Origin of the sequence: Myxococcus sp. AB036A (assembly GCF_006547355.1) — a bacterium.
GTDB classification, from domain to species: domain Bacteria; phylum Myxococcota; class Myxococcia; order Myxococcales; family Myxococcaceae; genus Myxococcus; species Myxococcus virescens.
This window is the reverse complement of sequence record NZ_VHLC01000068.1, coordinates 1-49,091: the sequence shown is the minus strand read 5'-3', so window position 1 is coordinate 49,091 and position 49,091 is coordinate 1. Positions and strand designations below refer to the sequence as shown.

Here is a 49,091-nt window from a genome sequence, read left to right as displayed (position 1 = left end):
CCGCCCGAGGAGACCTCCGCCGCCGAGGACGCGGGCTCCACCGCCGTGACACCGCCGGACGCGGGCGCCACCACGGAGGCGCCGTCACCGCCCCTGTCCCGTCCGGAAGCGCCGCGCGGCCCCGAGCGCGACTTCGTCGAGGCGGTGGAGATTGCGCGCCGGGGAGAGCTGACCGCGGCCGAAGCGGCGCTGCGCACCCTGGTCGAGCTGGACCCGAAGCTGGACTACGCGTGGACGAACCTGGGCATCGTCCAGGAGCGGATGGGGAAGACCGCGGATGCGGAGCGCTCCTACCGCAAGGCGCTGGACGTGGCCCCCGAGCAGCAGTCCGCGTGGGACTGCCTGGCGCGCCTGTATGGCCGCACCGGCCGCACGGCGAAGCTGGAAGCCGAGCTGCGCGAGCGGCTGTCCTCCCAGCCGGACTCGGTCGCGCTGCGCACCGCGCTGGCCATCACCCTGCTCCAGGCGAAGAACCACGCCGCCGCCTCGGCCGAGGCCAAGCAGGCGCTGAAGGGCGACGAGCGGCACGTGCGCGCCATGCAGGTGCTGGCGCAGGTCTACTACCGCGAGGGCAAGCACGAGCTGGCGCGCATGGTGCTGGAGAACGCCCGCGCCATCGACCCGAAGGACGCGGCCACGCACAACGCGCTGGGGCTGGTGTACCTGGCGCTCGACTCGCGTCCCCAGGCCCTGGAGTCCTTCAAGACGGCCGCGCAGCTGCGGCCGGACTTCGCGGAGGCGCGCAACAACTTCGGCGCCATGCTCAACGAGGCGCAGGACTACGAGGCCGCCGTCACCGAACTGGAGGCCGCGGTGCGCGCCGCGCCGGACTTCGCGTCGGCCCGCCTCAACCTGGGCAACGCCCACCGGGGCCAGGGGAACTTCGCGCGGGCCCGCGCCGAGTACGAACAGGTGCTGCTGCTGACGCCGCGCGCCGCGGACGCGTACTTCAACCTCGCCATCCTCTACCTCGACGTGGAGCCGCCGGGGATGGAGCCGCTGAAGCGCTACAAGACGGCCCTCACCCACTTCGACAACTACCAGGCGCGCGGCGGACGCGACGAACGCATCCCCCAGTACGTGAAGGACGCGCGCAAGCTCATCGACCGCGAGGAGCGGCGCCTGGAGCGCGAGCAGAAGGACCAGCTCCGAAAGGCCGCCGAGGCGCAGAAAGCCGCCGAGGCCAGCCCCCCCGAGGGAACACCGCCCGCCCCGTCGGTGTCCAACGCAGCGCCGGACGCGCACGTCGCGGCGCCGGACGCCTCACCTTCCACCACCTCCGCCCCAAGCAGCCCGGCACCGTCCCCGGACGGCCCGACGGCTGCCCCGGTGCCCTCCGGCTCGGGTAGACTCACCACCGACTCCCAGTAAATCCGCCATGCGCTCCGCCTTCGCCCTCATCGTGATGCTCGCCGCCGCGCCCGTGCTGGCCCAGGACGCCAGTCAGGCCTCCTCGTCCAGCAGCGGCGCCGCGTCGCCGAAGAAGGCCCCGCGCAAAGTCATCCGCCTGGAAGCCATCACCGTCGAAGGACGCATCCAGAAGCCCCAGGCCATGTACATCCTCCAGCGCTCCAACCTGAGCTTCGACGACCTCAGCCGCACCGAGAGCTTCGTGCCCAAGGTCGAGAAGAGCGTGGAACAGGAACCCTTCTAGTCCCATGGCCGCCACCTCGCAGAACAAGCTGCTCCGCGTCGGCGTCATCCAGAACGGCCGCATCGTCGAAGAGCACCACGTCCGCCGCGAAGCGGTCACCATCGGCCACGACGCGAAGAACACCATCGTCCTGCCCGCCACCGAGGGCCGGCCCGCCCGCTTCGCCCTGCTGGAGAACACGAACCAGCAGTTCCAGCTCGTCATCGCGCCGGACATGAAGGGCCGCGTCAACCTGGGCTCGTCCGACGTGGACTTCGAATCCCTGCGCGCGCAGGGCCTTGCCACCCGCCGCGGCGACCTGCACGTCCTGCCCCTGCCGGAGAGCGCTCGCGGCAAGGTGGAGCTGGGTGACGCCACCCTCTTCTTCCAATTCGTCACGCCGCCGCCCGACGAGGCGAAGCCGGTGCTGCCCACGGACGTCATGGTCAGCCGGTGGAAGACGATGGACCGCGTCTTCTTCGGCATCCTCGCCGCCTCGCTCCTGGTCCACTTCTCCGGCGCCGCCCTCATCATCACCTCGGAGACGCCGCAGGTGGCCGAGCTGGAGCTGGACGAACTGGATGACCGCTTCGTGCGCGCCATCATCCCCCAGCGCCCCGTGGAGGCCCCTAAGCCGGCGGACACCGGCGCCGCCGAAGCCCCCAAGAGCGACAAGCCCGATGCCGCGCCCAAGGAGGACACGCCCGCGGAGAACAAGCCCGCGGGTGACGCCGCCCAGCAGCGCCGCGCGGAGGTGGTGAAGAAGGTCTCCGGCAAGGGCCTGCTGAAGATTCTGGGCTCCAATAGCGGTGGTGGCCAGGGTGCCTTCGCGGACGTGTTGGGCGGCGCCAGTGGCGGCGGTGACATCGCCGAGGCCCTGGCGGGCGCGGGCGGCGTGGGCGTGGCCCGCGAAGCCTCCGTGGGCGCCAGCGGCGGACCTCGCGGCGGCGGCACGGGCACGGTGACGGACATCGGCGCCATTGGCACCCAGGGCGGTGGCAAGGTGGACCTGGGCGACAAGAAGGAGACGGTGGTGAAGGGCCGCGTGCAGGACGCCACGCCCGAAATCGAAAGCGCCGACGTGGACCGCGACGCGCTGGCCCGCTACGTGCGCGCGCGCAAGGCCGCCATCCAGAGCTGCTACGAGAAGGAGCTCAAGCGGAACCCCCGACTCAAGGGCAAGGTGGTGGTGCGCTTCACCATCAAGACGTCCGGCCGTGCCGGGGACATCGAAATCGAAGAGAACACCCTGGGCAGCGAGGCGGTGGGCAACTGCATCCGCACCACCATCCGAAGCTGGGTGTTCCCCTTCAAACCCGACGACGAGACAGCCGTTTCCTACCCCTTCGTCTTCGCGCCGGCGGGCTAGGCTCCCGGCCGGGAGCACCCAGCCCGGGCCCCGGGGGGACCATGGAGAAGCTGTCCGTCATCGCCGCATCGCCGCTCTTCGAGATGCTCTCCTCCGCGGAGCTTGGCCACCTCGCCGAGCTGGCGCGGGCGCGGCACTTCGCGGCCGGGGATGTCATCTTCGAAGAAGGGGATTTGGGCGACAGCCTCTTCGTCGTCGTCCGCGGCCAGGTGGAGGTCGCGCGCCGTCAGCCCCAGGGCGGCCTGCATCCGCTCGCGGTGCTGTCCCCACCCGAGTTCTTCGGGGAGATGGGCCTCATCGACAAGGACTTCCGCTCTGCCACCGTGTGCGCAAAGACGGACGTGGACCTGCTTCAGCTCAGCGCGCAGGACCTCCGCGAGTTCCGGAGGACCCATGGAGATGGGTTCACCTTCATCGTGGTCAATATCGCCAGGAGCCTGTCTGCCCGTCTGCGCGAGGCCAATGTTCGTCTCGCAACGAAGGTCTGACTAGTCAGTCCTGACCACTTTCATTGCCCTCGTGTTGGTTTGACACCCCCCACCCCTGCCTCTACGCTCTGCGGCATCGTGAGCCGCATGCGCAACGTCGGAATGCTCGCCGTCCTGGCCGCCGGCATGGCGACGGCACAAAGCCCGTCCCCCGCCGCGCCGCCAGCCCCTCCCGCCGCCACCGCGGCGTTGGAGAAGGCCAGCGACGTGCCGGACTCGGCGAAGCTGGTGCGCAGCACGCAGGCCCTGGGCGGCATGCGCGAGGTGCTGCGCTCGGTGTTGGGGAAGGTGGAGGAGGCCCGGCGGACCAAGGACGTGGTGAAGCTCAACTGCGCCAACGAGAAGCTCACTCAAATCAAGGGCCTGCTGCGCATCTCCGAGCAGGCGGACGTGTCCCTCCAAGAGGCGGTGTCCCGCCAGGAGTCCTCGTCCAGCGAGCACGAATTCACCAAGGTGATGATCGCCCGGCAGAAGGTGGGACAGCTCCGCTCGGAGGCCGAGGAGTGCATCGGCCAGCTCGCATTCCGCACCGATGAAAATCTCTTCGTGGAGGTGGAGGAGCCCAACAATCTCCCCGGAGGCGACCCCAGCCGTCCCCCCACGCCCGACATCGTCCTGGTGCGCCCACCTCCCGCCAGCCCCGTCCGGTAACACCGCCAACAAACCTTCGGTCCGGCCTGACTCGCATGTGTTATGACGCCGCCGGCCGCAAGCACGAAAGGTGAGAGGAAATGCGCCTCACACCTGGGAAGCCCTTCTGAGCCATGAAGCAGCCCGCGACATTCTGGGGAGGACTGGGTGCTCTGGCGCTGCTCGCGCTGGGCGGCACGGCCTCCGCCCAGGGCATCGCGGCGCCTCCCACCGGGGGTAACGGCTTCAAGGTGGGCAGCGGGCGGCTGCACCCCTACTTCGACCTGGAGACGCGGCTGGACAGCGGCGTGGGCTACTTCTCGCCCACCTCCAACTCGGAGCCCAACAGCGACCCGGTATCGGCCAACCTGGCGAGCGACGTGGCGCTGCGCTTCCGCCCTGGCTTCCGGCTGGAGATTCCGTCGTCCACCCTGGCGTTCAACCTGGGCGCCAACCTGGACTACGTGATGTACACGGGCCTGGTGACGGAGAACTCCAGCGCGGCCTCGCGCATGGAGGGCGCGGCGGACCTCAACGCGCGCTTCAACCCGGACGCCCCGCTGACGCTGGAGGTGTCGAACCAGTTCGCGCGCTCGGACCGCACGCGCACCGCGGCCGTGGGCGTGGGCGTGCTCAGCCTCTTCAATGAAGCGCGCGTGAAGGCCCCGTGGCGCCCCGGCGGCGGCGCGCTGGAGCTGACGCCCAGCGTGGCCTACGCGGTGGAGTTCTTCCAACCGCTGAGCTCGGTGAGCCCCGTCGGCTGCACCGAAAGCGTGTGCGACCCGGCCGCCGTGGAGCGCTTCGACTACGGCAACCTGCGCGTGGGCGCGGAAGGCCGCTGGCGCTTCCTGCCGAAGACGGCGGTGGTGCTCGACACCCACCTGGACGTGCGCAGCTACTTCAACGACAGCACGCCGGGGGCCTCGCTGCTGCGCGTCATGGGCGGCGTGGCGGGCCTCGTGTCCCCCAAGGTGGCCGTCACGGCCAAGGCGGGCTGGGGCCAGAACTTCGGCAGCACCGGTGGCGGCACCTTCCTGGGGCAGATGGAGGGCACCTACCTCTACAGCCCCACCCTGAGCTTCAAGGCGGGCTACCTGCGCACCCTGGAGCCCGTGGCCGCCTACGGCTTCTTCACGGACGACCGGGGCTACGGCGAGGTGCGCGCCCTCTTCGGCGGCAAGCTGACGGTGTCCGGCGGGCTCGCCGTGGACTTCCTGCGCTTCGACGGCGGCCGGAAGGACACCGTCGTCGGCGTGAATATCGGCCCGGAGTACCAGTTCTACCCATGGCTGACGGGCGCTGCAGGCTACATGCTGGGTCGCCGCTCCTCCTCGGTGGACGGCGGCGGCCTCAACTACTCGCGGCACGAGGGGTACGCCCGCCTCTCCGTGACGTACTGAGTGAGCGTCTGTCCCACCTGGAGATGACCAGCTTCCGCGCCGCCCTCACCGTGCTGTCCCTGATGACGCTGCCCGCCTGCTTCGGCACGTCGCAGCGCCCGCCGCCGCCCGCTCCCACGCCCGCCGCGGAGGCCGAGGCCGCGCGCTCCAGTGGCGGCAAGCTGGGGCCCGGAGACGTGGTGGAGGTGCGCGTCTTCCAGGAGCCCGAGCACTCCGGCACCTGGCGCCTGTCTAGCGAGGGCACCATCGACTACCCGCTGTGCGGCAAGGTGCCGCTGTCGGGAACGACGCCCAGCTCGGCGGCGGACCAGCTGCGGGACTGCCTGGCGCGCTACGTGCGCCGCCCCCAGGTATCGGTGCTCATCCGCGAGTACAACTCGCAGAAGGTGTTCGTCTTCGGCGAGGTGCAGAAGCCGGGCACCTTCCCCGTGGACAATGAGATGTCCATCGTCCAGGCGATTACGCTGGCTGGCGGCTTCACCAAGCTGGCGGCGAAGAACAACACGCTGGTGACGCGCGTGGTGGACGGGCAGGAGCGCAAGATTCGCGTGCCCGTGGAGGACATCGGCGTGGGGCGGGAGAAGAACTTCATGCTCCAGCCCGGCGACATCGTCTTCGTGCCGGAGAGCTTCTTCTAGCCTGAGCCTCAGCCGCGCGGAGGATGTTCGCGCAGCCCGTCCACGAAGCGCTTCGCCTCGGACAGCAGCGCCGGGGCCAGCGCGGGCGCGGAGGCAATCACGTCGCCGCGCAGCACGTCGAAGGGCTCGCCGGAGATGTGCCGGATGACACCGCCCGCCTCCTCCACCAGCAGCGAGCCCGCGGCGATGTCCCACGGCTTCAGACCGAACTCGAAGAAGCCGTCGAAGCGGCCCGCGGCCACGTAGGCCAGGTCCATGGCGGCGCTGCCCGTGCGGCGCATGCCCTGCGCGTGGAGGATGAGGCGGGTGAAGAGGCCCACCGGCCCCTCCGGGCGTTCTCGCACGTCGTAGGGGAAGCCCGTGCAGAGCAGCGCCCGGTCCAACGAGGACACGGTGCTGGCGCGCAGCGGACGGCCGTTGAGGGTGGCGCCCTGCCCGCGCGCGGCGGAGAACAGCTCGTCCAGCATCGGGTCATAGACGACGCCAGCCAGCACGCCGCCAGGGCCCTCCACCGCCACGCTGACGCAGAAGTGCGGCACTCGGTGCGAGTAGTTGGTGGTGCCGTCCAGCGGGTCCACCAGCCAGCGCAGGCTGTCGGTGCCCTGCGTGGCGCCGCTCTCCTCCGCGAGGATGGCGTGGTCGGGGTGGCGCTCGCGGATGAAGGCGAGCAGCGCTTCCTCGGAGGCCTTGTCCGCGTCCGTCACCAGGTCGATGCCACCCTTGAACTCGATGGTGCGCTCGCCCAGGAACCGGTCCGCGAGGATGCGGCCGGCGAGCCGGGCCCCCTCCTCGGCGGTGCGGCGCAGGCTGTCGGGCGAGTCCTGGGACATGACGCTCTCCTCTACGGGGTGGGCTCGGCGAGCAGCGCCTCGAGCTCCGTCTGGTACTTCGCGAGGAACTCCTCGGCGAAGCCTTCATGGACATGGCGCACCATGCCCTTGCGGTCGATGAAATACGTGGTGGGCATGCCCCGCACCTTGAGGGTGCGCTCGGCCACCTGGGCGTTCTGGTCCAGGAGGATGGGCAGCGTCACCTTCGTCTCCGCCAGGAAGGCGGGGATGGCGCGCGGGTCCTCGTCGATGTTGAGCGCGTACACCTTCAGGCCCTGGGCCGCGTACTCGTTCGCGAGGTCCTGGTAGTAGGGGAGCGCGTCCTTGCAGGGCTCGCACCAGGTGGCCCACACGTCGAGCACCACCACGCTGCCCCGGTCCGAGGCGAGGTCATACGGCTCGCCGCCGGGATAGCGCTTCACCTGGAAGTCCAGCGGCTGCGAGCCCTTGAGGCCGCTGCGCTGCGAAGTCCCCTGCCCCTCTGGCCCTGGAGGCGGAATGGAGGGAGCGCTCGCACAGCCGGACAGCGTGAGCGCCCCAACGACGACAGCGAATGGCAGGCGCGGCATGTCAGGCTCCCTTCTGCGCCCGGGCCGCGAGGGCCGCGAGCACCTTGTCGATGAAGCCACCAAAGGCCCCGTTGCTCATCACCAGCAGCACGTCGCCGGGACGGGCCTCGCGGGCAGCCAGGTCCACCAGGGCCTGCACGTCCGTGGCGCCCTCGGCGGGAATGCCCTGGGCCTGGAGGTCGGTGACGAGCTTGCGCACGTCCAGTTCCTCGCCCACGGGCACCTTGTCGTGGCGCTCGGGCACCTTGAGGCTGGCGCGGGCCGCGCCGGGGAAGGCGTGGGCGTAGTCCTCCTGGTGGATGTTGCGGCGGCTGGTGTTGGAGCGCGGCTCGAAGATGGCCCACAGCCGCCGCTCCGGGTAGCGGTGGTGGATGGCGGCGATGGTCTCCCGCACCGCCGTCGGGTGGTGCGCGAAGTCGTCAATCACCAGGACACCGTCAGGCTCGCCGCGAATCTCCTGCCGGCGCTTCACGCCGCTGAAGGTGGCCAGCCCCTGCGCGATTTCGTCGAAGGTGAGCCCCAGCCCCTGCGCCGCGGCGATGACGGCCAGCGCGTTCTCCACGTTGTGCGCGCCGCCCATGGGGAGCTGCACCGTGCCCTGCACCTCGCCGCGCGCCACCACGTCGAAGCGCGCGCCATCCGGGCCGAAGGACAGGTTGCGCGGCGTGTAGTCCGCGTCCGCGCCCTCCTTCGCCACGTACGTCACCACGCGCCCCGGGCAGCCCTCACGCGCCAGCTTCACCGCGTTGGGGTAGGCGGCGCAGACGATGAGCTGCCCGTCCTGGGGGATGAGCCGGACGAACTTCTCGAAGGTCGCCTCGTAGTGCGGCAAGTCGCGGAAGATGTCCGCGTGGTCGAACTCCACGCTGGTGAGGATGGCGGTGCGCGGCCGGTAGTGGAGGAACTTGGAGCCCTTGTCCCAGTACGCGGTGTCGTACTCGTCGCCCTCGACGACGAAGTGCGGCCCCTTCCCCACGCGGTAGTTGCCCGCGTAGTTCTGCGTGACGCCGCCCACGAGGAAGGACGGGTCCTTGCCCGCCGCCACCAGCACGTGGGCCATGAGCGAGGACGTCGTCGTCTTCCCGTGGGTGCCAGCTACGACGACGGAGTGCGACCGGTCCAGGAAGAGCGAGCCCAGCGCGGCGGGGAAGCTCATCTGCTTGAGGCCGCGCTCGCGCACGGCGGTGGCCTCGGGATTCACGCGGCGGATGACATTGCCGATGATGACGAGGTCCGGCTTCGCCGCGTCCAGGTTCTCCGGCCGGTACGGCGTGGCGGCGGGGATGCCCCACGTCCGGAGCATGTCGCTCATGGGCGGGTAGACATTCTCGTCGCTGCCCGTGACGTCGTAGCCGGCGGCCTTGAGCATGCCGGCGAAGGAGCCCATGCCCGTGCCCGCCACGCCCACCAGGTGGATGCGGCGCACGCTGCCGGGTTCGAGGGTGTCGAGGACGTTTCCGTTGTCGTCAGCCATGGTGTCCCTGCTTCGTTTCAGTGAGCTCGAGCGCCTCCACGACGAAGTCATGGAAGAGCGGTCGGAAATCCCGGATGCGCGTTTCCTGGCGGCCGTTGGCCACGCGGTTCGTCACCAGCGCCACCACCAGCGAGCGGCGCAGGTCCACCCAGAGGCTGGTGCCGGTGAAGCCCAGGTGCCCCACCGCGCCCGGCGGGGTGTCGCCAATGTAGTGCCCGGCGCTGGACACGCCCTCGGAGGGCGAGTCGAAGCCCATGGAGCGGGTGCTGGCCTCCACCTTCGGGTCCGTGGCCAGCGCGCGGTGCCACAGCGGCCCCGGCGCGATGATGGCCCCGCCCGCGCAGCCGTCCAGCACGGCCTGGCCGAAGCGGGCCACGTCCACGGCGGTGCCGAAGAGGCCCGCGTGACCGGCGACGCCGTCCATCACCCAGGCGTTGTCGTCATCCACTTCGCCCGGGCGCGTGGGCTGGGTGGGCACGTCCTTCCACAGCGTCTCCTGCCCCGGAGCGGGCTCGCGCGGGCGGGTGGCGCCGGTGGGCGCGGGCATGGCGTCCGCGGGGAAGTCGGTGAGGCGGTGGAAGCGGGCACTGAGGCCCAGGGGCTCGGCGACGTGGCGGGAGAAGAGCGTGTCCAGCGGAGCGCCCGCGGCCCGCGAGAGGATTTCGCCCAGAAGGATGAAGCCCACGTCGCTGTAGGCGGCGCGCGTCTGGGGCTCGGCGGCGAGCGGCGTGGCGGCGGCGGCCTGGATGACCTCGTCGCGGACGCGTGCGCGCAGGGCGGAGGGACAGTCCGCGTCCAGCAGCTCGGGGTGCGCGGTGAGCGCCTGCGCGAAGAAGGGCACGAAGGGCGGCAGGCCGGAGCGGTGGTAGAGCAGGTCCGCCACGGTGACGCCCGCGTCGCCCACGGGCGTGCCCGGGAAGTAGCGGGACACCAACGTCTCCGGCCCCACCTTCCCTTCCGTCCAGAGGCGGAGGAAGAGCGAGGTGGTGCTGATGACCTTGGTGAGCGACGCCAGGTCGAAGCGCGTGTCGCCGGAGACCTTGCCCGCGACGCCGCCGAACACCTGGACGCCCCGGTGCAGCACGACGGCCTGGGCCGAGGGGAAGACGCCCAATTCACAGGCGTCATCGAGGACCTTCTGCAGAATCGCGATGGGGTGGGTACCGCCACTCATGCCCGGACGGCTCCTTCGAGGAAGGTGAGGCGCGCGGCGTCCGCGTCCAAGCGGACCTGGGTGCCGAGCGCCACGGGGTAGTTGATGTCACCGTGGCCGATGGGGAAGCCCGCCGCGCAGGGAAGGCCCGCCTCGCGCGCGAGCTCACGGAGCACGTCGGCGCTGGAGTAGTCCGCACCCTTCTCCTCGCACCCGGTGAAGTCGCCCAGGACGATGCCTCGCACGCGGGAGAAGACGCCCGCCAGGCGCAGGTGGGTCCACATGCGGTCGATGCGGTACGGGCGCTCGGTGACGTCCTCCAGCAGCAGCACCGCGCCGTCGAGCGGCGGCATGTACGAGGTGCCGATGAGGCGCGACAGCACGGACAGGTTGCCGCCCACGAGGTGCCCCTCCGCCATGCCGGGCACGTAGGTGGCAGAGCCCGTCAGCGGGGGTGGCGCCTCGGGGGACTCGAGGAGTCGGAACAGGTACTCGCGCACCGCGGGAGGCTGCCGGCCGAGCTGCGTGAGGACGGGCCCGTGGAAGGAGACGCGCCCCAGCGCCTGGAGCGCCCCGTGCACGGAGGTGAGGTCGGAGAAGCCGACGAAGGCCGCGTGCGAGGCGTCCGCGAAGGGAAGGTCCGGCAGGAGCCGGGCGCTGCCGTAGCCACCGCGGGCGCTGAAGATGGCGCGGGCGTCCCGGTCCAGCAGGGCGCGCGACAGCTCCCCGCCCCGGCGCGCGTCATCCCCCGCGAGGTAGCGGTGGGCGGCGAAGATGTCGGGGCCGTGGACGGGGCTGTAGCGCTCCGCGATGAGGGCCAGGCCGGCCTCGAAGCTCGGGCGGTCGAAGGGCCCGGAGGGGGCGACGACATGCACGGCGTCGCGAGGACGGAGCGGAAGGGGCTTGAGCCAGCGCACGGGGCGCTTCATAGCACCCGGGGCCCGGGGGGCACGGTGATTCGAGGCCCGGGCGGGCGAAGCGTTGAGTTCCCCCGTCCGTCGGGACACGGACACTGCGACCGCCTGTCGCCCCCGCCCCTACCCTGCCGACCGCTCCAGGACGGCCGCGAAGAAAGCGTCCGTGCCATGCCGGTGGGGCGCGACGAAGAGGAATCCGTCGCGGAGGCACGCGTCGGAGAGCCACCCCGCCCCGGGCCGTACGAGGCGGAAATCCGGGCGAGATGCCAGGAAGGCGGCGACGACGTCCTCGTTCTCCGCGCGGTTGACGGTGCAGGTGGCGTAGACGAGCCGCCCGCCGGGCCGCACCAGGAGGGCCCCACGCTGGAGGATGTCCTGCTGGAGCGCCGGAAACCGGGTGAGCACCTCCGGCTGGATGCGGAAGCGCTGGTCGGGGCCCCGGCGCAGGGAGCCCAGCTCCGAGCACGGCGCGTCCACGAGCACCCGGTCCGCGTCCAGGCCCTCGGGAAGGCTCCGGAGCACCTGGACTCGGGTGAGGTGAGCCCGAGCGGAGCGCTGGAGGAGCCGGTCGAGCCGCTCGGGGTCCGGGTCATAGGCCAGGAGCCGCCCCGAGTCCTTCATGTCCGCGCCCAGTTGGAGCGTCTTGCCGCCCGCGCCGGCACAGAGGTCCAGCACCGTCTCCCCGGGCCGGGCCTCCACGAGGAGCCCCAGGAGCTGGCTGCCCTCGTCCTGGACTTCGAACAGGCCCTCCTGGAGGGAACGGAGCCCATAGAGGTTGGGCCGGGGACCCTCGATATGGAGCGCCAGCGGGCTCCATGTCCCCGGGCGCGTCTCGACGCCCTCGGAGCGAAGCCGCTCGGCAAGGGCCTCCCGCGAGGCGCGCAGGACGTTGGCCCGGAGGGTGATGGGCCCGGGGACGTTCAGGTGGGCGCAGAAGTCGTCGGCCTCGGGACCGAACTCCCGGGCGAAATGGTCGGCGAGCCAGTCCGGCAGGGAGGCGCGGAGCGCGAGCGTGGGGGGGAGTGCCGAAACCAACGGGGGCGGCGCCCCATCCCCGAGCCCGGCCAGGGCGGCGGACTCCACAGCCGGGACGACCGAGAGGCCGTGCATCAGGGCATGGAGCAGGAAGGGAGGAGCGGCATCCTCGCGGCCCAGGAGGAACCCGAGGCGGCGCCGCCAGAGCCCGACGTTGAAGACGGCCTCCTTGAGGGCCTGGCGCTGCTCTCGGGTCAGGGAGCGACGGTCACGTAGAGTACGGTCGAGCACGCGCTCAGCGGCAGAGCCGGAGAGCACCTGGGCGATGGCATCGGCCGCCACGGGGCCCAGGCCGGCGAGCGCGGACCAGGGCTGGAGGTGAAGCCGGGAGAGCGGATCAAAAGGGACTGTTGACAGAGCGGGCACCATTCTCTAGAAAGCGCCTCATCACGGCAACGCGGTTCCGCCGTGAGGACATATTCCCCGATAGCTCAGCCGGTAGAGCGGGTGACTGTTAATCACTAGGTCCGTGGTTCGAGTCCACGTCGGGGAGCTGAACGAAGGGCCCTACCAACCGGTAGGGCCCTTTTGTTTTACACGGGCCTCGCGATGAATATCGCGGGGCCTTCGTGCTTAAGCCCCTGAATCACAAGGGATTCTGGCTCGTGGTGCTGAAGAGGGCGCTCTTGGCTCTCCACTCTGCAGAGCGAGATGCCCCCTCTCCTCCGCCGCCAACTGGGCTCTCTGGACCGCTCTCTCACCCGTTCTGGGGAGAGAGAGGCCGAGAGCGGTTAACAGGTGCTGTTAACTTTTGGGGAGGCGGTTAACAACATTCCCCAGGAGACCCGCTCTTTCCGCTCTGAACTTTCCAGGAGGGCGTCTCTCTCTAGTTTCTGGTTACGCCTCTTACCTGCTTTGCTGTTCCCAGAGGGGTCAACGCAAGGCCAGCGCGGCCCCTCCAAACCAATACTGCAAGTGAATGCGCTTTCAGGGGCCTCTGATCCAGCCGCCTCCGCCGCCATCTCACCGGGCACTCGGCCCCCCCCGGCGCGAGGCCGTCGGCTCCCCCGTCCAGAGCCTTCCGAGAGACTCCGAGAGCCCCAAGGCTCCGCGGAGCACTCGGCCCTTGCGCCGCCAGAAAACGCTGCGCTGGCGCGCCGGGTGGCGATATGCAGGGCTGCGCGACCCCAGGGACTCCAGAGTTCTACGACCGCGAAGCGCGAGCTGGGGTTGCGCCGCTCAAGCTCTATGCGACAGGCCGCTGCAGCATCGAATGCGTCGTGCGGCCAAGCGTTCTTGGTAGGCACCATGCGGCTGAGCGAGCCGTCCTGTTTACCGACTTCACCATGAAGCGGTTGGTGGTCTTGGCGCGGTTCGCGCGCGGTGGTGTAGGCCGAGAGTGCAGTCGCGGTATTGATTTTCATCGTCGTCTTCGCGTTCTGCGTGGGCCCGGCTACCATCGCCAAAGACATACATTCTCTTGGGTTCGAATGTAGCAAGTTCTCTTGGGTTGGAGGAAAATCTAACACTACCCGGTCACATGCGTGACGGTCCCGAGGAGGTGCGCGGGCGTCGATGTGGCGCAGGCAGAGTAGAAAGTGGCCGATGCGGTGCAGCAGCCGCTGAAGGCGGCGGCGCACCTCTGGCAGTGTCCATCATGTTCTCCTCCGGGGAAAACTCCCAGGGGAGCGCGAGGAATCCGTAGGCGCCGCCCATGCAGAGAGGGGCATGGCGGGGGAAGCCTCGCCACCCTCGCCCCTCGAAGTGGCCAAGTCCCACCTCGCCTTTGAGTTCCTGGCAGTCGCGCTCTACTCTCCAGCGCAGCTTGGACAATCGCACCAACCCCGCCAGCGGCGTGTTCGCGGGCAGCGAGCAGAGCGAGTACTTCGTCAGAGCCTTCTCCTCCTGGGGCCACTCGAAGAGCAGCCACTCATCTTCACTCAGCGCAACGCGCTGGACGTGCCGCTCTGCCGTCCGCACGCGCACTGCGGCGAACCAGGAAGACTGCTCGCCCCGAATGCCCTCGCGCCAAGAGACTGCCTGGAATTCCTCCTTCGGAAGCCGAAGCGCCAACTCCTCGATGGTCCAGGCACGCCCTCGGCCACGTAGCGCGTGCGCGGGCGCCCGTTCTGCCCCGACGCCCTCTCTGGCTTCTCTGGCTTAGCGCCGGGCGGCCCCCCTGCGCGTGCCCTGCACGCCCTTGAGGTAGCGCAGGCCGCGCTTGCGCACGATGTCGCGGAACTCCCGCGCATCGCCATACCCGGCATCGGCCAGGACGAGGTGCCGGTATACGCCTCACGCCAAGGCGTCATCCAATTGGCGTAGCGCTATCTGCCACTTCTTAAACTTCACTCCAGGCGGGACAACTGCGGCCTTGCAGCGCTTCCTGATGCGCGTCCACTCCTCATGCAGGTACAACTGCATGACGATGCAGCCGCTGACCTTCTCTCCGGCAGCATGCAGGCTGACCGCCACCTAGCAGTTCTCCGTCCGCCCCATGGTACCCGAGTACTGGCGCGTCACAGCCACTGAATCCACGCCCTTCTTCGGCAAGCCCGTGTCGTCAATAACGAGGGCTTCCAAGCCCGGTAGCTCGCGCTCGAGTTTCCGCGCCAGACATCGTCGCGTTTCGGTGTCCTTCCAAGCCGCGCCGGACACGCACCGCTGAAGTCGCTGGCGCATGGCCTCTGTCTGCACGGGCGCTACGACGAGCCGGGCCGCCATGGGCTCGATGCTTTTGCGCTCTCCGTCGAGCAGCAGTCCGGTGAGGTAGTCGCCGAGGGTGCGACGTCTCGGGCAGGACCATTCCCTTCGTCATCGAGCCCAGGAACTCGCTCAGCTCTCGGACAAGTCCGCGTAACAGGGAGGGCGTCATGCTCCATTAACACGGGGCCACCGCGCCCGATTCATCAGACCGGGTAGTTCTAGTTCTCGACGCTGGCAATCTGGATGGTCCGCGATGTACTCTCCCGCACCGTTTAGCCCTGGGTTTCCGTCGCCCGGGCTCGACCTGCCTCCTTGCTCGTCGAGGACATCCGCACACCGAGAGGACCACAGCCTTGGCCACCCCTACTCCGACCGTCGCCGCCATTATCGTTGAGCAAGGGAAGATCCTCGACTTTATCGACGGCAGTACGCAGCGCCGCGAGACGCCCGAGGAGTACGTGCGACAGGAAATCGCCAAGTCGCTCGTCCGTGAGTACGGCTATGCGAAGGCCCAGATAGCCGTCGAGTTCACCCTCCGAATCGGCACTCGGAAACCACGTGCAGACCTTGTGATCTTCCCTCCTGGCTCAGCACACAAGCAGGAACATGCGCAGATCATCATTGAGTGCAAGGCACCAACGGTGAAGGCGGCCGACAAAAACGACGGAGTCGGCCAGCTCCAGAGTTACATGGCGGCATGCCCGAATGTTACGTACGGGATGTGGACTAACGGCGTCGGCGGCGAGCGGGAGTGCTACCGCCGCATCGTCAAGGGCGGGAAGATTGAGATCGTCCCAGTTGGCGACATCCCAAAATTCGGCGGCGACGATGAAGGCAACGATCGCCCGAAGTTCGACCAACTCAAGCCCGCGACCTCCGATGCGTTGCTCTTCGCGTTTCGGCGTTGCCACAACTACATCGCTGGGAATCAGGGACTCCAGAAGCCACAGGCATTCTGGGAGCTGCTCAAGCTCATCTTCTGCAAAATTCACGACGAGCGCCACAATGACGTAGTTGAGTTCTACGCAGGAGGAGACGAGCGCCATGGCGTGAACGGACCTATGAAGGTGAAGAAGAGGATTGATGACCTCTTCGCACGCGTCCGTGACGACTATCCAAGCATTTTCAGGAAAGGCGAATCAATCGAACTCCAACCAGTTGTGCTCGCTTATCTCGTCGCGCAGCTTCAAATGTACTCTCTATTGGAGAGTGACATTGACGTAAAGGGGCGCGCATACGAGGAGATCGTCGGTTCGAATCTTCGTGGCGACCGCGGTGAGTTTTTCACGCCTCGAAATGTCTGCGCGATGGCCGTCGCGATGCTCGACCCTGGCGAAAAGCAGGTGATTATTGACCCTGCTTGCGGCACCGGAGGCTTCCTCATCACATCCATGAACCATGTGATCGAGAAGATCCGTGCGGCGGAATTGGCAAAGTGGGGACACAAAATCGATCGCGCTGAGCGCGCGGTCCGCGAGCGCATCCGCAAGTTCGCCGAAAACTTCATCATCGGCCTCGACTTCAATCCGGAACTGGTTAAAGCCTCCAAGATGAACATGGTCATGAACAACGATGGAGCTGGAGGCCTCTATCAAGCGAACTCGCTCGCGGATCCGATGACGTGGGACGATGATATTCGAAAGCAGGGTCTCCTCGGCAATGTCGACCTCCTATTTACGAACCCGCCGTTCGGTTCGAAGATCCCGGTGGACGCGCCAGCGATTCTGGAGAAGTACGACCTTGGACACGTTTGGTCATACGACGCCTCAAAAGACGTCTGGACGAAAACAAACGCCATTCACAAGTCGCAGCCCCCTGAGATTCTCTTCATCGAGCGCTGCGTTCGATTCCTCAAGCCCGGAGTCGGACGCTGCGCGATAGTCCTGCCAGACGGCATCCTCGGCTCACCGGGTCTCGGCTACGTCCGCGAGTGGATTCTCCGACACACGCGTGTTCTCGCAAGCATCGACCTCCACCCGGACACGTTCCAGCCATTCGTAAGTATCCAGACAAGCGTTCTAGTGCTGCAGAGAAAGAGCGAGGAACTTATCGCCATCGAGCAAGCTGCCGGCAAGCTCAACGACTATCAAGTGTTCATGGCGGTCGCGAACCATGTCGGTCACGACAAGCGCGGGAATGTCATGTACGTCCGCGACAAGAAAGGCAACGAAATCGTTGAGGAGATCAAAGAAAAGGTTAAAGAGTGGGAGGATGGTACGCCTGTCTACCGCACTCAACTCTCCCGTCGAAAGGTCATCGACGACAACACGCAGCAAATCGCCCAGGAGTTCCGCAAGTGGCTGTCCGAGCAAGACTAGTCGCACCTCCGCCCGGACCGAGTACCTCGTGGCCGTGGCATGATCTGAAGGCCCGCTCCATTTCTGCTTCGCTGATGTTCGGTGGCGATCGACGGATGGAGGGCGAGACGTACCTAACATCGGGCTTCGGCATCCGAACAGCAGTCCGAGCCAAGAAGACGGGATGGCGCCCGCTAGGTGAACTAGCAGATTTCTGGGCCCCACCACGTATCAAGCAGGTGCTCGTTGATTCACAGTATGGAGTTCCATACCTAAATACGAGCCAAGTTTTCGATATTCGTACTACACCGAGAAAGTGGCTTGCGATTGAGAAGACAACCGCCGCTGAGCGGCGCCTCGCTTCGCAAGGGACGATCCTCCTAATGGCGTCGGCATCCCCAGGGCGCGTAACGATAACCACAAAGGCCCATGAGAATGCTGTCATCTCGCACCACTTTCTGCGCGTGGAGGCGAAGGACACGAATTTGAAGGGCTGGATCTACGCGTTCTTGAAATCGCCACAGGGCTTCGCGATGATGAGCGGTTCGCAGTATGCAAGCGTCATTCGCCACATTGAGCCACACCATGTGGCCGAGCAGCCGATTCCGCTTGTAGACGAGAAGACGGCGAAGAGCTTCGCGGAGCGCGTTGAGCGCATCGTCGAGCTTCGTAACGAAGCTATTGGTCTAACGAACGACGCAGAAAGGCTCTTTGCGGACGCGATCGGCGAGCCCAAGCCGAAGGCTAGCGAGCACGCGTTTGTCGTGTCGGCGTCGAAGGCATTTGGCGGCCGCCGTCGCCTTGAAGCGAGCTATTACTCGCCAACTGCGGAGGCGGTATTCAAACGATTCAAGGATTGGGAACCTCTCTCCGCCGTCACAGAGCGCATCTGGTGGATGACGCGGTTCAAGCGTATCTATGGTGAGGGGGGAGGCAATGAGGGCTTCCCATACATGTCTGCTGATGAGCTGTTCAGCATCGATCCACCAACCCTCAAGCGAGTTCTCATCGATTCCGGCGACAACTACGACGATTACTTCGTCAAGCGCGGCTGGATCCTCATGGCGTGCTCCGGTCAGGTCTATGGCCTGAACGGTGCCGCGAGGCTAGTGACTGCCCACCACGAGCGAATCTTCTTCTCGCACGATCTCATCCGGATCATCGCAAACGAGAAAAAGATTCGTCCCGGATACCTGGTCACCGCACTTACGCACCCGACGTACGGCCGGCCACTCCTCATTCGCGCAGCGTACGGGACGTCAATTCCGCATCTCGATCCTGGGGATGTTTCTGGGTTCCCAGTCGCCAGGCTCGGCGAAAAACTTGAGGCGCAGATCGCCGACCAAGCTGAGAAGGCGGCACAGGCACTCGCAGACGCCGATGCGCTCGACCGCGAACTCGCAGCAGACGCGGGTGAACTTATTGACGACTTCCTTGCATAATGAAGATGCGATTGAGAGGGAAGATTCCGAGCGAATTCTCCCTCCTCGCTCCGTAGCAAGAAGTGCAAGCCACCGAAGGTTCTGCTGGTCTGCCCCCGGATTTTGGGGCCAGTTGAAGCGTGAGAGAGTCCCCGCGGCCAGGAGACAGGTCGGTCGTGAGGAAGAGCAGATTCACTGAGGAGCAATAGGTCCACTCAGGGCCGGTACCGCTCCGCCTCATGGAAGAACTGCGTGAGCGAGTAGTCCAGCAGTGCCTGGCGGGACTGCATGTACCGGCGAGCGCGGAGGAAGGGCAGCCAGACGCGCTTCCCAACGCGCACCTGAGACTCCTCCATTTTCGCCCGCAGCACCCACGTGCCGCCCAACCGCCGCACCAGCACGTCCCCCAGGTAGGCGCCCAGCGCCGGAGCTGTGTGACTGTCGATGAGTTCGCGCGTGTACCGCTCCGGGAAGTTCTCTCGCCAGAAGTAGAAGTCCAGGTCCGTGAGGGACTCGGCCGTCTCGTCCATGATGGAGGGCACATTGGTGTGCAGTGCCGCCACGAGGCCTTCGGACAAGTCGCCGTAGGACTCGAGGACGCGCTCCGGATTCGCCACATCCGAGGGATGAGCGACAGGGAGCCACTCCTCCGGTACCGGCGGCCGGAAGGCGTTGAGTTCGGCAATCTTCCGTTGCCGCTCGCTGATGGCGAACTCGTCCGGCAGCCGAGAGAGAAACGGCGCCACGTCAGGGTGGAAGCGCGGCTCGACGGGTACGAGCGCGGCGCTGCGCTCCCGCAGCGTGCGCAGCACCGTGTCGAAGTCGAGGTCAGGCCGCAGGTGGACGTGGGCTCGGGCCTGCACCACACGCGCCTCCTCACTCGCGAACTCGGCGGCAGTCGGCCATAGCACCAGGAGGACGGAGCCGTTGGGTAGTTCCTCCACGCGGTGTGCCGGAGTCGAGAGCATCCGCTCACGACCTACGCTCTCAACGAGCTTGGGGCCGAAGACGTTCAGCCAGAACAACTCATAGACTTTGTCGAACCCATCCCGCTTCCATGTGGCGTCGTCACGACCGAAGACGGGGAAGTCTGCAAGCTCTCGGTCAGCCATACCGTGAGCTGAGGCATACTCCGAAGGGTACCGGGAGAGCCAGGCACGAACCACTTCCACAAAATCGCGGCATGTCTCGACCTCTTTGAAGAAAGAGAGTGGCTGCACACCGAGGCTGACATTCAATGCGGGCTGCTCATCTGAGGACCCGATATTTAGCACCAACGAGACACTGGGATTCTCCGAGCGAAACAGCCCAATGATCGTTCCGTACTCATTGCGCCGTTCCTCCAGCGCTCGCCATACCGCATCTCTGGAGTACCGTCGCTTCCGGCGAGCTTTGACAATGTCCGGCATCCAACCGTTGGCATGGCGCTCAAGAGCATCAAGAAATGGAGACACCTCGCGCTCCAACCCTCTCCTCGAGTCGAAGAGTCCGTCAAAGGAGAAGCGCAAGCTATCCTCCTTATTCAAATCACGCAGCGTCAACACGCTCATTGAAACAACACCTCCACACCCTTGACGCGTCGCTGCGTCGCATTCACCGCATTGATCAACGCTTCGCGCTTCCTAGGCCGAAGCTCTCCACCTTCATAGACCAGACGCACCCTCCGAACCTCCGCCTGCTGTCGCATGCCGTCCCGAAGAATCTTCAGCGTTCCGCCGTAATACTTCATTGCGTTGCTGGCATCCGTGTTCATCAGCACAGAAAGAGTCTCGTCGTCCAAGACAGCGAGGTTCCGGCTCTTGAAGCTGAACGTCTCCACCCGGGGCGCCTGGCCCGGTGGGGGGCGCTCCTCGATGACGAGGACGTCGGCATACCGGAAGTCCACCTTCGACACGCCCACGTGCGCCTCGATGCGCGGCTGCTCGAAGTCGCCGAGCCACCGCCGCTGAGCGCGGGGCAACGCGGCGTCCGCCTCCAGGATGGCGATCATGGTCCGCTCGAAGGCCATGCCCCGAGCATAGTAGGCGCGCATCCCCCCGTAGCCCTCCCACTTCAGGGGGCCCTTGACGGCCTCACCGTCCTGAATCTCCTTCAGCCGCCTCTTGCGGTAGGCGACGTACTCCTGCCAAAGCGGCGCCCCCTTCTCGACTCCCGGAGGTGGCTCGTTCAGCTTGGGCGCCATCTCCTTCAGCAGCTTCACGTCCTTCGGGAGACGGGGCCCCGAGGACTCCAGCTCCGCCAGGAACAGCTTCGCCTTCGCGGCCTCCGCAGCACCTACCTTGGCGTCCTGGGCGAAGAGGTCCAGGTTGTCGAATTGCAGCCTTCTCGCCGAAGAGCGGGCGGGCTCGCGATTCGCCCCTCCGCTCGTCGTTGCAGCCTTGGAGGACTCGCGGCTGGCCGCCTGCGCCTCCCCAGCGGACACCTCGGCGTTCTGCTCGAAGAGGTCCAGGTTGACGGGCCGCTTCCCTGCGGAGCCCCTGCTGGCCACGGCTTGGGCGGACTCGCGGCTCGCCGCCTCGATCAGTACCGCCTGCGCCTTCGCAGGGTTTCCGCGCGCCTCGTACAGCGCCAGCAGTCCCGCCTCCCCCCACTCGGCGGCCACCAGCGCGCCCTCGCGGCTCGCCTGGAGGTAGCGCAGCAGGTCGCGCGCGGCGGTGATGCCGAGCTGCTCCTCCAGGCGCGCCATCAGCGCCTTCATGCCGGCCACGTCGAGCGCCGGCATCTGGAGGCGCCGCAGCCCACCGCGCGACTCCAACAGGGCCCGGGCGCCCTTGCCCCCGGCGTACACCGCCACCGCCAGCGCGGCCGGCGCCAGCTCGCGCGTGGCCTGCTCGTACTTGCCCTGCGCCAGCGAGGACGCCCCGTGCCCTGTGCCGGCCACCAGGTGGTAGAAGCCCAGCGGCACACCGAAGGTGAGCGAGTCAAAGGCTCCCGCCGAGACGCTTCCCGGCGCGTAGTGCCGCGCCATCAACGCCTTCTCCACCTCGTCGAGGGCGGCCTGGTAGGGCGGTGGCATCTGCCCACGCATCGCCATGAGCTCCGTGTACCGGGCCTCACCACTCGCGGGGATGCTGGAGAGGATGTCCCGGCCCGCGCGCCCCAGCCCGCGCAGCACGTCTCGTACTTGCTCACCTCGCTCGGGGAAGCCCTCCAGCGCCAGGCCCCGCCGCTTCAGCTCCTCGCGGACGACGGGCATGCTGCCCAGCGTCTCCCCCAGTTGCTTGTCGCGAGCCAGCCGCTGCACCACCTCGCGCAGCTCGTCGTCGAAGGCCGCGTGGAGGACGAAGAGGGCGAGCACCTCGGCATACGGCACGCCGTACTTCTCCACGGACGTGACGATGAATTCCGCGCGCTGGCGACTGAGGACGGCCGAAGCGTGTTCGTCCAGAGGCCCAAGGGCGCCCAGGCGGACAGCGTCCCAGGGAAAGAGGGACTGCACCAGCACGGCCATGTCCACCCCGCGCTGCATGGCCACGAATTCCGCGGGCGAGGCACACGCCAGGAAGGGCTCCACCACATCCCGGCTGTAGGCCAGGCGGGGCCAGCCCGAGGGCAAGGCCTTGCCGCCACAGACGAAGGCTCCGCCCTTCCCGCCCGAGCCGCGCGCTCCCTCCTCGTGGAGGGCCCTGCCAATGACTCCACGTCGAAAGCCCATCGGCCCCGGCTCTGGCGTCCCATCCGCGGAGCCCGACGTCTCCCCCTGATACACACCCGTCGCCGCGCTCCTCGCCGCCTGGGAGGGCACGGAGACGGGACTGAAGGCCAGGACGGCCCCTCGGCCCGCCTGGCCCGGCCTCGCCGGCAACGAGGCGCACCCGGAGGCCAGGAGGGCAATCACCAGCGCGAGGCCAAGCCCGCCGCGCCAACGCCGCTCAGCGCGCATTGTCCACCCCCAGCCCCACGGAGGCGAAGGCGCCTGGCCGCAGCGTCCCTTCCGCCGTCGGGAAGAGCAGCGTGCCCCCCTGTCCCACCGCGTACAGCTTCCCGCCCAGGAAGCGCCACCGCACGTCACCCGAGGCGAGGTAGCGCGTCCCCGGCTGGCCCGCGCCCACCGCCACGCCGCCCACTCCCACCGCAAGGTTGCGGTGGAAGAGCTGCGTCTCCAGTCGGCCGTCCACGTCCACCCGGCCCCAGTTGAACACCTCGGCGCCCATCGACAGGCGGAAGTGGCGCTGCCCCAGGACACCCAGGCTCTCCGCGTCCCAGTTGAGAATCACCTCGCCGTGGGCTGAGTACCCATCCGGGAAGGGCGCGTCCGCCTGCGGCACGGCAGTCAGGCCCGCCACCTGGAAGCGCGCCAGCTCGTAGTCCGGGCCGAAGGCACCCTGACGGAAGCCTCCACGCTGAAGGCGGCCCTCCAGGCGCGCGCGCATGTCCACCGTCGAGGACATGTACTCCGCGCCCAGCCCCGCCACCGCGCCCCACGCGCCGCCCTCTCCGGGACGCCCGCCCCAGCCTGCGTTCGCCTGCAGCTCGAAGCCACCTTGCCCTTTGCGGCGGCTCACGAGGATGGCCGTCCCGTCGAGGTGGGCCAGCGTCATCGGCTCCGAGGTCCCTCCCGCCTTGCCCCAGTCATGCACCGCAGACAGCGACAAGGCGTATTTCATGGGATACGGCTGGCGGCCCATGAGGATGTGCTGCACGTCCAGCACGACTTCCGCCCCCATGAGCCGCGCGCCCAGCACGTCCGAGGCGAAGGCCTCCACGTAGAGGGGCCTCAGCATCCCCGTCACCACCGCGCCGGCTGGGTTGTAGTTGGGGTTGCCGCGGTTGTTGTAGCGGCGCACCAGGTGCCCGGACAGCAGCGTGTAGGACTCCAGGGCACCCACCCACACGAAGTTCGGGGCGTCGCCCCCCACCATCAGGTTCTGCACCACCTGGCCCCAGTCGGAGAGCTCGTCCCAGTCCTCCTTCCGCACCAGGCTGCCGCCCGCCTCTGCGCCCCACATGCGCAGTCGCACCGGAGCGCCCAGCTCGACTTGGAGGAAGCCTGGTTTGACGACCTCCAGCCGCGGATGCACCTGCAGGAAGCCTTCGTCCCTTCCAGCTCCTCTGCGCGGCAGTAGCGCCCACGTCGTGGTCTCCAGGCTCAGCCGGTTCGCCCAGCGAGAGCCCGAGCCGGACGTGGCCGGCCCCTCCTCGACCAGGGCATCACCCTCGTCCACGGATGGCTCGAGCAGCGCATCCCCGTCTGCCTCAACGGGGTCAACTTCCTCCTCGGCCACGTAGTCTTCAGGATAGGCAACCTCTTCCGCCCACCCCGCTCCGGGTAACACCAACAGCAACACGACGGCCCAGCGAATGAACATCGACGTCTCCTGTGAAGGCCCCGAAGCGGGGCAATGGACAGAGCCCTCCCGTTCAGTCCGGCAGGGCGCCGGGCTGCGGGGTGAATGCATTGCATTGCGGGAGCCGCCGGCAGGCCGGTTGGGCCAAGCCATAGGCAGACGTGTCACGTCACGGCGCCAGGAAGCCTGGCCCCGTCCCAACAGCAGACAGACGTGTCACGTCACGGCGCCAGGGCAGCCCGGGTCCGTTCATGACTCCAAATGTGCGAATAGAGATGACTGAGGAAGGGCTCCTCAGTGGGCGTCAGGCATGCAGCCCGACGAAGCACAGACGGCTCCTCGGCGCACGACGACCGTCAGCACGCGCCTCACGTGGCAGTGCGAGGCCCAACTGAGTCCTCATGCGCGCCTGGACGCACTCAGGCGAACTGAGCTCACGAAGGGGGAGCAGAATCGTCGCTCTCCGCATCTACCGCACGGACACCCTCATATCGAGGGCAGCAACAAAGAAGGCACGCAGTCGACTGCGCGCAAGCTGAAACCGTGAGGACCATCGCGCTCTCCGGGGAACAGTGGGGCCACATGAAGATGCAATTCGACACCCCTATTCAGGTGAAATAGAATTGAACCCTAAAATGACAATCCCCACAAGTCCCCAAACGCCAGCGATGCGCCCTCTGATGGGTCCGTCCCACCACCCCATCTATGGGAAAGTGACGTTGCCCAGCGTGACGGTGCGGCGCCCATCCGCATCCCAGAGCTTGAGCGTGAAGGGGCCTTGAGGCGACTCGGATGCAGCCTCAGCCTCCACCACCACTCGCTGGCTCGGCGAACCAGCGGCCACGGGGCCCGACTGCCACACTTGGAGCACCTTCAGCTCCTCGTTGGCCTTACCCCGGAGGGTTGCCCCCTTGGCAGTCCACGGCTGGGCATCTCCTACATACTTGAGAGCGACCTCGACGGCCACCCTGCGAGCTGCGCGGTATGAGAGGACACGGTGTTTGCCTGCTGCCCCGCCCGGGCCCTGAGTTACATCCTTGGTCACGTCGCGGAACTCAACGCCCCGCCCGCTGAGGACTTCCGTCGAGATGAGTCCCGTCAGCCCATCAGGAGCACTTCGCTCCGCGCGCAGGCGCTCATTCTCCTCTCTGCATTTCTCAGCCTCGATGCGAGCCTGCCGGACTTCCTCCTGGTACGTCTCGACGCTCCTCTTGCGCCGATAGACCTCGACGAGCGCTTCTGACCGTGCAGGGTGCGCGACCAGCACAAACGTCGCACTCGCCGGGGCCGCGCCATCCTGAAAGCGCACCGTCAACTTGAGCCGCTCTCCTGCCGAGATTTTCTCGGACGGAATCAGGCGCAAGGTAGTAAGCCCAGCGTCCACCATCGCGAAGCGCTCGCGTCCCTCGAGCATCAGCCCCTCTCGACTCACCTCCGAATCAAAGAGAAGCATCGTCGAAAGTCCTGGGCTCACCGCCACTTCAGGTGCTGGCTGAGCATCATCCGAGACCAGCTCGATTCGGCGAACGCTCAGCCCCACGGTGGATGCGGGCGACTGCGCCAGGGCCGTCCCCTCCCCTGCGAGGAGAAGGAAAAGCAGCACGGCCGACACTGAATGATGCACGCGACGTCTCCCCTACCAAGCCAGCGGCGACACCGCTGGCGACTCACGGGCGCCTGTTCAATAACGACAGGTCATTCAAACTCACTCACTGCCTTGACCATAACGGCAGAGTACACGCGCGCCTTACCCGTCTCCCCTCCGCCACCCTCTATCTCCAGTCCGCGGTTGTTCGAGGTGTCCAGCACCTCCAGGCACACAGGGAAGCTCTCTCCGCGAAATCGCGCCCGAGTCAGTCGGACATAGACGCGGTCGGCGATAACGAGCCGCCCAGACAACGTGGCGTAGTCCGACCCCACAATGATCTGTGCAGTGCCGTCCCTCACCGTTACGTATTTTTCCTCCCCCCGGACGAAGCTCGCGAACTCCGTGTCCCCAAGCCCCATGCCGAGCTTCTTCATGCCCTTGGTGGCGCCTGGCGGGCACGGTTCAGGATCCGGAGCCGGGCGCACCTGGGGGCCCGAGCAGGCCAGCGCGCCGCAGAGGGCCGTCGCCGCCACGGCACTGCGGACGCTCCTCGCGGCCTTCTTCGCAGGCGCTGGCGGGGAGGAAGCGGTGTCATTCTGGGGGGTCGTCACGGTTGCAGTCACCTCGGGAAGCGTCGCAGGGGGCGCGACGGCCGCAGGTGTTGCCTCCGGCCCGATGGGAGCTGCGGCCGGGACAGCTTGAGGTTTCTTGGCATATGTCGCTACTTCTTGGCCGGGGACGACCTGCGGCTGCGGTGAAGCCGTCCGCTGTGAGAAGTACGCCCCATACGCGAGGGCCATGGCCAGCAGGCACACGCCCACCACCCGCCCCCTTCTGATGCGAAAGGATGCGGGCCTCGGCACCCCATCCACCACGGGAGCTTCCTCTTCCTGCCTTGCGGCCGGCAGTTCCGGCAGCAGCACCGGGCCGACTGACTTCTCCTCCACAGGTAGAAAGGCCGAGGCCGCGGGCACACGTACCGCCTCGAGAGGGGCCGCGTTGGGCTGGGGCACCACCTCCACGCGCGCCGGCACGGCCCGCTTCCCCCGACGAGGGCGGCGCAGGGGGGCATTCACCCACCGGGCCTTCTTGTCCCGCACCCCCTCCGTCGTGGCCGTGTCCGGGCCGTAGGCGTCGCAGAGAGGGACGTCCCAGGACGCCTCCTCCGCCGCCTTCGCCAGTACCTCCTCCAGCGCCTCGCAGACGGCACGCGCTCCCGGGCGGACTGAAGGCTCCTTCTCCAGCAGGCGCATGCACACCTGGCTCAGCTGCTCAGGCACCCGGTCATTCGCGACATGTGGGGGAGCAGGCGACGCGGTGATGACGGCATTGATGAAGGCCTGGGTATCCGCAGCCTCGAACGGCACCTTCGCCGTGAGGAGGCGATAGAGAAGAACGCCCAGGGCCCACACGTCGTCCGCCGGGCCAGGCACGTACCGTGCGCCGCGCACGCCTGAGTTCTTCTCCAGGTACAACCACGCTTCAGGAGGGAGGAACTCCGGCGTCCCAGGGGGCAGGATGGAGAGCGTGACGCCAGGAGCGCCCTCGTAATCCCCCACGCCGTAGTCCACGAGGACGGCCAGGCCATCGGCGTCCTGCACCATGACGTTGGCCTCTTTCACGTCTCGGTGCACCACCCCAGCCTCATGGGAGGCGGCCAGCGCGCGCGCCACGCCGAGCGCCGCCTGGGCCACCGCGCGGGCCGAGGGGTTCTCCTCCTTCGCCCACACCCCCAACTGCCGCCCCTCCACGTAGGACATGGCGATGAGGACGAACTCGGACTCCACCGGCGGCCAGTAGACGAAGCCGCGAATTCCCACCACGTTGGGATGCTTGAGGCGCAGCAGAATGGAAATCTCCCGCTCCACTCGCCCGCCCACGCGCCGCAGCTCCACCAGCTTCAGGGCGTAGGACTGCCCGTCGCACGTCGCGAGGTAGACAGTCCCAAATCCGCCTCGCCCCAGTTGCTTCACCACCGTGTAGCCCATCACCACGTCCCCGGGGGACAACACGGCCGGGGGGCCGTCATCCCTCATGGCGACTTCCTCCCTGGCGACATGGCGGACATCAGGACAGCGGGCTCGCGCATGCAACTCTCTCTCCTCCCGGCGCAGGCGCACGCTACCAGAAGCCCCAGGAAATCGCGCGAAATGTCCGGCCCACCTCCGAAGCCGGATGCATCCACTTCTCACTGATTAGGTGCAATCAAGCCACTCGCGAAGTACCATCTCAGGATGTACATCCGCCCCCCCGACAAGGCGCCTGCACTATCTCCATCCCTTCGCTCTGCTGCCCTTAGCGCTGCCACCCTTGGCTCCCCGCTTTCCTTCGTCATTGGCGCAGCCGCCCGCGCCGCGCGCCTCCGCGCGCGCCTCACTCAGGCAGAGGTCGCCAGCCGCACAGCCATCTCTGTCACGGTGTACAACCGGATGGAGCGCGGGCACATGCTGCCCAGCATCCCCACCCTGCATCGGCTCTGTGCTGTCCTGGGGGCCTCGCCGAATGAACTCCTGGGCTACCCCCACAGCCTGCCCCTGGAGGGCGAGTCCGCTCGGAATCAGCTGCTGCACCGCGTGCACCACCTCGATGAGCGCCAGGCACAGGCCCTCCTCCAGCTTCTTTCCATCCTGCGCTGAAGGCATGTCGTCGCCTTCGCAGACGGCAGCTCAGCTACAATGCCCAGCACGTTATGAATGAAAAAATGTCCGCCCTCATTGGCACTGCCGCACGAACGGCCCGCGAGCAAATGGGCCTCACCCAAGCTGAAGTCGGAGAACGCGTGGGCATCAGTCCGCCCGTCTACAGCCGGCTGGAACGCGGGGAGATGTTGCCCGGCATCGAGTCCTTTGCCCGGATATGCGCGGAGTTGATGCTCTCCTCCGATGAGATTCTGGGCCTTGCTGTAGACGGCCCCAGGCTTCGTACAGAAGACGCAGGAACCTTGCGGCGGCTGATGTTCCTCGCGCGCAAGATGGACGAAAGGAAGCTCGCCGCGCTGGTCCACGTCGCCGCCGAGCTGTCTCGTTGAGGCCCGCGCGGAGCCAGCTACCCCTCCTCGTGCCCACCTCGGCCTCGGCACGAGGCTCCTTGGGAGCGTCCGCCGTCAGGCCGTCACGCGCCTCCAGCGTAACGACGTCGCCGACGCGAGCTGCGGCGTCGAACCTCCTAAGGGACGCGTGGGCTTCAGGCCCCACGCGTCTCTCCCGGCCCGCGAGCGTCTACTCCTTCTTCTTGAGAGCGGCCAGCTCGTGCGCCTCGAGCCCTTGGGGATAGATGCCCGCCTCGCCGAACTCCACCACGTCGCGCAACTCGCTGCCCGCGGACCGCACGCGGGCCGCTTCCATGGCAACCTCTTCGCGCCTATAGGGCGCCATACCCTGCGCGAGGGCCGCGCCACGCAGAGCGTCCCTCATGTCCGCCGCCGTGGCGAAGCGCTCTTGGGGGTTGGCCCGTAGCGCGGTATGCAGCACGGCCTTGATGTCCTCGGGGAGAGGGGCCACGGCCTTCTCGACGAAGTCCGGGCCGAAACCGGCCATGAGCGCCTCCATCTGCTGGAGCGGCAGCGTGGGTTGCGCCTCCAACCTCAGCCGACTCTCCTTCTCCCACCTCGGTGAATAGTCCCGCACATCGAACAGGTGACGTCCGGTGAGGACCTCCACCAGCAGCACCCCGAGACTGAAGATGTCCGAACGTGGAGTCAGGGCTTGGCGATGAAGGTACTCGGGCGAGGCGTAGGCTACGTCCCCGCGGAGAAGACTCTCCGGCGACTCCTCGCGCCCCACCACCAGAGAGAAGGCCGCGCCAAAGTCCAGCAACTTCACTTCGCCATGCTCTCCCACCCAGACATGCCGTGGGCTGACGTCGCGATGGATGATGCCCAGAGGTTTGCCGTCATCTCCCACCCGTGTGTGCGCGTGGTGGAGGGCGTCCGCCAACTCGCCTCCCACATAGAGCCCGAAGGGTTGAGAAAGTGGCTGCCCGCGGATGACGGCCGCGTTCACCAAGGTGTCGAGCGACGAGCCAGCGACGTATTCCATGATGACGTACGGCGAATCCTCCTCATCATCAAACTCCAGGTGAATGACCTGGGCAATGGCTGGGTGGCTGAGGCGAAAGGCGAGTTCCACCTCCTCTACCAGGCGCCGCCTTTCCATGTGAGTGGCGGGGCTGGCGAGCCGGCGCACGAGACAAGGGCCCGTCAATGTCCCTCCAGGCACGCGACGCTGGGCAAGCATCAGCGCCTCTCCCGTCGTCCGCACTTCCAGAAGCCTCACCGCCTCAAAACGCACCTCGCCTACCATGAAGAGGAAGCGTGGATTGCTGGGGGTGGGAGGAGCGACGGGCTCTCTGGAGGGCAGCTTTTCCGTCGTCACTTCATCGGGCTCTTTTGCCATGGGTAATAGTCCTAGGTACTGATTGGGTGCATTGCAATCTCACCCACTAACATGACAAGGGCGACCTGGGAAGGCGCGGAGCGCACCACGGGCACCTGCTCCTGTCCGCCCTTCAACGACTCCCCCTGCACGTCATACCCAACCGGGGTAGCGCGGCACCCAGGGCAGGCTCACCAAGCAGAGCGTCTCAGGAGCAGCGGCTCCACGTCTCCGCCCGCATGCAACCGCACCTACACAGACCGGTCGAAGAAGGCCGGCCTGCACATGGGATTGCACTGAGGGGACGCAGCCCCCGATGCAAGCTTCGCAGGAGGGCAATCGCGCTTTCGAACAAGGCGCCCCTCAATCGGGCATCAGGCAGCGGCCACCTTCGCAAAGGGCCGCTCCACCTTCTTTCCGTCGCCGAGGCGCTCCAATGTCACCGTCCTCGCCTTCTCGTCGACAGCCTTCACCTTGGCCGAGAAGGTGCCCCGTCCCTGCTTGTAGCGCACCTCCTGCCCCGCCACGTAGGAGACGGACGCCTCGGGGCTGAGACTGGAGCTGGGGGCTGGGGCATTCGCTGTGCGTCGCGCTCCGCGCGGGCGCCCACGGCTCTTCTGGGGCGAGGGCCCGGCCCGCGTGGGCTTCGGCGCGGCCTCTTGCCTCGCCCACTTTCGCACGGGCACCGAGGACGGGCGCTTCGGCGGAGGCGGAGGCGCAAGTGTGCGCTTCGGCGCGGACGTCGCACGAGCGCTGCTGGGCTCAATGCCCAGGAACTGAGCAATCTTCTCCAGCAGCTCCAACTGCCGGCCCATCGCCTTCCCCACTTCCTCCGCTACCGCAGCCTGAATGGCACTCATCATGTCGCTCTGCATGTGCTCTCGCTCGCTTTCCTCGCGGGCCACCCGGCCCGCATATTCTTCAACACCACAGACAGCTTCTTGCACTCACGCTACACCAAGGAGTCAAGGTATTCGGGCTCCCATCTCAGAATGAAGCCTTCAGCTCGCGCCAGCGCTCGCGCTGCGCTTCCCACGTCCCCGCGTGTGCAACGGCCCGGAGGCCCCTCTCACTGAGCGGCTCCGCCCCATCGACGGCCTCGAGGAATAGCACCTCCTCCTGGATGTCCGGCGCCAGCAGTTGCAAGTCCAGCAGGTGCGTCACGCGAGCCCGGGTGAAGCCCAGTTGGCCGGCGACGTCCGCTGCGCTCGCCACGAGGCCTCGCTCAATGGCCAACTCCACATGGTGCGCCAGGGCCAGCATCCGCGCGACATGCGCTGGCCGGCGCGCCACCTCTCGCGGCGGAGGTGGTGCTCCCCCTCGGAGGCGCACCTTCGCGCGACGCACTCGGTGGAAGTGCGCGCTGACGAGGCTGGCATCCGCCGGCTGAGAGTCGGGGCTCGCGCTCACGCCGCCACCCCCTCGCGCCCAGTCGCTGCGGCCTCACCTGCGTGGGCCGTATGCACGTCGACCTGGCCCGTCGCCTCGTTCACCACCACCCGGCCAACGAGGGCCCGCAGCAGGCGCCCCCGATTCGTCGAGGTGAGGGCGTCCCACACCGCGTCGAAGTTCGCCAGGGCCTGGACCACCCACGCAGCCTCCACCTTCTCCCCCTCAATGGCGTCCAGGGCGCGCTCCACCTCCGCCAGCCGCTTCCGCATGCCGGCGACCTCCTCTTCCGCGGCCGTCAGCTTCTCCTCGACGAGGCGCCGGGCGGGGCCCTCCAGCTTCGCGAGGGAATCCACCCACTTCCTCGACTCCCCAGCGCGCTTGGCCAAGTCCCTCGGCAACTGCGAGCGCTCGACACGCAGGGCCTGGTGCTTCTCCTCCAGCCGCGCGGTGAGGCGGGCATGCACCTGGGCAGCGAAGCCGTCACCTACCGAGACTTCCCGCAGCTGGGCGACGACGAAGTCCTCCAGGGCGGCTGCCGGAAGGGGGGCGGCCCGGCACCCCTCCTTCCCCTGCTTGTCCCGGGTGACGCAGCGGTAGTAGCGGTACTCGCGCTCGCCCTTGCGCGTGCTGCCGGGCGTCATCGCCTCGCCACACAGGCCGCAGCGCAACAGGCCTCGCAGCACGTAGTCGGGGTTGCGCCCGTGGTACTGAATGCCGGGGCCCTCCAGCATGTCCTGCACCCGGTGAAAGGTGGCCCTGTCGACAATCGCCGGGTGCTCGCCCGGGTGCGTCTCGTCACCATACGGCACGAAGCCCGCGTACAGGGGACTCCTCAAGAGGCGCAGCACATCCTGCGTCGTCCACCTCCGGGCCGCGCGTGTGGCACCACTCTGGGCCTCGTATCGCTTCGTCTTGCGCCCCGCCTCGTTGAGGAGGCGCGCCACCGCCGAGGCCTGCTGGTGCTGGAGGTACAACTCGAAGGCCTCCCGCACCACCACCGCCTCGTACTCATTCACCACGAGGCGCTTGTCCTTCACCTCGTAGCCCAGCGGCGCGCGTCCTCCCGTCCACTTCCCCTTGCGCCTCGCGGCGGCCACCTTGTCCCGCGTCCGCTCGGAAATCATCTCCCGCTCGAACTCGGCGAAGGACATCAGCATGTTCAACGTCAGCCGCCCCATGGCGTCCGCCGTGCTGAAGTTCTGCGTCACCGAGACGAAGGAGGCGCCCGCCGCATTGAAGCGCTCCATGACTTTCGCGAAGTCGAGGAGGCTGCGGGAGAGGCGGTCCACCTTGTACACCACCACCACGTCTACCCGGCCCGCGTCCACGTCCTGCAGCAGTCGCTGGAAGGCGGGCCGCTCCATATTGGCACCGGTGAAGCCGCCGTCGTCGTAGCTCTCATCCACCAACACCCAGCCGGGCTGGCGCTGCACGTAGGCGACACAGGACTCGCGCTGGGCGTCGAGGCTGTTGAATTCCATCTCCAGGCCCGCCGCGGTGGACTTGCGCGTGTAGACGGCACAGCGCTTCTCCTCGGTGAGCGGTGCTTTGTTCTTCCTCATGGTTCCTCCGTCCCCGCTGTCGTTGTCGGGCGTGCCGGCTCGGCGCTCGATGCCTCCTTCTGCCCGGCGAGCTGCTCCGCGACGGCCACCAGCCGCTCCACGTTGTCGTTGAGACGCCCCAGTTGGCGGACGAGCTGCGGCATCGTCGTCTCGTAGAAGCGCTGGCCCATGTACGTTTGGAAGAAGGCGGGGCCGCTCATGACTTCACCGCCTTCGGGCTGCCGTCCTTGATGCCGAAGAAGGTGAAGCCATTCCAGGCCGTGCCAGTAATCAGCTTGGCCACGCTGGAGAGGCTGCGGTGAAGCTGGCCCTCGTATTCGATTCCGCCCTCGCGCACCGTCACCCGGTGCTGCGCCCCCTTGAATACGCGCGTCAGCACCGTGCCCGGCGGCGGCAGGCGCGCGTCGCGCCCGTCCGCAGCGGGTGCGCGCTCGGCCACAGCAGGTGGCGGAGGCGACGCTGTGGCCTTCGTCTCCTCCACCTGTCGCATCCTCCAGCGCTCTGGCAGCTTGTCGCCCAACTCCGAGATGCGGGCGACGGCGCGCGTGGAGAGGCCCCCTTCGGCCAGCTCCTGAATCCGGAAGGCCAGGCGCTTCTTCAGGTAGTCCCGGTTGCGGCTGCGCGTGGGCTCGCCGTACAGCTCCAGGTACTTCGCCGCCAAATCCGGAACCGACATGCTGGCCAGGGCGGCCACCTGCTGTGGCACGTCCGCCAGCTCCTTGCGCGCGGCCCGTGCAATCCCCTTCTTCGCCATGGTGGTGTCTCCTTCGTCCGGGGCAGCACGCCCTCGGGCGAAAGCCATGGACGCTCTGTCCCCGGAAGAAGACAAGTCGAGAGTCTGCGGCTCAGCCATGCGCGCTCTCCTCCGCACCCCACGCGGGCGTCTGTCGTTGCGGCTGCGCATGCCGACGCAGCCACAACTCCCACAGGGCCTCGGACAACACGTCCACTGCATCCTCGCGGCGTTGCCGCACGGGGATTGGCCGCTCAGCCACCGTGACGTCATCCTCAACCTGCTTCAGCATTCTCGGGTCCATCACCATGACAAGAGCCACCTGCAAGCATTTGGGGACATGCCCACGCGTCTCCGCGCCCCACGGCTGCCAGCCGTAGGGCACTCACCGCTCGGGCCGGCTATTCGTTGACGTCATCCGCCGTGTAGTCGCTGTTGCGCGCACGCCAGTCGTGGGAGTGCGGGAATTCCTCTGCCGAAACGAGGCGCGTGCGAGACAAGTCCATCACCACGGCGCGACGGCGATTCATCCGCCCGTCGAAGCAGACGCGCTCGTTCAGGGCGACGACGTAGCCCCCCTCGCGGAGATTCTCGTGCATCAGGCGCCGCAGCGCCTTCGTGTCCACGATTTCGCCCTCGTAGTCGATGCGCTTGCAGTGGGCGCGGAAGGCGTCGTAGGCGCTCTCCAGGTGCAGGCAGAAGCGCTCGCCCTCGAAGGCGTAATGCACCCGGTGCCGCAGCTCCCCCTGAACGGCCATGACGCTCAGCATCTCCAGGAAGACGTCGAGGGCATTCTTCACCCCGGCTTCCGTCTCAAGGATGTCCGCCAGCACGGCATTGACAGCTTCGCGGGCCCCCAAGTCCACGGGCAGCGCGTAGCCGCACTCTTGGGCGAATGTCTCGAAGAGGTGCAGCCCCAGCAGCATGGCCACCACGTTGTCGACGACGCGCGGTGGCACTTCACGTCCCTCAAGGAAGTCGTCCGCCACGGTGCGGGCCACGCGGTAGTCCGCGTCGAAGTTTCGCCCCAGGCAGAATTGAATGTAGCGAGGCGCGAAGAGGGCCAGGTTGGCGGCCTTCAGCTTGCGGAAGGCCGCCCGGCAGTCACGCCGCTTCAGCGTCGCCTTCTCGGGGTTGACGGTGAGAAGGCGCTCGAGGAGAGCGGCCTCCGTGGGGCGTGTCTCGCCGGCCACACACAGCGGCGCCTGCAAGCGGTAGCTCACCACCGACAAGTCCGAGCGGCCACGCTCCTCTGTCTCCCCGCGGTAGAGGCGCCGCATGTAGCGGTGCAGCATCTGGAGGCGGTGCAGCGGCATGTCGTAGGGCTTGTACTCGTCGGCCACCACGGGCACGGAGCGCGTGGCGGACAGCAGCTTCACCAGGGCGAACTCCGTCTCCGTCACGCTGTAGGCGTCGGAGGAGGGCACGCCGAAGAGGGGCCAGAAGACGTCGGTGCACATGCTCGACTTGCCGCTGCCTTGCGTCCCGTGGATGAAGAGGAGCGGAAAGGAGCCCACCTTCTCCATGAAGCGCGGCTTCATCGGCGTCGCGAAGAACCACCCCAGCATCGGAAGCACCACCTGGGGCGTGTTGATTTTCAGGAGGCATTCGAAAACCGTGCTCGCCACCTCGTGAAAGGTGTCGTCGTCCGTGGCCTCGTAGCGAATGCGCAATTCCAGCGAGGTGCCATTCGGCAGGTACGCCACGGGGGAGTCTGAGAGGAAGCCCCCCACCCCAATGGTGCACTCAGGCGCCACCCAGACGTGGTGCGCTCCCCGCTTGAAGTCCCCAAGCATCGTGGTGCCTGGCAGCCGCGGCGCCGGCCGGCGAGCCACCACGCGCAAGAGGCCCTGCACGTTGTTGTCGCTGCCCGTCCACTGAGTGTGGACGGAGGGCAGGTGGTGCAGCAACTCCTTGCGCGAGCTGAAGGCCCGTCGCGGCAAGCGCGCCCCGTCCAGGTGGGTGCCCTTGTCCGTGCGGATGTCCCCGAGGAACACCTCCCCTTCCTCGGTTTCGACGACGGCCCTGGGCGTGAAGGTGAAGGAGGAAATGGCCTTCGCCTCGCCCCGCTGCGTCACCGTGTAGTAGCAGTAGGCGTCCTCGTACACCTCGCCATCGATGGTGTCGTCGCCGCTGCTGCCCTTCCCGCCTCCCTTGGAGTCCGCGCCCTCCGCGCCCTCTCCCGCTGCTGAAGTGCGCACGGCACGGGCCATGGACAGCCGCAGCTTCTGCGCGGGCAAGCCCGTGCGCACCTCCAGCAGGCCCAGGTACTTCTCTTGCGCGGACGGTGGGCGGTGGGCGATGGCCTCCAGAATGGGCTTAAGGCGGTACTCCACGTCCTGGGCCGGTACCGTGGCGAGCGCCTCCACGGCCTTCTCGATGTCGAAGACGACGTCGTAGAGCTCGCAGCGCACGTCCGGCTCGCGGTTGACGCGGCAGTAGCCCAGGCCCTGGAGGGAGTGGCAGGGCGGCGCCACGGCACCATCCTCGCGGGCAGTGGCCATCACCTTTTCGTAAGCCTTGGAGATGTACGCCTTGCCGTCTCTCCCCTTCAGCTTCCCCAGGCCCCGCCTGTCGTACTCGAGGACGAGTTCGGTGATTTCGTCGAGGCCCAGCCCCTTGTGCGCGAAGAAGCGCACCATGTTGAAGATGGCGACGCTCCGGTCCTCCGCGCCCTGCTCCCACAGGCGCTGCACCGGGCCGCACATCTCCACCGGGTGCGCCCAGTCATACTCCCCCGTCTCCGTCCGACGGGCCTTCACCGTCCCCTGCGGGGCCGAGGCAGCCGGCGCCAGCGGCATCGCCACCTGGGCTGGACGCGCCAGGTTCGCCACGGACTGCTGCACCGGCGCGCGCAGCAGGCGCTCCAGGAGGACTGCGTCTTCCACGCGCTCGAAGCCGGCGAGCGCCCGAGCTGCTCGGTGAGGCCGCTCCGCTGTCCCCACCCCTTTCCGGCTGACGGTGCCCACCACCTTGATGATGCGCGCCACGTCGTGGATGGAGTCCACGTGCACGCGCTCGGTGGCGAAGCGGGCGCGGAGCTCAGCCTCGAAGGCCTTCAGGCCCGCCTGCACGCGCGCGTGGCCTTCCCCCGCAAGGGACTGCGGTGGCAGGGCGAACCACAGCTGCGCTCCGTTGCCGCTCATCATCAGCCGCGGGCGGACGAGGCCCTGCGCTTCGCACCAGGCCGCGGCGGCTTCCGCCACCTGGAGCGTCAGCGAGAGCTCGTCCTCAGTGCTGGCCGTGTCCTTGGGGCGCACCGGGTCCAGGTCCACCACCGTGGCCGTCACCAGTTCGATGTCCTTGCTGCCCGCCCCACTCTTGAGGGGACGGAGGACGTTGGGGGCCAACTCCAGCAGGCGCCGGGGGCGCGGCTGAATGCCCACGTACACATTGCCGGCAGCATTGGCCTCGACGCATGCCGCGACGAAGGACTCCTCGTCGTCGAAGAAGCCCAGGCCGGCAATGCCTCCGCCTCCCGGGCGGATGACGCGGACTTCGCTTACGCCGTGCGGCGTGTGCGCCAGCCACCGCCAGGTGGAACGGATGGATTCGGGGTTGGGAGTGGTTTCAGTAGATGTCGTCGTCATGGGTGTGCACTCCTTGCTTCGGTTCAATGAGGGACAGCCGCGGGCGCTGCTCCTACCCCCAGCACCGTGGCGTACTGCTGGCAGCGCTCCGCGTGGTGGCGCCGCAAGAGCGGCACCTTCCCGTCGACGAAGTCGATGAGGACGGCGCTCTTCTTCTCTGGGTGGGGACGCATGAGGCGTCCGAGACGCTGGACGGTGCGTCCACGCGCGCGGCCGGGGTACGCCAGGAAGACGCGCGAGAGGCGCGGCAAATGGCCCCGCGCGGCAGCACCAGCTCGCGCGCGTCCTGGCGGAAGAAGTACAGCGTCTGGGGTTCCGCTCCCGGACGCTTGCGCAGCCGCACCAGCTTCCAGTACGCGGGGTTGGGCAGGGAGAGCGCGCGGCAGAGGGCCTCCAGCACCTTGGGCGGCACGTCACTCGCCGCGAGCCGCAGCCCGGCATCCACACGCACGCGCAGCGTTCGCTTGCCCGTGCTCGTATTGCGCGTAGGCGCAGACGGCGCGGCCCCCACGCTGGAGTCATGGGTGCGAGAGACAACACGTCCCCCGTCCCCGTGCATTTCGGAGAAGTCTTCCACCATTCTTGTCTTCCTCAGAGAAGCGCGTCGGGGGCACGCAACAGGCCCCCTTCGCGCAGGGCTACGGCAACTAACTTCAGCGGGGCGTGCTCACGGCCCGAAGGGGTCCACGTCCGCGACACTCTCCGCGGAGTACTCGGCCACGAGGGAGTCGACGAAGGCGCGCGCCAGTTCCCCCTTCGACGCCGGGATGTCCCGGATGCGCTGGACGGCGAACTTCTGGAGGAAGCGGTCCACGGCCTCGCGCGGCAGCGCCTTCAGCGCGGTGGCCATTGCCTGCGCGAGCTTCACGTCGACTGGCTCGCTCGCCTTCGCATTCGAGGTGGCTGCGGGCGAGGCCCCTCCACTCCCGGCCCCATTCCCTGCGGCCTCGGCGGCGTGCAGCTTCTGAATGTCGTGCAGGGGCAGCGCCTGGAATGCCTGCTGCTCTTCCGGAGACAGCTGGCACTCCGGGAGGATGGAGTACGTCGTCTTCGGGTCATTGGCGGCCCCGTGACGCTTCACCTCGAAGGCCCACTTCTCCAGGCCGTACTTCGCCCGGACCTCCATGAGCGTGTCGAAGAAGGCGGTGGGCCGCTCCAGCACCTTCACCTCACGAGTGCTGTAGAGGGCAAGGTTGTAGGTGATGCGCAACGAGGGCTTGTGCCCTTGGGCCTTCATCTTCTCGTCGAAGCCGACGCACTTGCCTCCGATGAAGCACACCTCGCGCGGGTACGGTTCCCCGAGGAAGACGACGACGGCGGTGTCCCCGTCGTTCGCCAGCTTCAGCCAGGCGCTGCCCTGCTGCTCGTACTGCTTGGCCATCGCGGCCGTCTGCTCCCACATGTTGGGCATGTGCTTCACTCCTCCTTCTGGCAATGCGTATGGGTGGGGCGCTCGCGCCGGTACACCGAGAACAGCTCGGTGCCGTCCGCGGTGCAGCCTGCGGCCTCGATGTTGAAGTCCGCTTCGGTGTCCACCACGTGCTGAAACTCCCAACGGCGGAAGAGGCCCGGCATGCGGACGTAGTCATTGGCCTGCGCCTCAGCGCACTCGCAGCAGAGGCACGCGCGGCGCTCCTCCGCTTCTGGCCTTGAGTCGCCCCGGCTCACCACCCGGAGGCGGTGTCCGTCGATGCGAGCGAAGAAGCGCACGTGTGTTTCATCGTGCTCGAAGTTGTTTCGCGCAGCTGTCTTCATTCAGTCCTTCCAGGTGGTAGGCAATACAGGTGCGTTGCTGTCCGCCGGGGCGGACAGGGCGTCTCGAAGCAGGATTGGATTGGGGCGAGAGGCGGCCCCGTTACTCCCCCAAAGCCAGGCGGCGCGCGGAGGGGACATGCGATTCGCGCATCCCGTCAGTCGCCCCCACCCGCTGTCCTCCCGGTAGTTTCAAAATCCACAAACTCTAAAAAGCACCCCCAGCCGCCGATTTGGGACAAGAAATCTTTTTCGGGGATTTTTTTCTTCATTTTCCGCAGGCGCGACAGGGCCCGCTGGACGCGCTTGCGCGCAGTCTCAGGCGAAAGCCCAAGGCTCGCTCCCGCCTCGACGTAGTCCTCCTCGCGAAGAAGGACGGACACCACCAAGTCGGTGTCCTCGCCCGTCAACGGGAGGAGCCGTGCGCGCAGCTCTTCCACCTCTGCGTTGAAGGAGCGGGCTTGAGGCACGAATGGGACGTGCCACGGCCCCGAGGACACCTCGCCGTCTGCTTTCGCCAGTGTCCCGAGGCGCACGCGTTGGCGTTGCGCCTGCAACTCCTTGTGCCAGCCCTTGAGGACATCGCGCTCCGTCCCCAGCACGAGTGTCGCGGCCACCCGCTGGACGCTGGACAGGTTGACGCGCGCCACGAGCCCCATGAAGGACGCGGCAATCGAGGAGACCACCTCTGCAGGCGCACTCTCCATTCGCCTGAGACTTCGGCGATACACGCTGTCCAGCCCTGGCCAGAGGCCCAGCCACAGCAACGCCACGAAGGCGTTAGCCGCGGCGCCCATCTGCACCAGCATGACGAGGCCAGCGAGTAAGCCATCCTTGACGTGAGACTCGCCTTCGCGCGCAGTGAGAAATGTAACAAGGGACTCCGGCTCCTCGAAGCCAGAGAGCGCCTCCCAGTTGCGCCGCAGCACGCGATAGGCACGCCGAGCCTCGGCCGTCCGAATGGACACGCCGAGTTCCTCGTGAAGTGTGTTCCAGCATCTACGCACAGGCGCACATCGTCCTGGCCCAGCGCTCGGCAAGGGCCAGCGGAATGGGGAAGCATGGTGAGTCCCACGGGAGAAGCGACGTCAGCGTCCAGCAGCTCCCGGATTCGTGGGAGCGCCAGGACGCTGTGGGGACTCAATCGGGATTCGGCCAGACGCGGCACAGGCCCAAATCAGCGGCCAGTGGCTCCGCGACAGCGACGAGCGAGCCGTATTGAGACTATCGGGGCGACTGCAGGGGCAATAGGAGCGGGACAAGGCAGCCCCCGCGCGTCGGCCTGAAGCCGGGCGACGACTTGGACACCCAACCCCACCGACAGCACCAGGCCGGCCGCAATCGCTCCGCACATCTCGCTGAATCCGGAATTCACGGCACCTTCTCCACAACCCTCAATACCACCGCGTTGATACATGCCCGCACACTACGGACGAGACGTCGAAACCTGAGTGCGACAAGCCCGACAACGCGCACAAACGCAGGACCGGCATCGCCATACTGGGGACATTCACACGTCCCTTCCACGGGATGCAGGTGACACGCACCATGCAGCCTTCGAGTGTTGGCATACACGGCCAAACGCGAATTCAGCGCCATGCCAACACACCCTGATTCTCGGGCGAAGGCGCCGTCGCGTGAAAAATCGGCTGTCTCAGCGTCGGGGACATGCGCGAGCCGCTTTGCGACTTTCATGCCGAGACGACACCGCCCGGGGCACCCTCTACACGGGTGGGAGAAGCGCCAATGGCTCCATCCGCCATCCACGCGGTGGAGACGCGCCGTCCACGAGCCAGGACGCGCACTCCGTGAAACACAGTCTCCTCACAGTTCAATCACATCCACCGCGCAAGGGCTGCGGCCCTTCCGTTGGCCCTCCCCAGGTGGATAACGGCCCAGCAAGCCCCAGGAATCGCCGAGAGCCCTCTCCCCAGGGGGAAGGCGCCCCCCTGTCCCTTTCTCGTGCCAGGAGGCCGTTTCCGGCCGTTCTGAGGCCATTCACAGGCCATGGCATAGGCGCGGCCACCCACGCCACGTGCACGCTCGCGTGCGCCTTCACAACCAGCCGCACCCGCTTTTACATCGCGAGCGGGTGTGGACAGCGTGGACAGCTGTGGACAGCTCTCTGTCCACACTTAACTCCATGAATTCTCTAAAGAAAACACCACTGTGGACAGTGTGGACAGTTTTTATAGGGAGAGACACGTATGCGCGTGCGCGCACTTGTACATGGTTCCTCGCGTGCGCGCGCACATGGCGTAGGGGTACTCTTCAAAAGCTGTCCACACTGTCCACAGCCACTTATCCCCTGGCAATCACTCGCAAAACCTGTGGACAGCACCCTGTCCCAGGGCTGTCCCGGGGCTGTCCACAGGCGAGGGAGTGTCCCCGATTCTTCGCCGGATGCCTTTGTGCTTCTTTCCCTCGGCGCTTCGCTCGTCTGGGAAAATCAAAAATAAAATCGGGCGAAAAGATTTCTTGTCCCAAATCGAAGCGATGGGGTGCTTTTAGGATGTATCGGCAAACACGCGCCGCCGACTTCCGCGCATGGCCCTTACACACCTCCTCCAGCCAACCCCCGCCCCGCAACGTCCGTCCGGCGTGACGTGCGAGGCCTACGTCCGCGGCGAGGGCAAGCACTGCCTGCACTACCGGCCTGGCGGTGGCTGCACCCTGCCCGGCGTGGGCGGCACCTGCACCGAGTGGCTGAAAGTGAACCGACAGGCCCGCCCCCGTCGTGACGTGGCCGCGCCGCCTGTCCCCGTGCCTCCGGCGAAGCCTGCCCCGGCTGCGGTGGATCTCTTCGGGCTTCCGCTGAGCGAGGCCGGCTCGAAGAAGCTCGCCCCAGCCCCCGCCTCCAAGCCCGCGCCACCAGCTCCGTCTCCCGATGTGAAGGAGCTGGACGCGCAGGCCCCGCTCTCCGCCCTGCGCGGACTCACCGACGAGGACATTGCCAGCTTCAAGTCCCTCGGTGCCGAGGTGTGCTTCGCCTCCGAAACCTACGGCGAGGTGTGGCTCGTCCCGGCCTACACCGGCCAGCCCCGAAAGGAGCTCACCCCCGAGCACGCCGCCACCCTGGTGCGCGTCCTGTCTGCCTTCCCCGGCTCACGCGTCCTGTCCTTCACGAAGCAGCCGGCCTCCGCGGAGGCGTCGCCATGAGCGTGCCCCGCGCCTGTGAAGCACACGCAGGAGGCCGTGCTGCGTGTCCCCTTCGACTTGATGTGTCTCTCGAAAAAAGCGTGATGACTGTCTCGCGACACGCCACTGCATCGGCCCGGAGGCCCACGTCATGAGCGCCCTGCGAAACCAGCATTTGTCATACAGCCGGCTGAGCCGCTTCGAGGCTTGCCCGCTGTCGTACAAGCTCCACTACCTCGACAAGCGCGCGGCGGAACCCGGCGTGCCGCTGAGCTTCGGCAAAGCGCTGCACGCCGTCCTCGAGCGGCTCCTCCAGGAAGTCATCGACACCGAGTACGTGGGCCGTCTCTCCGAGGAGCGCACCCTCCAGCTCTACCGTGAAGAGTGGGCCGCCTCGGGCCTCTCCGGTTTGGACCTCTTTCAGCAGGGCCTCCGCATCCTCCAGGACTTCGTCCGCCAGCAGGGCCGAGTGGACTCCCGCGACATCCTCGCCGTGGAGAAGGAGTTCCGCCTGCCGGTGGGCCCCTTCACCGTCCTGGGCTTCATCGACCGCGTCGACTGGGTGGACGACGAGACGGTCCACGTCATGGACTATAAATCCAACCACCAGCTCTTCACCCGCGAGGAGCTGGACTCCAGCCTCCAGCTCAGCCTCTACGCCCTCGCCGCGCGCCGCCTCTGGCCCTGGGCGAAGAAGGTGCGCCTGTCCATGTGGATGCTGCGCCACGGCGTGCGGCAGGAGACGACGCGCACCGAGGAGCAGTTGGAAGCCGCCCTCGCCTACGTCGAGACGCTGGGCCAGCAGATGGAGAAGGCGGAGTCCTTCCCCGCCCGCCTCAACCCCAACTGCGTGTACTGCGACCACCGGCGCGACTGCCCCGCCTACGCCCAGGCGCTGGAGGGCCGACGTGAAGTCGTCTGCGAGGACACGTCCGACTTGGAGTCCGTCGCCCGCGAGCGCCAGGAAGTCGCCCACCTCGCGAAGATTCTCGGCGCGCGCAAGGCGGAACTGGAGGGCGTCCTCCGCGCGCACCTCGCCGAGAAGGACGAACTCGTCCTCGCCGGCACGCGCTACCGCATGTTCAACACCACCAGCCTCGACTACCCGCTGGAGCCCACCGTCGCGGTGCTGGCCCGGGCCACTGGCCTCCCCCGTGAGGAGCTGGTGCAGCGCCTCGCCAGCGTCGAGAAGAAGGCCCTCGAAGCGCTGCTGAAGGACGCGGGCAAGCGCCTGGGCACCGCGCGCGTCGCGCTGCTGAAGGCCGAGCTGGACTCCCTCGCCGCCAAACACCACTCGCCCAGGTTCTGGGTCAAAGAGGTCGCATAGATGCTGCCCGCTCATCCTGCTTCCGACACCACTCCTGTCTCCGCTCTCCACCAGCCGCTCTTCCCCAGCCTCCCGCCGCACCTGCGGACGCTCGCCTTCATCGACCTGGAGACGACAGGCTTGGACGCCTCCCGGCACGAGGTGCTGGAGGTGGCCATCCTCCGCGTCGACGCTCGCAGCCTCAAGGTGCTGGCTGAGTACGAGGCCCGCGTGAAGCCCACCCGGCTGGCCGACGCGCACCCCGAAGCCCTGGCCGTGTGCGGCTACTCCGACGCGGAGTGGCGGGATGCGTTGCCGCTCCAGGAAGTCTTGGCCACCGTGACGCCTCTTCTGGCTGGCACTCTCGTGGCCGGCCATAACACCAGCTTCGACTGGGGATTCCTCGTCGAGGGCTACCGCCGCAGCGAGCTGGCCCTGCCCCGCGTCGACTACCACCGCCTCGACACCGCCAGCCTCGCGTGGCCGCTGCTCGCCACGGGCGAGGTGGAGTCCCTCTCCCTCAATGCCCTGGCGAAGCGCTTCGGCCTCCACCGGCCCTCGCCCCACCGCGCCATGGCGGACGCCCGCTGCGCGCTAGAGGTGGCCCGTTGCCTCGCGGTGCGCATGGCCCGGGGTGGCCACATGGAGCGGCTGATGGAGGAGTCGGGAGGTGTCTCGTGAGCGGCGCCTCCTCTCGTCGCAAGGGTGCCGATTGGGAACGGGCCCTCGTCCACCGCTTCCGCGACGCCATGCCCGACGCTCTCATCCGCCGCGGCCTCCAGTACCGCAGTGGTGAAGAGGTACCGGACGTCGAGGTGCCTTGCTTCTGGGTGGAATCGAAAGCCCATCGGCGCACCAACGTCCGCGAGGCCATGCGCCAAGCGGTGGAGACGTGCCCGCCGGGCCGCTGGCCCCTGGCCGTGTGCAAGGACGACGGGCAGCCGCCCCTCGTCACCATGCAGTTGGACGACTTCCTTGAGTTGGTGCGCGAGTGGTGGGAGGCCCGTCCTCGGTGAGTGACTTCTTCGGCCACCTCCTGGGCCTGCTGCGTGTGGAGGCGCTCGCCCCTCGCCACCAGGCCGTCTTCGCGGCTGCACGCACGAGGCGGCCGGCCCTCGCCCGCCATGCCACGCTCGAATCGGTGCTGGCCGCGTTGGGTGACGCGCGCGAGGAGACGTACCCGGAGCGCGAGGCCCTCACCCGGGCCCTGGTGGCCGAAATCCAGGCCTCCTCCAGCCCGGCGTGGACGGCTGCCCTCGCCTCCGCCTACGCCCCCATGCTGACGCGTCTGCGCCGCCGCATCATCGGCAACGCGGTGCCCAAAGAGGACCTCGACCAGCTCGTCCTCGCCACCTTCCTGTCCGTCGCGCGCGCCTTCCCCCTCTCGCGCTGGGGTGACTGGACTGCGGCACGTCTGCGCCAGCAGACGGCGCGCGAGGTGTTCCGGCACCTGCGCAAGGAGCGCGCGGAGCAGCACGAGACGTACACGCAGGCGCAGCTCGCCGAGTGGCTGCCCGACTCACGCCCCTCCGCGCCGGTGGAGAGCGTCAGGCGGCCCAGCGTCCGGCGGAGCTTTGTTCGGAGGGACGCGGTGCTGGTGCACCTGGCCCGTGCCACCCTGCCTCGCAGCGACGTCGAAGTCCTCATGGCCACCGTCGTCCGGCGCGAGAAGCTGCGCGCCTACGTCAGCCGCCTCATCGAGGGCGACACCACCGAGGTCGAGCGGGTGTACCAGCGGCTGAAGCGCCAGCGCACGCGGCTGCTGCAGCGCCTGCGCACCCAGGACGTGGACGCCGCAGCACAGCCCCCCGGAGGCTGCTGAGGGAAGGCATGGCCCAGAAGAAGCCCCTCAAGAAGCTGGGGCGCCCCACGAAGTCCGAAGGCCCTCGGCTGCCCCATTCCGAGGTGGACAAGCTCCTCGTGGAAGGCGAGGAGGTGCCCACCACGCGGGGCCGTGTGAAGCGGCGCTTCCCTTCCTTGCGCGAGCTGGCCGAGCGCTTCGGCGTCGCCCACAGCGCCGTCGCCCGGTACGCCCAGCAGCACGACTGCCTCGGCCGCCGCAAGCGCCTCCTCGCGGGCCAGCAGCCGGACGAGACGCCCGCGCTGGACGAAGCGCCACCTCCTCCGAAGCGCAAGACGGGCCGCCCCCGGAAGTCCGAGGAGCCCGCCCTCCCACGCCAGGAGCTGGACCGCGCCCTCGTCTTCGGCGATGTGAAGACGCTCCCCGACGGCTCCACCATGACGAGCTACGCCTCGTACCGCGAGCTGGCCGAGCGCTTCGGTGTCGCCACCTCCCTCGTCGCCAACTACGCGAAGGAGCACAACTGCCTGCGCCGCCGCGAGGAAGCCAAGACGCGCATCGCCACCAAGGCGGACCAGAAGCTGATTGAACTGCGCGCCAACGCCATCGCCGTCTCCAAGGACGACGCCCTGAAGATGATTGACGGCTACCTCCTCGGCTTCGAGGAAGCACTGTCCGAGGGGCGCGTGCGCGTCGACAACCCCACCGACTTCAACACCATGGTGAGGCTCAAGGAGTTCGTCATGGGCGGCGCTGACTCCCGCCAGGAGCTGCACGCCAGCTTCTCCCTGGAGGGCCTCCAGGCCCGGCACGCCCAGGCACTGCGCGCTGCGCGTGAGACGACGCCCTCCGAGCGCGGCGAGGTGGATGCGGAATGGAGTAGTATTGGTGCGGATGACGATTCCCAAGAGGGGTAGCCGTCGCGTTCGCATGGGAGAGTCCGAATACGAATGGCGCATCCGAAAGAAGCCAACGTATTCACAGGGAGCCCTCCAGACTCCGATGCGCCTTGCCATTCAAGTAAGCGCAGAAGGGCCCCGACGAGTTCTGGTCGTCGACCTATGCGTCAGCCGCCCCGATAACTGGATTGCACCGCACCAAACGGGCGTGACCCCCGCCCTCGTCCGCGACATCATCAAAAAAGCCCTCGCTGCGGGATGGGCACCGTGCAGTACGGGTTCGGCATTCACATTCCGCTATAGGGTGGTGAAGGACACCATCGGAACGATTTTCTGAAGCGTCCTCCATTACGGTCTCCCACCGAGCCACGGCAGAGGTCAGTTGAGTAGCTCAGCCTAACGCGTGCATTCCCCGGAGCTGCGCGCCACCTTCTCGTTGGAGGGCCTCCAGGCCCGGCACGCCCAGGCCCTGCGTGCTGCGCGCGAGACGACTCCGGCTGAGCGCGGCGAGGTGGACGCGGAGGTGGAGGTGGAGGTGGAGAGCGGCGACGAGGACGAGGGCGCCCCAGGCTGAACCAACATAAAGAGGCCCCCTCTCGCGCCATCGAGGTTCCGGTGGAGCGGGAGTAAGCTCTGCGCCCGTGAACCAGGGACACAGCGCACAGGGGCAGCGACTTGAGGCCAGGGAGATTGGCCCCGCTGTTGTCGAGCTCATCCGTTCGGCAAAGAGCCGCATCGTGCTCATCAGCCCCTACTTTCATCCGTGGGGAAGACTGGTCGACGCTCTCACAGCGGCACCCACTCGCGGCGCTCGCGTCACGCTTGTCATCCGCTCGAACCAGCCGTTCAACGCGAGGCGGCACCTGGCCCTACAGAAGTTGGCGGCAGCCGGCGTGAGCATCCGCCAAGTGCCATGGCTCCACCTCAAGATGTATCTGAGCGACGCTGCTGTCATCGAGACATCGATGAACCTCGTCTTCAGCTCCATGGCGAAGGGGTACGAGACAGGCATCCTCTACACTGTCCACGAGGCGTCTGCTGGTTATGCGGAGCGTCGGGCCATGGTGAAGAAGTGCGTCGAAGGCTCTGCCCCCTACTTGTGCGGCCACGTGCTGGCACCGGAGAGTGGGAGCGCCGACATCTCTCCGAGGTCAACACCAACGGTGCAGAGCGCACCCCATCCAAGTGATGCTCCTCCCCATGAAAGAACGCACCGTTCGCCTGCAGGGCCTGTCGCGAGTTCGCGCCGAAACAACCCTCGCGCCTTTCATCCCTGGACAGCTCAAGAAGATGCCTTGGCGCAGGAACTCTTCTCTCAAAAGCTACCGCTGATAAGCATCGCGCAGGCACTTCAACGCACGCCCAAGAGCGTGTCGAAACGGCTTAAGCACCTTGGAGTCGTCGAGTGAGCCCTACTCCCAGGTAGCCGACGCGCGAGGGTGATTGACTAGCTTCGGTATGGTCGGCCGAGGCGTCGCGCATTGAGCACGGCGAGGTGGATGGGCTTGGCCCGGTTCGGTGGACAGGTTGACTATGCTGCCAGCCTCTTCGTTGCGGCCATCCGCTCGTACTCGGCTGGGCTGACGTAACCCAGCGACGAGTGGCGACGCTTCCGGTTGTAGAATACCTCAATGTACTCGAACAGTGCCCCCTTGGCCGCCGTGCGTGTCTCGAAGCGGGTGAGGTAGACCAACTCCTGCTTCAGCGTGGAGAAGAAGCTCTCTGCCACGGCGTTGTCCCAGCAGTTGCCCTTGCGCGACATGCTGCCCGCAATGCCGCGCTCCTCGAGCAATTGGCGGTAGTCCTCACTGGCGTATTGGCTGCCGCGGTCCGAGTGGTGCAGTTCGGGAGCGGGGTGGCCCAGCAGCGCCATCTCGAGCGCACTCAGCACCAGGTGCCGGTCGATTCTCTCGCCCATCGCCCAGCCCACCACCTTGCGGCTGAAGAGGTCCAAGAGCACGGCCAGGTACAACCAGCCCTCCTCGGTCCAGACGTAGGTGATGTCGCCCACCCAGGCGCGTGCGGGCTGGCCGGGTTGGAAGTTCCTCTCCAGTGAATTCGGAGCCACGGGGTGGCGGTGCGCGGAGTCGGTGGTCCGCACGAATCGGCGCCGAGTACGAGCGCGCAGCCCTGCCTGGCGCATCAGCCGAGCCACGCGCTTGCGCGCCACCCGTCGGCCGCGCGCCTTCAGCTCCGCATGCACCCGCGGAGCGCCGTACGTACCCCGGCTCTCTTGGTGCACGGCCAGCACCTCGACGCCGAGGGCCTGGTCGCTCTTCGCGCGCTCGGACTGCTCGGGACGCTTCATCCAGGCGTAGTAGCCACTACGGGAGACGCCCAGGTGACGGCAGAGCGTGGCGACTGGAAAGAGGGCCTTCTTCGCGTCGATGAAGGCGAATTTCACTTCATCTCCTTCGCGAAGAAGGCCGCCGCATTTTTTAGTATCTCCCGCTCCAGTCGCAGTTCGCGGTTCTCCTTGCGTAGCCGGGAGAGTTCCTCGCGCTCGTCCGTTGTCAGGGCCCCAGGCTTGCCCTCACCCCGGTCCGTCTTCACCTGCTCCACCCACAGGCGCAGTGCCGACTCCGTCAGGTCCAAGTCGCGGGCAACCTGAGGGATGGACTTGCCCTCCTGCACCAGCTTCACCGCTCCGGCCTTGAACTCCGCGCTGAACTCCCGGCGCGGCCGGCGGGGCTTCTTCGGCTTCTCGTCAGTTGCGGACATCCCGTGCTCCTTCCATCACATCTCGGGTGTCCACGGAACTGGGCCAAGCTCAGGATGCGGAGATGGCCAGTAGCGACGACGAAGACCTCGACACAGTCGCCCCGGAAAGCCCCAAGGACGACGCCCTCGTGGCCCCTCCCACGGACGTCGCGGCCCCCGCCGACCCCGCCTGAGAGCGCCCTCCGGTAAGTGAACGCGGACACTTTCGCGTTCAGTTTCGCCGTTCACTTTCGCCGCGCCAGGCCTGGCCTGGTCACTTTCCCCCGGGAGCTCTACCTGGCGCGCGGATGCACACGCCTGGCGCCACAGCCCCCGTAGTTTCGCGAGGTTACGGCGGACAGCCACCAGGTGCTCGAGCGCCGCGGTATCGCTCCGGGCCATAATTCGGGCCCGGAAGCACACTCCGTCCAGCGGGCCGGACGCCAGCGCGCCGTTCACTTCCCCGGCC

At 67.3% G+C, this 49,091-nt stretch carries 42 protein-coding genes, 1 tRNA gene and 2 pseudogenes; 20 read left to right on the top strand and 25 right to left on the bottom strand.

Going from position 1 to position 49,091, the window contains the following annotated elements:
* The 7 genes from FL344_RS25230 to FL344_RS25200 form a co-directional block, all read left to right on the top strand.
* Positions 1–1,371: lipopolysaccharide assembly protein LapB (locus tag FL344_RS25230; protein WP_141620312.1), on the top strand; the 1,371-nt coding region annotated here is incomplete at its 5' end.
* 7 nt (positions 1,372–1,378) lie between these two features.
* Complete coding sequence (locus tag FL344_RS25225; protein ID WP_141620311.1) at positions 1,379–1,654, top strand: hypothetical protein; 276 nt, start codon at positions 1,379–1,381, stop codon at positions 1,652–1,654.
* Between the two features lie 4 nt (positions 1,655–1,658).
* Positions 1,659–3,002 carry an AgmX/PglI C-terminal domain-containing protein gene (locus tag FL344_RS25220; protein ID WP_141620310.1) on the top strand — a complete coding sequence of 448 codons (1,344 nt, stop codon included), beginning with the start codon at positions 1,659–1,661 and terminating at the stop codon, positions 3,000–3,002.
* 41 nt (positions 3,003–3,043) lie between these two features.
* Positions 3,044–3,490 (top strand): cyclic nucleotide-binding domain-containing protein, encoded by a 447-nt coding sequence (locus tag FL344_RS25215; protein ID WP_141593763.1) that lies wholly within the window; start codon positions 3,044–3,046, stop codon positions 3,488–3,490.
* Between the two features lie 87 nt (positions 3,491–3,577).
* Positions 3,578–4,141 (top strand): hypothetical protein, encoded by a 564-nt coding sequence (locus tag FL344_RS25210; protein WP_194858639.1) that lies wholly within the window; start codon positions 3,578–3,580, stop codon positions 4,139–4,141.
* Between the two features lie 113 nt (positions 4,142–4,254).
* A complete protein-coding gene (locus FL344_RS25205; RefSeq protein ID WP_141620309.1) occupies positions 4,255–5,520 on the top strand; it encodes a hypothetical protein in 1,266 nt (421 codons plus the stop codon).
* A 23-nt stretch (positions 5,521–5,543) separates the two neighbouring features.
* Positions 5,544–6,158, top strand: coding sequence for a polysaccharide biosynthesis/export family protein (locus FL344_RS25200; RefSeq protein ID WP_011552015.1), 615 nt, complete (start codon positions 5,544–5,546; stop codon positions 6,156–6,158).
* A gap of 8 nt (positions 6,159–6,166) precedes the next feature.
* Here the strand turns inward: FL344_RS25200 and FL344_RS25195 are convergent, their stop codons facing one another.
* From FL344_RS25195 to FL344_RS25170, 6 genes are all read right to left on the bottom strand, one after another.
* Positions 6,167–6,988: an inositol monophosphatase family protein gene (locus FL344_RS25195; protein WP_141620308.1), complete on the bottom strand. Its 822-nt coding sequence runs from the start codon at positions 6,986–6,988 to the stop codon at positions 6,167–6,169.
* A gap of 11 nt (positions 6,989–6,999) precedes the next feature.
* Positions 7,000–7,557, bottom strand: coding sequence for a TlpA disulfide reductase family protein (locus tag FL344_RS25190; RefSeq protein ID WP_141620307.1), 558 nt, complete (start codon positions 7,555–7,557; stop codon positions 7,000–7,002).
* Position 7,558: 1 nt separating this feature from the next.
* The gene (gene mpl, locus FL344_RS25185; protein WP_141620306.1) at positions 7,559–9,031 is read right to left on the bottom strand and encodes a UDP-N-acetylmuramate:L-alanyl-gamma-D-glutamyl-meso-diaminopimelate ligase; all 1,473 of its coding nucleotides are present in this window, start codon (positions 9,029–9,031) and stop codon (positions 7,559–7,561) included.
* Positions 9,024–10,205, bottom strand: coding sequence for a serine hydrolase (locus FL344_RS25180; protein ID WP_141593757.1), 1,182 nt, complete (start codon positions 10,203–10,205; stop codon positions 9,024–9,026). The genes mpl and FL344_RS25180 overlap by 8 nt, the downstream gene beginning before the upstream one ends.
* The gene (locus tag FL344_RS25175; RefSeq protein ID WP_141620305.1) at positions 10,202–11,113 is read right to left on the bottom strand and encodes an LD-carboxypeptidase; all 912 of its coding nucleotides are present in this window, start codon (positions 11,111–11,113) and stop codon (positions 10,202–10,204) included. Before FL344_RS25175 ends, FL344_RS25180 begins: the two co-directional genes overlap by 4 nt.
* Positions 11,114–11,221: 108 nt before the next feature.
* Positions 11,222–12,505, bottom strand: coding sequence for an RsmB/NOP family class I SAM-dependent RNA methyltransferase (locus tag FL344_RS25170; protein ID WP_141620304.1), 1,284 nt, complete (start codon positions 12,503–12,505; stop codon positions 11,222–11,224).
* 51 nt (positions 12,506–12,556) lie between these two features.
* Between FL344_RS25170 and FL344_RS25165 the strand changes: the two genes are divergently transcribed.
* Positions 12,557–12,629 (top strand) — tRNA-Asn (locus FL344_RS25165).
* A gap of 1,607 nt (positions 12,630–14,236) precedes the next feature.
* On the opposite strand, the pseudogene FL344_RS39315 reads toward FL344_RS25165, so the two are convergent.
* Positions 14,237–14,809: pseudogene (locus FL344_RS39315) on the bottom strand (transposase).
* Positions 14,810–15,135: 326 nt separating this feature from the next.
* Between FL344_RS39315 and FL344_RS25155 the strand changes: the two are divergent.
* Together FL344_RS25155 and FL344_RS25150 are read left to right on the top strand one after the other, a co-directional pair.
* Positions 15,136–17,100 (top strand): N-6 DNA methylase, encoded by a 1,965-nt coding sequence (locus tag FL344_RS25155; RefSeq protein WP_141620302.1) that lies wholly within the window; start codon positions 15,136–15,138, stop codon positions 17,098–17,100.
* A gap of 443 nt (positions 17,101–17,543) precedes the next feature.
* Positions 17,544–18,521, top strand: coding sequence for a hypothetical protein (locus tag FL344_RS25150; protein WP_194863243.1), 978 nt, complete (start codon positions 17,544–17,546; stop codon positions 18,519–18,521).
* Positions 18,522–18,715: 194 nt separating this feature from the next.
* Here the strand turns inward: FL344_RS25150 and FL344_RS25145 are convergent, their stop codons facing one another.
* The 5 genes from FL344_RS25145 to FL344_RS25125 all read right to left on the bottom strand — a co-directional run bounded on the left by FL344_RS25145 (position 18,716) and on the right by FL344_RS25125 (position 27,412).
* A complete protein-coding gene (locus FL344_RS25145; protein WP_141620300.1) occupies positions 18,716–20,050 on the bottom strand; it encodes a hypothetical protein in 1,335 nt (444 codons plus the stop codon).
* Entirely contained in the window at positions 20,047–22,383 is a 2,337-nt protein-coding gene (locus FL344_RS25140) for a hypothetical protein (protein WP_194863242.1), read from the bottom strand. Before FL344_RS25140 ends, FL344_RS25145 begins: the two co-directional genes overlap by 4 nt.
* Positions 22,373–23,809, bottom strand: a complete 1,437-nt coding sequence (locus tag FL344_RS25135) for a hypothetical protein (RefSeq protein ID WP_141620299.1) — start codon at positions 23,807–23,809, stop codon at positions 22,373–22,375. The genes FL344_RS25140 and FL344_RS25135 overlap by 11 nt, the downstream gene beginning before the upstream one ends.
* A 682-nt stretch (positions 23,810–24,491) precedes the next feature.
* Complete coding sequence (locus tag FL344_RS25130; RefSeq protein WP_141620298.1) at positions 24,492–25,412, bottom strand: DUF2381 family protein; 921 nt, start codon at positions 25,410–25,412, stop codon at positions 24,492–24,494.
* A gap of 71 nt (positions 25,413–25,483) precedes the next feature.
* Positions 25,484–27,412, bottom strand: coding sequence for a protein kinase (locus tag FL344_RS25125; RefSeq protein ID WP_141620297.1), 1,929 nt, complete (start codon positions 27,410–27,412; stop codon positions 25,484–25,486).
* A gap of 198 nt (positions 27,413–27,610) precedes the next feature.
* On the opposite strand from FL344_RS25125, the gene FL344_RS25120 reads away from it, so the two are divergent.
* The gene (locus FL344_RS25120) at positions 27,611–28,012 is read left to right on the top strand and encodes a helix-turn-helix transcriptional regulator (RefSeq protein ID WP_141620296.1); all 402 of its coding nucleotides are present in this window, start codon (positions 27,611–27,613) and stop codon (positions 28,010–28,012) included.
* A 53-nt stretch (positions 28,013–28,065) separates the two neighbouring features.
* Entirely contained in the window at positions 28,066–28,404 is a 339-nt protein-coding gene (locus FL344_RS25115) for a helix-turn-helix domain-containing protein (RefSeq protein ID WP_141620295.1), read from the top strand.
* 190 nt (positions 28,405–28,594) lie between these two features.
* On the opposite strand, the gene FL344_RS25110 is transcribed toward FL344_RS25115, so the two are convergent.
* From FL344_RS25110 to FL344_RS25050, 12 genes are all read right to left on the bottom strand, one after another.
* Positions 28,595–29,770, bottom strand: a complete 1,176-nt coding sequence (locus tag FL344_RS25110) for a serine/threonine-protein kinase (RefSeq protein WP_141620294.1) — start codon at positions 29,768–29,770, stop codon at positions 28,595–28,597.
* Positions 29,771–30,123: 353 nt separating this feature from the next.
* Entirely contained in the window at positions 30,124–30,624 is a 501-nt protein-coding gene (locus tag FL344_RS25105; RefSeq protein ID WP_141620293.1) for a PspA, read from the bottom strand.
* 112 nt (positions 30,625–30,736) lie between these two features.
* On the bottom strand, positions 30,737–31,159 hold the full coding sequence (locus FL344_RS25100; protein ID WP_141620292.1) for a hypothetical protein: 423 nt from the start codon (positions 31,157–31,159) through the stop codon (positions 30,737–30,739).
* Positions 31,156–32,703, bottom strand: a complete 1,548-nt coding sequence (locus FL344_RS25095; protein ID WP_141620291.1) for a recombinase family protein — start codon at positions 32,701–32,703, stop codon at positions 31,156–31,158. Before FL344_RS25095 ends, FL344_RS25100 begins: the two co-directional genes overlap by 4 nt.
* Complete coding sequence (locus FL344_RS25090) at positions 32,700–32,903, bottom strand: hypothetical protein (RefSeq protein WP_011551988.1); 204 nt, start codon at positions 32,901–32,903, stop codon at positions 32,700–32,702. Before FL344_RS25090 ends, FL344_RS25095 begins: the two co-directional genes overlap by 4 nt.
* Complete coding sequence (locus tag FL344_RS25085) at positions 32,900–33,457, bottom strand: DUF2924 domain-containing protein (RefSeq protein WP_141620290.1); 558 nt, start codon at positions 33,455–33,457, stop codon at positions 32,900–32,902. Before FL344_RS25085 ends, FL344_RS25090 begins: the two co-directional genes overlap by 4 nt.
* A 91-nt stretch (positions 33,458–33,548) precedes the next feature.
* On the bottom strand, positions 33,549–33,728 hold the full coding sequence (locus tag FL344_RS25080) for a hypothetical protein (RefSeq protein ID WP_141620289.1): 180 nt from the start codon (positions 33,726–33,728) through the stop codon (positions 33,549–33,551).
* A 109-nt stretch (positions 33,729–33,837) separates the two neighbouring features.
* Entirely contained in the window at positions 33,838–37,026 is a 3,189-nt protein-coding gene (locus FL344_RS25075; RefSeq protein ID WP_141620288.1) for a hypothetical protein, read from the bottom strand.
* A 23-nt stretch (positions 37,027–37,049) separates the two neighbouring features.
* Positions 37,050–37,199, bottom strand: a complete 150-nt coding sequence (locus tag FL344_RS25070; RefSeq protein ID WP_194863241.1) for a hypothetical protein — start codon at positions 37,197–37,199, stop codon at positions 37,050–37,052.
* A 494-nt stretch (positions 37,200–37,693) separates the two neighbouring features.
* Positions 37,694–38,437: a hypothetical protein gene (locus tag FL344_RS25060; RefSeq protein WP_141620287.1), complete on the bottom strand. Its 744-nt coding sequence runs from the start codon at positions 38,435–38,437 to the stop codon at positions 37,694–37,696.
* A gap of 5 nt (positions 38,438–38,442) precedes the next feature.
* Positions 38,443–38,781 carry a hypothetical protein gene (locus tag FL344_RS25055; protein ID WP_141620286.1) on the bottom strand — a complete coding sequence of 113 codons (339 nt, stop codon included), beginning with the start codon at positions 38,779–38,781 and terminating at the stop codon, positions 38,443–38,445.
* Positions 38,782–38,936: 155 nt separating this feature from the next.
* A complete protein-coding gene (locus FL344_RS25050) occupies positions 38,937–39,746 on the bottom strand; it encodes a sigma-70 family RNA polymerase sigma factor (protein WP_141620285.1) in 810 nt (269 codons plus the stop codon).
* A 1,579-nt stretch (positions 39,747–41,325) separates the two neighbouring features.
* On the opposite strand from FL344_RS25050, the gene FL344_RS25045 reads away from it, so the two are divergent.
* The 8 genes and pseudogenes from FL344_RS25045 (at position 41,326) to FL344_RS25005 (ending at position 47,331) form a co-directional block, all read left to right on the top strand.
* A complete protein-coding gene (locus tag FL344_RS25045) occupies positions 41,326–41,937 on the top strand; it encodes a hypothetical protein (protein WP_141620284.1) in 612 nt (203 codons plus the stop codon).
* A 130-nt stretch (positions 41,938–42,067) separates the two neighbouring features.
* Positions 42,068–43,243, top strand: a complete 1,176-nt coding sequence (locus FL344_RS25040) for a PD-(D/E)XK nuclease family protein (protein WP_141620283.1) — start codon at positions 42,068–42,070, stop codon at positions 43,241–43,243.
* The gene (locus tag FL344_RS25035) at positions 43,244–43,903 is read left to right on the top strand and encodes a 3'-5' exonuclease (RefSeq protein ID WP_141620282.1); all 660 of its coding nucleotides are present in this window, start codon (positions 43,244–43,246) and stop codon (positions 43,901–43,903) included.
* Positions 43,904–43,971: 68 nt separating this feature from the next.
* Entirely contained in the window at positions 43,972–44,238 is a 267-nt protein-coding gene (locus FL344_RS25030) for a hypothetical protein (protein ID WP_228565352.1), read from the top strand.
* Positions 44,214–45,044, top strand: a complete 831-nt coding sequence (locus FL344_RS25025) for a hypothetical protein (RefSeq protein ID WP_141620280.1) — start codon at positions 44,214–44,216, stop codon at positions 45,042–45,044. The genes FL344_RS25030 and FL344_RS25025 overlap by 25 nt, the downstream gene beginning before the upstream one ends.
* Positions 45,045–45,052: 8 nt before the next feature.
* On the top strand, positions 45,053–45,940 hold the full coding sequence (locus tag FL344_RS39310; RefSeq protein WP_228565350.1) for an AT hook motif domain protein: 888 nt from the start codon (positions 45,053–45,055) through the stop codon (positions 45,938–45,940).
* Between the two features lie 397 nt (positions 45,941–46,337).
* Positions 46,338–46,448 (top strand): annotated as a pseudogene (locus FL344_RS40100) (AT hook motif domain protein); the annotation flags it as partial.
* A gap of 115 nt (positions 46,449–46,563) precedes the next feature.
* Positions 46,564–47,331 (top strand): phospholipase D family protein, encoded by a 768-nt coding sequence (locus tag FL344_RS25005; RefSeq protein ID WP_141620279.1) that lies wholly within the window; start codon positions 46,564–46,566, stop codon positions 47,329–47,331.
* Between the two features lie 122 nt (positions 47,332–47,453).
* On the opposite strand, the gene FL344_RS25000 is transcribed toward FL344_RS25005, so the two are convergent.
* A protein-coding gene (locus tag FL344_RS25000) for an IS3 family transposase (protein WP_141620278.1) occupies positions 47,454–48,643 on the bottom strand; the annotation gives its coding sequence in 2 pieces (ribosomal slippage) (positions 47,454–48,364 and positions 48,364–48,643; 1,191 coding nt in all).
* Positions 48,644–49,091 lie beyond the last annotated feature (448 nt).

Coding starts and splice junctions, on each gene's coding strand:
- FL344_RS25120 (WP_141620296.1), top strand. CDS start 27,611: ATGTACATCCGCCCCCCCGACAAGGCGCCTGCACTATCTCCATCCCTT.
- FL344_RS25070 (WP_194863241.1), bottom strand. CDS start 37,199: ATGCGTCCCCACCCAGAGAAGAAGAGCGCCGTCCTCATCGACTTCGTC.
- FL344_RS25200 (WP_011552015.1), top strand. CDS start 5,544: ATGACCAGCTTCCGCGCCGCCCTCACCGTGCTGTCCCTGATGACGCTG.
- FL344_RS25175 (WP_141620305.1), bottom strand. CDS start 11,113: ATGAAGCGCCCCGTGCGCTGGCTCAAGCCCCTTCCGCTCCGTCCTCGC.
- FL344_RS25145 (WP_141620300.1), bottom strand. CDS start 20,050: ATGAGCGTGTTGACGCTGCGTGATTTGAATAAGGAGGATAGCTTGCGC.
- FL344_RS25095 (WP_141620291.1), bottom strand. CDS start 32,703: ATGAGGAAGAACAAAGCACCGCTCACCGAGGAGAAGCGCTGTGCCGTC.
- FL344_RS25180 (WP_141593757.1), bottom strand. CDS start 10,205: ATGAGTGGCGGTACCCACCCCATCGCGATTCTGCAGAAGGTCCTCGAT.
- FL344_RS25110 (WP_141620294.1), bottom strand. CDS start 29,770: ATGGCAAAAGAGCCCGATGAAGTGACGACGGAAAAGCTGCCCTCCAGA.
- FL344_RS25045 (WP_141620284.1), top strand. CDS start 41,326: ATGGCCCTTACACACCTCCTCCAGCCAACCCCCGCCCCGCAACGTCCG.
- FL344_RS25125 (WP_141620297.1), bottom strand. CDS start 27,412: ATGAGGGATGACGGCCCCCCGGCCGTGTTGTCCCCCGGGGACGTGGTG.
- FL344_RS25040 (WP_141620283.1), top strand. CDS start 42,068: ATGAGCGCCCTGCGAAACCAGCATTTGTCATACAGCCGGCTGAGCCGC.
- FL344_RS25115 (WP_141620295.1), top strand. CDS start 28,066: ATGAATGAAAAAATGTCCGCCCTCATTGGCACTGCCGCACGAACGGCC.
- FL344_RS25215 (WP_141593763.1), top strand. CDS start 3,044: ATGGAGAAGCTGTCCGTCATCGCCGCATCGCCGCTCTTCGAGATGCTC.
- FL344_RS25035 (WP_141620282.1), top strand. CDS start 43,244: ATGCTGCCCGCTCATCCTGCTTCCGACACCACTCCTGTCTCCGCTCTC.
- FL344_RS25105 (WP_141620293.1), bottom strand. CDS start 30,624: ATGCAGAGCGACATGATGAGTGCCATTCAGGCTGCGGTAGCGGAGGAA.
- FL344_RS25170 (WP_141620304.1), bottom strand. CDS start 12,505: ATGGTGCCCGCTCTGTCAACAGTCCCTTTTGATCCGCTCTCCCGGCTT.
- FL344_RS25220 (WP_141620310.1), top strand. CDS start 1,659: ATGGCCGCCACCTCGCAGAACAAGCTGCTCCGCGTCGGCGTCATCCAG.
- mpl (WP_141620306.1), bottom strand. CDS start 9,031: ATGGCTGACGACAACGGAAACGTCCTCGACACCCTCGAACCCGGCAGC.
- FL344_RS25075 (WP_141620288.1), bottom strand. CDS start 37,026: ATGACGACGACATCTACTGAAACCACTCCCAACCCCGAATCCATCCGT.
- FL344_RS25085 (WP_141620290.1), bottom strand. CDS start 33,457: ATGGCGAAGAAGGGGATTGCACGGGCCGCGCGCAAGGAGCTGGCGGAC.
- FL344_RS25060 (WP_141620287.1), bottom strand. CDS start 38,437: ATGCCCAACATGTGGGAGCAGACGGCCGCGATGGCCAAGCAGTACGAG.
- FL344_RS39310 (WP_228565350.1), top strand. CDS start 45,053: ATGGCCCAGAAGAAGCCCCTCAAGAAGCTGGGGCGCCCCACGAAGTCC.
- FL344_RS25030 (WP_228565352.1), top strand. CDS start 43,972: ATGCCCGACGCTCTCATCCGCCGCGGCCTCCAGTACCGCAGTGGTGAA.
- FL344_RS25080 (WP_141620289.1), bottom strand. CDS start 33,728: ATGCTGAAGCAGGTTGAGGATGACGTCACGGTGGCTGAGCGGCCAATC.
- FL344_RS25195 (WP_141620308.1), bottom strand. CDS start 6,988: ATGTCCCAGGACTCGCCCGACAGCCTGCGCCGCACCGCCGAGGAGGGG.
- FL344_RS25205 (WP_141620309.1), top strand. CDS start 4,255: ATGAAGCAGCCCGCGACATTCTGGGGAGGACTGGGTGCTCTGGCGCTG.
- FL344_RS25190 (WP_141620307.1), bottom strand. CDS start 7,557: ATGCCGCGCCTGCCATTCGCTGTCGTCGTTGGGGCGCTCACGCTGTCC.
- FL344_RS25225 (WP_141620311.1), top strand. CDS start 1,379: ATGCGCTCCGCCTTCGCCCTCATCGTGATGCTCGCCGCCGCGCCCGTG.
- FL344_RS25140 (WP_194863242.1), bottom strand. CDS start 22,383: ATGCGCGCTGAGCGGCGTTGGCGCGGCGGGCTTGGCCTCGCGCTGGTG.
- FL344_RS25135 (WP_141620299.1), bottom strand. CDS start 23,809: ATGTTCATTCGCTGGGCCGTCGTGTTGCTGTTGGTGTTACCCGGAGCG.
- FL344_RS25210 (WP_194858639.1), top strand. CDS start 3,578: ATGCGCAACGTCGGAATGCTCGCCGTCCTGGCCGCCGGCATGGCGACG.
- FL344_RS25090 (WP_011551988.1), bottom strand. CDS start 32,903: ATGAGCGGCCCCGCCTTCTTCCAAACGTACATGGGCCAGCGCTTCTAC.
- FL344_RS25055 (WP_141620286.1), bottom strand. CDS start 38,781: ATGAAGACAGCTGCGCGAAACAACTTCGAGCACGATGAAACACACGTG.